We start from the raw sequence: 55,690 nt of genomic DNA on the forward strand, positions 1-55,690 counted from the left end.
CATGAGCATGCTGATGGTCGCCATGGTCGTGCCCATGGCGATCGCGATATGCTTGTTGCGCGAGCGCGTAGTCTTCCTGGAAGGTTGCGTCGTGCCCGTGCTTGTGGCCGCCGCCATAGGCGCCGGCTTCCGGTTCGAACGGCGCTTCGATGGCGACCACCGTCAGCCCCAGGCGCAGCAGCAGGTCGCGCAACACGGGGTCGTGTTCCAGCTGCAGGTAATCCTTTCCGACCTCCACCGGCGTGTGGCGATTGCCCAGATGATAGGCGGCGCGCAGCAGGATATGCGGGTCGACGCAGGTCGCGCGCAGTACGGGCTGCGGGGCGGCGACGATGCGGACCAGTCCGCCGTCTTCGGCCACCAGCGCGTCGCCATCGCGAAGAACGGTACCGCGCGGCAGGAAAAGCGCAACTTCTTCGCCGGTGTCCAGCGTGGCGGCCAGGCGGCTGCGGCTGCGCGACTCGAAGGGCAGGGTCAGCGTGGGGGCGCGCCGCAGCAGCGCTTTGGCGACAGCCTGGCCGCGGCCGACCACTTTCTCTATACGTCTCATGCGAATCTGAACGGTGATGCGCCGCCCCTTAGAACAGGAAGTAGCGTTGCGCCATGGGAAGCACCCGGGCGGGTTCGCAGATCAGCTCCTGCCCGTCGGCGAGGACGCGATAGGTTTCGGGATCGACATCGATGTGCGGTTGCCAGTCGTTGTGCACCATGTGCGACTTGCGCACGCCGCGGATGCCGTGGACCGGCACCACGCGCTTGGACAATCCGTACTTCGCCGCGATTCCGGCCTGATAGGCGGATTGGGAGACGAAGGTCAGGCTGCCCCGTGCGAGCGCACCCGCGCGCGTGCCGAACATATCCCGGTAGTGTACCGGCTGCGGTGTGGGGATGGAGGCGTTGGGATCGCCCATCAAGGCCGTGGTGATGATCCCGCCCTTGAGCACCATGTCCGGCTTGACGCCGAAGAAGGCTGGGTCCCACACCACCAGATCGGCCCACTTGCCCGGTTCGATGGAGCCGATTTCATGCGCCATGCCGTGGGTGATCGCCGGATTGATGGTGTATTTGGCGATATAGCGTTTGGCCCGCATGTTGTCGGCACGTCCATCGCCGGGCAGGGCGCCGCGCTGCAGCTTCATCTTGTGCGCCGTCTGCCAAGCCCGCATGATGACCTCGCCGATGCGGCCCATGGCCTGGGAATCGCTTGAAATCATCGAGATGGCACCCAGGTCCTGCAGGATATCCTCGGCGGCGATGGTTTCGCGGCGGATGCGCGATTCCGCGAAGGCGACGTCCTCGGCGATGGCGGCGTCCAGGTGATGGCACACCATCAACATGTCCAGGTGTTCGTCGACCGTGTTGACGGTGTACGGGCGCGTGGGATTGGTGGACGAAGGCAGCACGTTGGGCAGTCCGGCCACCTTCAGGATGTCCGGCGCATGGCCGCCGCCGGCCCCTTCCGTATGGTAGGTGTGGATGGTGCGGTCCTTGAAGGCCGCGACCGTACTTTCCAGGAAGCCGCTTTCGTTCAAGGTGTCGGTATGGATGGCCACCTGCGTATCGGTGCGCTCGGCCACTTCCAGGCAGCAATCGATGGCGGCCGGCGTGCTGCCCCAGTCCTCGTGCAGCTTCAAACCCACGGCCCCGGCGTCTATCTGTTCCATCAGCGGCGCGGGCTGGCTGGCGTTGCCCTTGCCGAGCAGCCCGATGTTGATGGGCCAGCCGTCCGCGGCGGCCAGCATGGTTTCGATATGCCATGCGCCCGGCGTGCAGGTGGTGGCCGAGGTGCCGGCGGCCGGGCCGGTGCCGCCGCCCACCAGCGTCGTCAGGCCCGCGGATAGCGCCTCGTCGATCAATTGCGGGCAAATGAAGTGGATATGCGAGTCGATGCCGCCCGCCGTGACGATCTTTCCTTCGCCGGCGATGACCTCGGTGCCGGCGCCGATGACGATAGTCACTCCCGGCTGGATATCGGGATTGCCGGCCTTGCCGATGGCCTGGATGCGGCCGTTCTTCAAGGCGATATCGGCCTTGACGATGCCCCAATGGTCCAGAATGACGGCGTTGGTGATGACGGTATCGGCCACTTCGGCGCCGACACGCTGGGACTGCCCCATGCCGTCGCGAATGACCTTGCCGCCGCCGAATTTCACTTCCTCGCCATAGACGGTGTAGTCGCGTTCGATCTCGATGAGAAGCTCGGTATCCGCCAGCCGGATGCGATCGCCGGTGGTGGGGCCGAACATTTCCGCGTAGGCGCGGCGGCCGATTTTCAGACTCATGCGAATGCTCCCGTGGCGTTGCCCGCCGGGGTGATGTTGATCATGTCGATTTCCGCCGCGGCCCTCACAGCTTGCCCATCACGCGGCCCGCAAAGCCATAGACCGTGCGGTCGCCCGCCAGGGCAACCAGTTCTACGGTGCGGGTTTGTCCCGGTTCGAAACGGACGGCGGTGCCGGCCGTGATGTTCAGGCGATAGCCGCGCGCTGTCTCGCGTTCGAAAAGCAGCGCGTCGTTGACTTCGTAGAAGTGGAAATGCGAGCCGACCTGGATGGGCCGGTCGCCGGAGTTGGCCACCGTGACGGTGATCGTGGCGCGCCCGGCGTTGAGTTCGATCTCGCCGTCGTCCACCAGCAGTTCGCCGGGAATCATTGTGGTTTCCTTGTTCAGGCGGCCAGCAGCACGACGCCGTACAGGGCCACGCCCAGGCCGGCGATGCGAGGCAGCCAGGCATGCGCCCGGCGCATCGCCACACCCGCGGCGATGCCCGCGCAATGCAGTCCGATCGTGGCCGCCATGAAGCCGGCGATATAGGCTGCCGCGCTGGCGGTTTCGGGCAGTTCGTAGCCATGCGCATGGCCGTGGAAGAAAGCGAACAGGGCAGCGATGGCGGCGCCCGCCCACTCCGGCAGGCGGGCGCGCGCCGCTACCAGCAGGCCCAGCACCAGCAGAGAGGCGGCGATCATCGGCTCCACCGCCGGCATGGGTACGCGCGCCAGGCCGAACAGCGCGCCCAGCAGCAGGACCGCGGCGAAGGACAGCGGCGCCACCCAGACGCGGCGCGCCGTCAGCGCGCTCCATAAGCCGACCGCGATCATGGCGCAAAGGTGGTCCGCGCCCGTCAGGGGATGCAGCAAGCCGGCCATGGCGCTCGACGCCATGCCCGCGGCCTCGGCAATGTGTTCCTGCAAGGGATGCGCGGCGGCGGCGCCGCAAAACAGCAGGGTGGCGCTGGCGACGAGTGCCGCGATACGTGGGCGGTTCATTTTCTGGTCTCCATCGGCAAGGGAGTGTTTATCGGACAGCAGGGCGAAGGTCATGCAGCAGGGACATCAGGCAATGGGGTGGTGAACGGTGACCAGCTTGGTGCCGTCGGGAAAAGTCGCTTCGATCTGCACGTCCGGAATCATCTCCGGGACACCTTCCATGACGTCTTCGCGTGTCAGCAGCGTGGTGCCGTAGTCCATCAGGTCGGCGACGGTACGTCCATCGCGCGCACCTTCCATCAGCGCGGCGCTGATGTAGGCGACGGCTTCCGGGTAATTCAGTTTCAGGCCGCGTGCCTTGCGCCGTTCGGCCAGCAGCGCGGCGGTGAATATCAGGAGCTTGTCTTTTTCACGGGGGGTCAGCTTCATTGAAGGATCCAGGGAATGTCAGGTCGCCCAGAGGCGGAGAGGACGGCCGGGGACGCCATGCACCAGCGGGCGCAGCCGCAGCCAAAGGGCGGCGAACAAATGGCGCAGCAGTTCGATATGGGCGCCCGCGGCGCGAACGAGCAGGATGCCGGGCGTGGGACTCGTGACGCCGGCGCGCAAATCTGCCTGGAAGGGAAGGTCGGGGGCCAGGGCCTCCGCCAGCGCCGGCGTGCAGGACGCGCCGGCGGCCCACAGCGTTCCGTAGGCGGGCAATCCGGCCAGTCCTTGCGGCGCCTGCCTGAGCGCGGAATCCGCTCGCATGCGTTGCCGCTCCGTCCACAGCAGGCGGCCTGCGCCGTCCATCAGGCGAAAATCCGTCCGCAACTGGCCGGCGGACCAGGTTTCGCCGGCGGCCTGGCGCCCCAGCAGCGCGGCATCCCAACCCAGGGCCGTCGCACCCGCGGCCAGGCGGATGTCGATGTGCTGGTGGGCGTGGCTGTGGTCGAAATAGATGTTTTCCAGGGGCAGCCAATCGAGGCGCGCGTCCTTGCCGACGCGGATGTCCAGCGCCTGGCGGGACGGATGCAGCGGATTGGCCTTGTACCATTTGGTAGCCCCCGGCGTGGTGAAGACCGCGTGCGCGTCCGCCTCCAGTTCGATGTCCAGGTGCAATGTGTCGCCGCTGGCCAGGCCGCCCGGCGGATGCAGCAGTGTCAGGTGGCAGATGCCATCGCCGCCCTCCGGGTACAGGGGCTTTTGCACGGTAAGCGGGCCGACGTGTTGCCGCCGCGCGAGCACTGTGCGTCCCTGCCGATGCACCAGGCCCAGCCGCAGGCTCGCCAGCCATCCCCCGGTGTGGGGAATGTCCAGGATGGGGGCGAGCGCGTCCATGGGAGGTCGATATCCAGAGCGAGACGGAACGGTGGGCAGGCTGACGGTTGGGCGCCGCCTGGGGCGGGCGACCGTCGTGGTTGCGCAACATGACGCAAAATGTGTGCCATATTGCGCGGCTTATAGGGTGTGCCGTGGGGCACCGTGGGGACCCGTGTTGCCCCGGCGGGGGCGATGGCCATTGCCTTGTTCGGGGGGCAGAGAAGGGAGCCTCGGCGCCGCCCCGGTGCGCCAGCCGCTGCCAAACCGACGCATCTGCCAACATTTGCACCATAAAGGTGCGTCAAGATGCACCAAATCGCGCTTTCATGCACCGGTTCGGCGCGATGGGGCGGTGCGTGGTGCGTGTCAGGCGGGCAGGGAGGGCGCGTATTGCTCAGGCGACAGATACCGCATATGGAAATCGATAATGCGGCTGACGACGACCTTGGGATCGTCCTCCACGATGAACAGCTCCAGATCGTGCGCGCCTATCATGCCGTTGCTCAATACGGTCTTGGCCAGCCAGTCGACCGCGCCGTGCCAGTAATCCTTGCCCATGAGCACGATCGGTGCCGGCGGCACCTTCCCGGTCTGGACCAGCGTCAGCGCTTCGAATAGCTCATCCAGTGTGCCGAAGCCGCCGGGCAACGCCACGTAGGCGAAGCTGTGCATGAAGAACGTGGCCTTGCGGGCATAGAAGTATTCGAACATCAGGCTGATGGTCTGGTACTCGTTATTGTTGGCCTCGTGCGGAAGCACGATGTTCAGCCCGACGCTGGTTCCGCCGGTTTCGAATGCGCCTTTGTTGGCGGCCTCCATAATGCCTGGCCCGCCGCCCGCGATGATGGCGAAGCCGGCTTGCGCCAACGCGGCCGACAAGGCCTCGGCCTGCGCGTAATACGGCGATTCCCGGCTGACGCGCGCGCTGCCGAAAATGCTGACGGCCGGACCCAGCTCGCGCAGCTTCTCAGCCGCGGTCAGTATCTCTGACATAATCACCGGTATTTGCTTGCCGGCGGGAGTCTCCCTGCCATCTTCCTTCTTGATCATGAATAAAACCCTGTTGCTGGTTGACGGTTCTAGCTATCTGTACCGCGCCTATCATGCCATGCCTGATTTGCGGAACGCGCAGGGCGAACCGACGGGGGCGTTGTACGGCGTCGTCAATATGCTTCGCAAGCTGAAGCAGGACTATGACGCGCAGTATGCAGCGTGCATTTTCGATGCCCGGGGCAAGACGTTCCGTGACGACCTGTATCCCGAATACAAGTCGCATCGGCCGCCCATGCCGGAAGACCTCGCTGCGCAGATCGAGCCGATACACGAGGTGGTGCGGGCACTGGGCTGGCCCGTTTTCGCCATCGAGGGGGTGGAAGCCGATGACGTCATAGGCACGCTCGCGCGGATCGCGACCGAGCACGGCATCAAGACCATCGTCTCCACAGGCGACAAGGACCTGGCCCAATTGGTGGATGACCACGTCACGCTGGTCAATACGATGACGGGAGAAACACTGGATCCCGCCGGCGTCGTCAAGAAATTCGGCGTGCCCCCGGAACGCATCGTGGACTACCTGATGTTGATTGGCGATGCGGTGGACAACGTGCCCGGCGTCGATAAGGTCGGCCCCAAGACTGCCGTCAAATGGCTGACGGAGTTCGGTTCCATCGACAAGCTGATGGAAGCGGCGGAAAACATCAAGGGCGTGGCCGGTGCCAACCTGCGGTCGGCCGCGGCGCATTTTCCCTTGACCCGCGAGCTGCTGTCCGTGCGGCGCGATTGCGACCTGAGCCCGACCATGGCCGGACCGGAAGCCCTGGTGCCGCTGGAAGAAGACAAGGAAGCCCTGCTGGCGCTGTACGAACGCTACGGGTTCCGTACCTGGCTGCGCGAGGCCAGCGGCGAAACCGAACGCGTGCCGACGGGCGACGCCCGCGCCGCGCCCGAACGTCCGGAGGCGCCGGAGCAGGTCGATTACCAGATCATCACCGATTGGGCCGCTTTCGACGCGTGGCTGGAAAAGCTGCGGGCCGCGCCGCTGGTGGCCTTCGATACGGAAACCACCTCGCTGGACGAAATGCAGGCGCGCCTGGTCGGCCTGTCGTTCTCCATCGAGCCCGGTGTCGCATGCTACATCCCGGTGGCGCACCGCGGCCCGGAAGCCGGCGAGCAACTGCCCAAGGAAGAAGTGCTGCAACGGCTGCGCGCATGGCTGGAAGACCCGGCCGCGGCCAAGCTGCTGCACAACGCGAAATACGACGCGCACGTGCTGCGCAACGAAGGCATACGGCTGGCGGGCATCGCGGAAGACACGATGCTGCAGGCCTATGTCCTGGAATCGCATCGCAGCGTCAGCCTGGCCGACCTCGCGCAGCGCTGGCTGGGCCGCAGCGGCATTACCTACGAGCAACTGTGCGGCAAGGGTGCCAACCAGATTTGCTTCGACGAAGTGCCGGTGGAGCGGGCCGGCCACTACGCGGCCGAGGACGCCGACTTCACCATCCGCATGCATCGCCTGCTGCGGCCGCGTGTCAACGCAGACCCCGGCCTGGAACGCATCTACAAGCTGGAACTGCAGGTCTCGGAGGTCCTTACCGATATCGAGCGGACCGGGGTGCGTGTCGATGCCGAGGCGCTGATGCGGCAAAGCAGCGCGCTGGGACAAGAGATGCTGGCCCTGGAGCAGCGTGCCTATGAACTCGCGGGGCAGCCCTTCAACCTGAATTCACCCAAGCAGCTGGGCGAAATCCTGTTCGGCCGCATGCAGTTGCCGGTGGTGCGCAAAACGGCCAGCGGGGCGCCGTCCACCGACGAGGAAGTCCTGAGCAAACTGGCCCAGGATTATCCGCTGCCGCAGGTCTTGCTGGAATACCGCGGCCTGTCCAAGCTGAAGTCAACGTATACGGACAAGCTTCCGCGCATGATCAACCCGGCGACGGGGCGGGTGCATACCCACTACGCGCAGGCCGCCGTCATCACGGGCCGGCTGGCGTCATCGGATCCCAATCTGCAGAACATCCCGGTACGTACACCGGCCGGCCGCCGGGTGCGCGAGGCCTTCATCGCCGAGCGCGGTGTGCTGATGTCGGCCGACTATTCGCAGATCGAGCTGCGCATCATGGCGCACGTTTCGGACGATGCCAACCTGCAGCAGGCGTTCGCCGCCGGAGAAGACATCCACCGCGCTACCGCGTCGGAGGTCTTCGGCGTGCCGCTGGACGCGGTCGCGGCCGAGCAGCGCCGTGCCGCCAAGGCGATCAACTTCGGCCTTATCTATGGCATGGGCGTATTCGGCCTGGCTTCCAACCTGGGCATCACGCGCGACGCGGCGCAGGCGTATATCGACCGCTATTTCGCGCGTTATCCGGGCGTGGCGCAGTACATGGAATCGACGCGCGTGCTGGCGCGGGAGCAGGGGTACGTGGAAACGGTATTCGGCCGGCGGCTGTGGCTGCCGGAAATCCGCGGCGGTTCCGGGCCGCGCCGGCAGGCGGCAGAGCGTGCCGCCATCAACGCCCCCATGCAGGGAACGGCGGCCGATCTGATCAAGATGGCCATGGTTGCCGTGCATCGGTGGATAGAGGCCGAGGGCATGCTGACCCGCATGATCATGCAGGTCCATGACGAACTGGTGCTGGAAGTACCGGACGCGGAAGTGGACCGGGTGCGCGCCGAACTGCCGGGCCTGATGTGCGATGTGGCGACCTTGCGCGTGCCGCTGGTGGCGGAGGTCGGCGTGGGCAGGAACTGGGAACAGGCGCACTAGGCCGCGCGGGCCTGAGTGTTTCCAGCACGCATTAAGGGAATGCGCGGCATAATCGCCCGGAAGGCGCCCGGGCGGCGCGCGCCGTGCGTTATGTCCGCTCCACGTGCCCAACCCCAAGAGTGAGGATACCGCCATGAGTTTTTCGCCCGCTGCAGGAACCGTCCAGAACACAGCCATTCACACCAGCCCGCAGGGCCTGACACACGGCCTGATCGATTTGCCCGTGAAGGACGGCACGATTCCCGCCTACTACGCTGCCCCGGAAGGCAAGTCTGACCTGCCCATCGTCTGCGTGGTGCAGGAAATCTTCGGCATACACGAGCATATCCAGGACGTGTGCCGGCGCGTGGCCAAGGAAGGCTACTTTGCCATCGCGGTCAATCTGTACGAGCGCCAGGGCGATGCTTCCACCTATACCGACATTCCCAAGCTCATCCAGGATATCGTCGCCAAGGTGCCGGACGAACAGGTCATGGCTGACCTGGATGCCAGCGTGGCGTGGGCCGCCCAGCATGGGGGTGACGGCGAACGCGTCGGTATCACCGGCTTTTGCTGGGGCGGACGCATTACGTGGATGTACACGGCCTACAACCCCAAGGTAAAGGCAGGCGTAGCCTGGTACGGCAAGCTGACGCAAGGCCATGGCCCGCTGATCAAGCGCAACGCCGTGGACGTGACCAACGAGCTGCACGGCCCCGTGCTGGGCCTGTACGGCGCCAAGGACACCAGTATCCCGCTGGAAGACGTCGAGACCATGAAAGCGCGTCTGGCCGAAGGCAACGAGCACGCGAAGGCGTCCAGGTTCGTGGTATATCCCGATTCCGGCCATGCCTTCCTGGCCGACTATCGTCCCAGCTACAACGAACAGGATGCCAAGGACGGCTGGCAGAAGATGCGCGATTGGTTCGCCCGCTACCTGAAGTAAGCGTCAGTTGGCCGATTCGCGCAGGCGGCTGGGCAGCAGTTCGCCCTCTTTGGCCAGCACCGGGTACGCCGCCGCCCCGACCAGGTAGGAATTCACGCCCTTCACATCGCGCAGGATGTCCAGGTACATCTGGCCGATCTCCGCTTCCTCGACCTGGCCGGATTTGATCTTCTGCAAGTGAGCTTCCGCGGCCTGGGCCTCCAGGGCGCGGAAGCTTTCCTTTTCGCCGGCCAGGGCCCGCGCCTGCCGCAGATCGGCGTTGACGAACAACGCCGCCGCGCGACGCTCGTTGGTCAGCAGGTGTCCCATCGATTCATCCAGCTGTTCGCGCTGTTCCGGCGCCAGCGCCCATCCCAGCTTGCGCAGGCGCGTCGCGTGGTTGAGCAGGCCACCGTGGACGATGTCGGCGGCGTGGCCGATATTGCTGGCGAAGGCCAGGATTTCCTCCATGCGCTGGACGTCTTCGCTGGTCATGCTTTCGCGATCCAGCGTGGCCAGGTATAGCGTGATCGCGGTTTCCAGCTTGTCCATCGCGGCGTCCAACTGCTTGGCCTGGGGCAGCCGATGCCGGTTGTCGCGCTTGAAGCCGGCGCGCGCCAGCGCCAGCAGGGTCTGCAGCATATCGGCCATGCGCAGGGCCTCGCGAGATGCATTGCCCAGTGCCACCGCGGGAATGTCGTGTGCCGATTCGTCCAGGTATTGGGGGCGCGCGGGATCGTCCGGATCGATCCGCTTGGGCAGCCAGCGCGTCAGCAAGGCGGCATAGGGCACCAGCAGCGGCAGGAAGGTCAGCGCGACGACGGCATTGAAAAGAGTATGGAAATTGGCGACCGCGCGGGCCGGGTCGTCCGACAAGGCTTTCATCCACGTGCCGACCCAGGGCAGCAGCAGCAGGCCCAGCACCACACCGACGACGCGGGTCAGCAGGTTGCCCAGCGGCAGCCGGCGGGCGGCGGGGTCGTCGCCCGTGACACCCTCGATCATCGGATTGATGGCCGTGCCCAGGTTGGCGCCCAGCACCATGGCGTAGGCCGCGTCCGGCGTGACCAGGCTGTGCGAGGCCATCGACATCAGCAGCACCACCACGGCCACACTGGAATGCGCCGCCCACGTCAGGGCGGCGGCCATCAGCATCGCGGCGACGGGCTGGGTGGCCAGCGCCTGCAGCACGATGCGCAGCAACGGCGCGGTCTGGAACGGCGCGAACAGGTCCACCAGGGAATGCAGCGAAATCAGCAGCAAACCCAGCCCGATGAAGACGCGCCCCAGGTCGCGTGTGCGGCCCGGCGGGTAGCGCCGGAACATCCACACGCCGAACAGGATCAGTATAGGAGCGAGCGCCGTCAGGTCGAAGGACAGGAGCTGGACGATCAGCGTTGTGCCCACATTGGCGCCCAGCATGGCGGACAGCGCGGGCACCAGGCTGACCACACCGCCGGCGGCGAAGCCGGTAATCATCAGTCCTGTGGCGGTACTGCTTTGCAGGGCGGCGGTGATGCCAAGCCCGGCGGCGAAGGCGCGCAACCGTGTGCCCAGCGCCCGGCCCAGTACCGCCCCGAGCGCGGCGCCGAATGCCCGCTGCACGCCCGTCTGCACCATGTGCACGCCCCACAGCAGCAGGGCGACATAGCCGGCAAAGTCCAGCAGCGTCAGGATTCCGGACATACGTTCGTATTCAGGGGTAGGGGTTGGAAGACCGCGGTGCTGCGCGGACCAGCGACAATGATCGCATGATTGTCCGCCTTGGGGACAGAGACGTTGAAAACGTTCTCATGCGATGTTGCGGTAGCCCCTTGCCGTCCCGCGATACCGCCGTGGCACCGCGGCTATCATAGCGGTGTGCCGGGACGCGGGGTTCCGGACGCCTGATCTGTGGAGCCATCGTGGCGGTTTCTGTCTTTGATCTGTTCAAGATCGGTATCGGTCCTTCCAGTTCCCACACGGTGGGGCCCATGCGCGCGGCATTGCTCTTCGCCCAGGGCCTGCAGCGTGACGGCCTGCTGGCTTCGGTAGCCGGTGTCCGGGCGGAGCTGTATGGCTCGCTGGGCGCCACCGGCAAGGGCCACGGAACGGACAAGGGCGTCATGCTGGGCTTGATGGGAGAAGCGCCGGATACCGTCGATCCCTCCGCCATCGGCGGCATGCTGCAGGCCGTCCGCGCCAGCCGCGAATTGCCCTTGCTGGGCCAGCATCGCGTGCCGTTCATCGAAAAGGAACATCTGCTTTTCTATCGCCGCGAAGCCATGGCGGAACATCCGAACGGCATGAAATTCCATGCCTTCGATGCGGCCGGCGCCTCCCTGCGCGAGGCACGCTACCTTTCCGTCGGCGGTGGCTTTGTCGTGACCGCCGGGGCGCCGAACAGCCAGGTCATCGCGGCGCACGACCAGTTGCCGTATCCCTTCCGCACCGGCCGCCAGCTCGTCGACATGGCCGCTTCATCCGGCCTGAGCGTCGCCCAGCTGATGATGCGCAATGAACTCGCGTGGAGCAGCGAAGACGAGGTCCGCGCCGGCCTGGACCGTATCTGGGATGTCATGCAGCGCTGCGTGGCGCGCGGTTGCGGCATCGACAATCCGGCGGCGGACGGCGAATTGCCGGGCCCGCTGCGCGTGCGCCGGCGCGCGCCCGAACTCTATCGCAGCCTGACCCAACGCGCCGAGCGCACGCTGTCGGATCCGCTGTCGGTCATGGACTGGGTCAACCTCTACGCCATTGCCGTCAACGAGGAAAACGCCGCCGGCGGCCGCGTGGTGACGGCGCCCACCAATGGCGCGGCCGGCATTATTCCGGCGGTACTGCATTACTACGATCGCTTCGTTCCCGGCGCTACGCGCGAAGGCGTGCACGATTTCCTGCTGACCGCCGCGGCGATCGGCTTGCTCTATAAATTCAATGCGTCGATTTCGGGTGCTGAAGTCGGTTGCCAGGGCGAAGTGGGCGTGGCCTGTTCGATGGCGGCGGGTGCCCTGGCCGCCGTGCTGGGTGGGCGCGTATCCCAGGTGGAAAACGCCGCCGAGATCGGCATGGAGCACAACCTGGGCCTGACCTGCGACCCGGTAGGCGGGTTGGTGCAGATACCCTGTATCGAACGCAATGCGATGGCGTCGATCAAGGCGGTGAACGCTGCGCGCATGGCCTTGCGCGGTGACGGCCATCACTATGTCTCGCTGGACTCCGTCATCAAGACCATGCGCGAAACCGGCGCCGACATGAAGATCAAGTACAAGGAAACGGCGCGTGGCGGCCTGGCGGTAAACATCGTCGAATGCTAGGGCCCGTCGGCGTTGTACGCCGCCTGGCGTCAATACGGCGACCGGGCCCGGTCCGCATGCCGCGGATCTTTTTATAGCGGCACGCGCTGCAGGGCGGCGATGCGCGACTGGATGGGCGGGTGCGAGGCGAACAGGGCGCTGATGGCGCCGCCGCCCGTAATGCCGGACGCCTCGAAGGACTTCGGCAGCGCGCCCGGTTCCAGGCCACCCAGCCGCGCCAGGGCACGGATCATGGGGTCGCGCGAACTGAGCAACTGGGCCGAGCCGGCATCGGCACGGTATTCCCGCTGGCGCGAAAACCACGCGACGATGATCGTGGCGACCACGCCGAACAGGATTTCGCAGACGATAACCGTGATGTAGTAGCCGGCCCCCACGCCGCGTTCGTTGCGGAACACCGCCTTGTCGACGAAATAGCCGACGACGCGCGCCAGGAACACCACGAAGGTATTCACAACGCCCTGGATCAGGGTCAGCGTCACCATGTCGCCGTTGGCGATGTGGGCGATTTCGTGTCCGAGGACCGCCGTGACTTCTTCTTCCGTCATGCTTTCCAGCAGCCCCGTGCTGACGGCCACCAGCGAGTCGTTCTTGAACGCACCCGTGGCGAACGCATTGGGGGCGCCTTCGTAGATGGCGACTTCCGGATGGCCGATGCCGGCACGGTCGGCCAACTGGTGTACGGTATCCAGCAGCCAGGCCTCGCGCTGGTCGCGCGGCGCGTTCGGGGCAATGACGTGGGCGCCGGTGCTCCACTTGGCCATCGGCTTGCTGATCAGCAGCGAGATGATGGCGCCGGTGAATCCCACCACCAGCGAAAAGATCAGCAGGGCATTGATGTTCAGTCCGTTCGCCGTCAGAAAGCGGTCGACGCCCAGAATGCGCAGCGTGGCCGACAGCACGATCATGACGGCCAGGTTGGTGAGCACGAACAAAACGATACGTTTCATGGTTTTTATGGTCCCTTTGCGAGCGATGTAGCTTTGACGACCCCCGTGCGTCCAGGTTCCACGGCGCGCGAGCCGGGCCGCTGGCGGCGGACAATATGGCCGAAGCGGATGGGCGCGGGGCAGGGGCCACCGCGGAGTATAGTAGCGCTTCCCATCAACCCTACGGTCCCCGGTTCTTTTTCCATGCAGGCTCTCTGGATGTTGTTGGCGTCTCTTATGTTCGCCATCATGGGTTCCTGCGTGAAGCTGGCCACGGAACACAATTCGTCGTTGTCGCAGGTCGTGCTGTTTCGCGGCCTGCCCTCCGTGATCCTGCTGCTGATGTGGGCCCGTGCCGGACGCCAGTCCATCATCCCGACCAGCTGGAAGCTTCACTTCTGGCGCAATCTGTCCGGCGTCAGTTCGATGTGGCTGGGATTCTTCGCGTTGTCGCATCTGCCGCTGGCGACGGCCACCAGCTTGACCTACACCTCGCCCTTGTTCATCGCCGCCTGGATGCTGGGCTGGGGTGGTGCCGGGCGCGATGGGGTCCGGGTTGTCTCGGTGGCGCTGGGGTTTCTTGGCGTTATCGCCGTCCTGCGTCCCAGTATCGGCCAGGACCAATGGCTGGCAGCCTTGCTGGGCCTGGCCTCGGGGGCCGCGGCCGCAGTGGCCATGATGCAGATACGCCAGCTTGGCCGCATCGGCGAACCCGAATGGCGGACCGTCCTGTTCTTTTCGTGCGCCGTTTGCCTGAGCAGCGTGGCCGGCCTGGCGTCCGAGGGGTGGGGCGATACCGACCTGGCTGGCTACACCGCGCTAAGCGGCATCGGGCTGTCGGGACTGTTCGGCCAGTTGGCGGTGACGCGCGCCTTTGGGCTGGGCTCGGCCCTGTTGACGGCGGCGCTGCAGTACACCACCATCATTTTTGCCGCCATCCTCGGGATGGCGTTTTGGCACGACCATCTGGACGATATGGCGTGGCTGGGCATGGGATTGATTATCGCCGCCGGCTTGATGTCGATCTGGCGCACGATGCGCGAATCGCGGACAGCGGCGACGTCCAACCGGGAGAAACAGGCATGACTTCGATGAGCTTGATGTCCGTCTCGCAATTGGCGAGCCGGCTGAATGACGCCGACGTGCGCGTATTCGACGTGCGCCACGATCTGGGCGATTTTTCGGCGGGGCGACGCCAGTTCGAAGAATCGCACATCGTGGGCGCGCATTTCCTGGACAACGAACGCGAACTGGCCGGCGCGCATACCGGCCGCAACGGCCGTCATCCGCTGCCGGATCGCGCCGTCCTGGCCCGCCTGATGGCAGCGCACGGCGTGGGGCCGGAAACCCTGGTGGTGGGTTACGACGCCAGCGGTGGCCAATTCGCCGCGCACCTGTGGTGGCTGTTGCGCTGGATCGGCCACGGCCGCGTCGCGGTGCTGGATGGCGGTTGGCAGGCTTGGACGGCGGCGGGGTTGCCCGTGGCCAGCGGGGCCGTGCCGGCGCCCGCCGCGGGTGCCGCCGTCGCGCCGCGTCCGTCGCTGGTCGAGGCGGTGGACGTCGACGCCGTGTTGGCCAATCTGGACAACCAGGCCTTCACCGTGGTCGACGCCCGCGCCGCGGCCCGCTGGCGCGGGGAAGTAGAACCTATCGATCCGGAGGCCGGTCGTATACCCGGCGCGCTGAATCGTCCGTACACCGACAATCTTGAAGAGGACGGCTCCTTCAAGTCGCCCGACCGGCTGCGCCAGGAATTCCTGGCCGTGCTGGGCGACCGTGCGCCTTCGTCCATCGTGCACCAGTGCGGCTCCGGCATTACCGCGTCCGCCAATCTGTTCGCCATGGAGATCGCCGGCATGAGCGGATCGCGTCTGTACCCTGGATCCTGGAGCGAGTGGATCAGCGATCCGTCCCGGCCACGGGAAAAGGGCTGAGGGAAGTCGGCCCTGGGGGACTTTTGTCCTGGTACGGCCACCGCGGAAAAAACACGCACACAAGCAAGCAAACGGCGCCATGAAGTCATGGCGCCGTTTGTCCGATTGCGGGGTTGAGAGTCGTCAGGGGTGGGGGTCGGTTTCCGCCATGATGCGGCGGTACCACTCATGGAAGTGCTGCATGCCGTCTTCCATCGGCGATTGGTATGGTCCGGCCTCTGTCACGCCGCGGTCGTGCAGCGCCTTGCGGCCGGCATCCATCCGTTCGGCGATTTCGTCGTCTTCCACGGCGGTTTCCATGTACGCCGCTTGTTGTGCTTCGACGAATCCGCGTTCGAATGCGACAATTTCCTCCGGGTAATAAAACTCCACCACGTTCAAGGTGTCCTGCGGGCCGCGCGGATGCAGCGTGGACAGCACCAGCACATGCGGGTAGACCTCGATCATATGGGTGGGGAAGTAGGTCGCCCAGATGGCACCGAAGTCCGGCGTTTCGCCCTGGCGGAAGTCCAGCACCCGATCATGCCAGGCGCGGTAGACATCCGAGCCCGGATTGGCCAGGGCCTGATGCACGCCGACCCGCTGCACGCTGTGCCAGGACCCGAAGTCCCAGGTGAGGTCGTCGCAGGTAACGAAGCGGCCCAGCCCGGGGTGGAAGGGGCCGACGTGATAGTCCTCCAGATAGACCTCGATGAAGGTCTTCCAGTTGTAGTTGCACTGGTGGATCTGGACGCGATCGAGCACATAGTCGCCGAAATCGAATTCCGGTCGCGCGAACAGGCCGCCGATGTCCTGCAGCGGATCGCGCGGACCTTCGAACAACAGGCCGTGGCAGTCACGCAAGCGGAAGCGGTCCAGCTTGGCGCAAGGGGTGCTGTCGAACTGTGGAGCGCCCAGCAGTTCGCCCTGGGCGCTGTAGGTCCAGCGGTGCAGGGGGCAGACGATATTGCCCCCTGTGGCCCGGAGATTGCCGGCCGTATTGGCATTGCCCGCCACGCCGCCCAGCATCAAGGCTTGGCGGTGGCGGCAGACATTTGAGATGAGTTCTATCCCCTGGGGGGTATGGACAAGGGCACGTCCACCTTTTTCCTGGACCAGCGTGCGCCAATCGCCGACTTCCGGCACCATTTTGCGGTGGCCGACGTAGAGCGCGGATTGTTTGAAAATGAGTTCTTGCTCGCGCTTGAAGCGGGCTTCGTCAAAGTATGCGCTGACGGGTAGCTGGGTGCGAGCTGGCACGAACTGCGCCATCCGACCAATGTCGGTCATGATTCCCTCCGCCCGGATAAAAAAGCCAGGACGGCACGAATCCGTTCTGGCGCGAAGAAAAATCGGTCTGGCCGATCGAAATTACATCCGCATTGTACCCCAGGCGCTACAAGCGCGCCCGCGCGGCCGCCCGAAGGGCGCGCACCCTCCCTTGGGGAGGGGTCGCGCAGCGACAGGAGGGCCAATTTCCTCGCGCCCGCGCGGCCGCCCGAAGGGCGCGCACCCTCCCTTGGGGAGGGGTCGCGCAGCGACAGGAGGGCCAATTTCCTCGCGCCCGTGCGGCCGCCCGAAGGGCGCGCACCCTCCCTTGGGGAGGGTGCGCGGCGGTTTACTGCAGAACCACGTGGGCTTGCTGCACGAGTTTCTGGACGACCGGTTGTTCGGCCTTGATCTGGGCAGTCAATGCTTCCGGCGTGCCCGAGGCGGGCTGTATCCCCATATCCAGCATTTTTTTCCTGACGGTTTCGTCCTTCAGCGCATCGGCCAGCGCGGCGCGCAGCTTGGCCAGGGCTTCCGGGGACGTATGCCGGGGGGCGACGAAGCTGAACCAGGCCGTGATGTCGAATTTCGGATAGCCTTGCTCGGCCAGGGTGGCCAGCTTGGGTTCGGTGTCCAGGCGTTGCGGACTGGTGATGCCGAAAACGTTGACCTTGCCCGCGTTGGCCTGGGGCATCCCGGTCGCGACCATGTCGAAGAAGATGTCCACGTCGCCGGAGATCAAGGCCGGCAGCGCCTGCGTGGCGCCCTTGAAGGGAACGTGCAGCATGTCCGTCCCGGTCAGGCTCTTGAACTCTTCGGCGGCCAGGTGCGACGAGGTGCCCGGACCGAAGGTGGCGAAGGTGACCTTGCCGGGATGCTGGCTCGCGTACTGGACCAGCTCCTTCGTGTTTTTGAACGGCGCCTTGGGGCTGGCCAGCAGTACCAGCGGTCCGATGCCGACCATGCCGATGGGGTCGAAGCCGTCCGGATCGTACGGCAGTTCCTTGTAGAGATAGCGGTTCGTCACCAGTGTGGAATTGGTGGCCATGAGGATGGTGTAGCCGTCGGCGGGCTCGCGCTGGACGAACGACGCACCGATGCTTGTGCCGGCGCCGGCTCGGTTTTCCACCACCATGGCAACGCCCAGGTCCTTGCTCATGCGTTCGGCCAGCAGCCGCGTCAGGACATCGGTGGCCCCCCCCGCCGGGAAGGGGGACACAACCTTGATGGGTCGGGCCGGATAGGGTTGTGCCTGCACGGCGGTGCAGGTGGCGGCCAGCAGGGCCGCGGCGATGACTTTGCCCCAGGAAGGCATGGTATTCCCCTTTCTTTTATTCAAGCCGGGCGCGGCCCGGCCAACGTGTTGCCCATCGGTCGGCGCGCCGCGATCTTGAACGACGCGCTGCCGGCCTCAGGGTCGATGTAACGCCAGGCGCACGACTATAAGAAGCGTCCGGCGGGAACGCAATCGGGGATGCCCTGGGGCCCGGCGGCCGCGATCTCGTACAATCCCAGGATTACCCACAAGCCAGCCTTACCGGAGACACGCTTGGCCCCAACGCAAGCCGATCCGCGCGATGATTTCCCCATGCCGAGCAACCGCCCCGACGCGCAGGACGCGACCATGAACCGCGACGCGCCCGCGCTGCCGCAGGATTTCGAAACCGCCCTGGCCCAGCTCGAAGCTCTGGTCTCCGCCATGGAAGACGGTTCGCTTCCGCTGGAGGAATCGCTGGCGGCCTATCGCCGCGGCGTGGAGCTGACGCGTATCTGCCAGGAGCGCCTGGCTCAGGCCGAACAGCAGGTACGCGTCCTCGAAGGCGATCTGCTGCGCCCTCTGGATCCGGGCGCGCTGGATGACGAATCGAACGGATGAAGCAATCGCATCTCGCTTTCCAGGACTGGCTGTCGGACCGCGCCGCGCATATCGAACGGACGCTGGATGAACTGCTGCCTCCCGCGGACGCCGTGCCCGCGCGCCTGCATGAAGCCATGCGCTATGCCGTGCTGGGCGGCGGCAAGCGCGTGCGCGCCGCGCTCGTCTATGCCGCCGGCCAGGCGTGCCCGATCAGCGGTCATGCCACCGCGGTGGAAGCTTCGCTGGATCGCGCCGCGGCCGCGGTGGAGCTGATACACGCGTATTCGTTGGTGCACGATGATCTGCCCTGCATGGACGACGACACCCTGCGGCGCGGGCGTCCCACGACGCACGTGCAATACGATGAGGCCACCGCGATGCTGGTGGGAGATGCCTTGCAGCCGCTGGCCTTCGAGCTGCTTTCCGAAATGCCGATCGCGCCCGCGCTGGTCGTGCAGGCGACGCGGGCGCTGGCGCGCGCGTCCGGCAGCCTTGGCATGGCCGGCGGGCAGGCCATCGACCTGGAAAGCGTGGGCCGGGCGCTGGATCGCGACGCATTGCAGACCATGCATGGCATGAAGACCGGTGCCATGCTGGCCGTCAGCGTGGCGCTGGGCGGCATCGTATCCGGGGCCAGCTCCAGCGCGCGCCAGGCCCTGGACGACTACGCGCAGGCCATGGGCCTGGCCTTCCAGGTGGTTGACGATATCCTGGACGTCACGGCGGACTCGGGCAAGCTGGGCAAGACCGTGGGCAAGGATGCTGCGGACAACAAGCCGACCTATGTTTCACTGATGGGTCTGGAGCAGGCGCGCGTCTTGGCGCAAGACTTGCGGCAGGCCGCCCTGCAGGCCCTGACCCCATTGGGCGAAGGGCGCGCGCGGCTGGCGGAACTGGCCAATTTCATCGTATTGCGGGACCGTTGATGCACGCCCCGGCGTGATCGGCCCCGCCCTTGGTTGCGGAAAGCATGACCACTGAATTACTGGAAACCATCGATAGCCCTGCGGATCTGAAGCGACTGGACCGCCGCGCGCTGAAAAAGCTCGCCGACGAGCTGCGTGCCTTCATTCTGGCCTCGGTTTCCCGCACCGGCGGACATCTGTCGTCCAATCTGGGCACGGTGGAGCTTACGTTGGCGCTGCACTATGTGTTCGACACGCCGCACGACCGCGTGGTCTGGGATGTGGGGCACCAGTCCTATCCGCACAAGATCCTGACCGGCCGGCGCGAGGGCATGGCCCATTTGCGCCAGGCCGGCGGTATTTCCGGTTTCCCGCGCCGTTGCGAATCCGAATACGACGCCTTCGGCACCGCCCATTCCTCCACCTCCATTTCGGCGGCCCTGGGCATGGCGGTGGCATCGCGCAACGCCGGCGTATCGCGCCAGCACATCGCCGTGATCGGCGACGGCGCCATGTCGGCGGGCATGGCTTTCGAGGCCATGAACAACGCGGGCGTCACGCCCGGCATCAACCTGCTGGTGATCCTGAACGACAACGACATGTCGATCTCGCCGCCGGTCGGGGCATTGAATCGCTACCTGGCCCGCCTGATGTCCGGCCGCTTCTACGCGGCCGCCAAGAATGTCGGCAAGGCCGTGCTGCAGCACGTGCCGCCGGTACTGGAACTGGCCCGCCGCATCGAGGAGCATGCCAAGGGCATGGTCACGCCCGCGACGCTGTTCGAGGAATTCGGGTTCAACTACGTGGGGCCGATCGACGGGCACGATCTCGATGCGCTGGTGCCGACCCTGCAGAACCTCAAGGCGCTTCAGGGGCTGCAATTCCTGCACGTCGTGACGCGCAAGGGCCAGGGCTACAAGCTGGCGGAGGCCGACCCCGTGCTGTATCACGGCCCCGGCAAGTTCGATCCGGCGGTCGGCATCGTGCCGGCCAAGTCGCCTGCCAAGACGACTTTCACCCAGGTCTTCGGCCAATGGCTGTGCGATATGGCGGAACAGGATGAGCGCCTGGTGGGCATCACGCCCGCCATGCGCGAGGGCAGTGGACTGGTGGAATTCGAGCGCCGGTTCCCCTCGCGCTACTTCGATGTCGGCATTGCCGAGCAGCATGCGGTTACGTTCGCCGCCGGACTGGCCTGCGAAGGACAGAAACCGGTGGTGGCGATTTATTCGACCTTCATGCAACGTGGATACGACCAGTTCATCCATGACGTCGCGCTGCAGAACCTGGACGTGACCTTCGCGCTGGATCGGGCCGGCCTGGTAGGGGCGGATGGCGCCACCCACGCCGGCAATTACGACATCGCTTTCCTGCGCTGCGTTCCCAATATGGTCGTGGCCACGCCTTCGGACGAGGCCGAGGCCCGCCTGCTGCTGACCACCTGTTATCGCCACGCCGGTCCCGCCTCGGTGCGCTACCCGCGCGGCGGAGGCCGCGGCGCGGCGGTGCCGGCCGGCCTGGACGAAGTGCCGCTGGGCAAGGGCGTCGTGCGGCGCCATGGCGCCAGGATCGCCATCCTGTGCTTCGGCACCCTGCTGCCGGCGGCGCAGAAGGCGGCCGAAGCGCTGGACGCGACGGTGGCGGATATGCGTTTCGTCAAACCGCTGGACGAGGCGCTCGTCCACGAGCTGGCCTCGAGCCACGATGCCCTGGTGACCATCGAGGAAGGCGCCATCATGGGTGGGGCGGGCAGCGCCGTCTGCGAGGCCCTGAATGCCGCCGGTATCGCCATGCCCGTATTGCAGCTGGGCCTGCCGGATCGCTTCATCGACCATGGCGAGCAGCAAGCCCTGCTGGCCGGGGTGGGCCTGGATGCCGCGGGTATCGAGGCTGCCGTGCGGTCGCGTTTCGACGCATTGCTGGCTCGGCCGCTGCCCAAGGTAAATCACGGATAAAGCGCAGCCGGAAAGCCCGGAAACCTGTCGGGAAAAGGGTTTTCCCGGGCTCGCGCGTCGTGTTGGGCGATAATGCTCGTCCATCGACACTTGAGACGGTGCTCCGGAAGCACCGTTTGTCACAGGCCAGATCTATGAATTCCCCCATCGACCCCGCCCTCGTCATGCCGGACATCCAGAGTTCGGCCGATACGCGGCATATTCCTATCCAGCGCGTCGGGATACGCGGCGTGCGCCATCCCATGCTGGTTCAGGCCGCGGACGGCGGCGCCATGGCAACGGTCGCCAACTGGACCCTGACGGTGGCGTTGCCCGCGGAAGAGAAGGGCACTCACATGTCCCGCTTCGTCGCGCTGCTGGAAAAGTATCGCAGCACGCCCATGACGCCGGCCTTGTTCCGGGTGATGGCGCGGGAAATGTTGCCCTTGCTGCATGCCGAGCGTGGCGATATCACGGCGGCCTTTCCGTATTTCATCAACAAGTCGGCGCCCGTTTCCGGGGTGCAGAGCCTGATGGACTACGAGATCCAGTGGGTCGCGCGCGCAGCCGGGGAAGACGTCGAATTCGAGCTGATCGTCCAGGTGCCGCTGACCAGCCTGTGCCCCTGTTCCAAGGCGATTTCGGAATACGGCGCCCATAACCAGCGCTCCCACGTGACCGTAGCGGCGCTGATCGACGATGAGGTGGGCGTCGACGCCCTCATTCGGCTGATCGAGGACGAAGGTTCCTGCGAAGTCTGGGGCCTGCTCAAGCGTCCCGACGAAAAGTTCGTCACGGAACGCGCCTACGACAATCCGAAGTTCGTCGAAGATCTCGTTCGTGACGTGGCTGCTCGCCTGTCCGTACGTCCCGGCGTGGCCCGTTACCGCGTGGAAGCCGAAAACTTCGAGTCCATCCACAATCATTCCGCCTACGCGGTGGTGGAAGGCGAAGGCCCGGCCGCGGTCTGACCGAAACGGCCTGACCGAATGGCCGGCGGTCCTGCCGGCGCGGTCAGCGCAGCGATTCCCGCCGCCGCATTGCGCGCCCGCAAGCGGTGCCGGCGGGCCGCCGATACGCCGTCTCGCCTTGCCCGCCCCGGCGGGGCGGTCCCGTTGTACGAACACGACGGGAGCTTGTGCGGTTGCGCGATCCCTCGATTCCGGCGATAATCGAGGGCTTTCCTGCTCGACTGTCCACATTGGGCGGCGGGCTGCCCCCCGGGCCGGGGCGGCGGTTGGGCGCAGTTCGCCCATTTCCGCGCGGCGCGGGACATCCACCAGGAGTTTTACCCATGCGTCACTACGAAGTAGTGTTCATCGTTCATCCCGACCAGAGCGAGCAAGTGCCTGCCATGGTCGAACGGTATCAGTCGCTGGTCACCGGCCAGGGCGGTACCGTGCACCGTCTGGAAGACTGGGGCCGCCGTCAACTGGCTTATCCCATCCAGAAGCTGGTCAAGGCCCACTATGTGTGCCTGAACATCGAATGCAATCAGTCCACGCTGGACGAGCTGGAGCATTCCTTCCGCTACAACGATGCCGTCCTGCGCCATCTGGTCATCAAGACCAAGAAGGCCCAGACCGGTGCCTCGATCATGATGAAGTCGGTCGAGCGCGAAGAAGCCCGCAAGGCGTCCGCGGAAGCGGCTGTCCCCCAGGCTGCTGAATAAAACGGTTTTCGAGGGCAGGACGTTCCGCCCACGACACCGGCAACCCGGCTCGGCCGGCAAGCGATGAACGAAACAGCGTTAAGCGCCCAGGTTCTTGAAAGAGAACCGCTGCGGCACACTCCCGCCGGGATTCCCGTGCTGGAGATGTTGCTGGAACATGTGTCGGAAGTGATCGAGGCTGGCCACCCGCGCCGCGTCGAACTGACGATACAGGCAGTCCTGATGGGCGACCTGGCGCTGATGCTGGCGGATATCCAGCTGGGTACGTCGCTGCAGGTGCAAGGCTTTCTGGCTCCGGTTCGCCAGGGGGCGGTCAAGCTGAAGCTGCATGTGCAGCGCGCGACCAGGTTGTCGGCCGGCGGGGATCCGCTGGTGGCCTGATGGGCCGCCTGGATACCGGGCAGGAACGATGGGGCAGGGAACGCCTGCATAGGTAAGGATTACGGGTCCACGACCCACACGAATCAAGAGGCACATCATGGCTTTCTTTGGCAAGCGCAAGGAAAAACGCAAGTTCACGCAGCAGAATCCGCTGTTCAAGCGCCGCAAGTTCTGCCGCTTCACGGCGGCTGGCGTGGAAGAGATCGACTACAAGGATCTGGACACGCTGCGCGACTTCATCCAGGAAAACGGCAAGATCATTCCGGCTCGCCTGACCGGCACGAAGGCGCATTACCAGCGCCAGCTCGACACCGCCATCAAGCGCGCGCGCTTCCTGGCGCTGTTGCCGTACACCGATAACCACAATTGATCCGGAGATCGCGATGGAAGTGATCCTGCTCGAAAAAGTCCCCGGCAAGGGCAACCTGGGCGACAAAGTCCGTGTCCGTGACGGTTTCGCCCGCAATTGGCTGATTCCTCAGAAGAAGGCACAACGCGTCACGCCCAAGGTGCTGGAAGCGTTCGAAGCGCGCCGCGCCGAGCTCGAAAAGGTGCAGGCCGAAAAGCTGGCCGCCGCGCAAACCGTGGCCGACCGCCTGAACGGCCAGCAGGTCAAGATCCAGCAGAAGGCCGGTGTCGACGGTCGCCTGTTCGGCTCCGTGACCAGCGGCGACATCGTCGTTGCCCTGCACAAGGCTGGCTACGACTCGGTGGAAAAGGCCAACGTGCGCCTGCCGTCCGGTCCGCTGAAGGCCGTCGGCGAATACCCGATCCAGATCAACCTGCACGCGGATGTGTTGGTGGAAGTCACCGTCGTGGTCGAGGGCGAGATCGCCTAAGACCCCTCGCGCCAGCGGGCCTGTGCATACCCCGCTGGCCGGCATGCGGCAAAGGAAGCCGGCCTGGTGCCGGCTTCTTTTTTGTACCTTCACTTTTATCAAGGCCCGCGTTTGAGTTCGCCGCCTGAACACGATTCCCCGCCTGCCGGCCTGCATGATTGGCTGGCGCGGGCCAAGCAGACGACCCTGCCGTCCGTCGACGAGGTCAGGATCGATGGCGTATGGTGCGTGGTCAAGTACCGCCGTCCCGGCGTGCGTGGCGCCGTCAGCTACGTCTTGCGCTATATCCGGGCTGCATTGCTGGCCCTGGGCTGCAAGCTGGTCCTGGGAGAATTCCCCAATCCCCGCATCCTGCTGCGCAATGGCCTGGCCTACGAGGCCGAACGCCTGCGGCGCCTGCGCGCCGCGAATTGCCGGGTGCCGGATATCTGGTGGGAAGAGCCCGGATTGCTGGTCCTGGAACACGTGGGGACCGACCTGAACGCCTTGCTTCGCCATGGCACCGACGAGGCTCGTGTCGCGCTCGCGGCCCAGGCCGGCCGCGACCTGGCGGATTTCCACAAGCGCGGTTTTTGCCACGGCGGCGCGCAGATCCGCAATCTGACCATCCGGGGCAAGGAGATGTGGCGTATCGATTTCGAGGAAAACATCGGCGAGGCTTTGTCCCGCCCCTTGGGCCAGGCCTATGACCTGTTCCAGATGTTGGCTTCGATGCTGTCCATGCGCAATCTGCCGGCTGCAATCATGCCCCGGCTCGGTCAGGTTATGCTGACGACTTACTTCGAAGCCAATCCGGATCCCGACGTGCGCGTCCGCCTGTTGCGCCTGGGGCGCTTCCTGCGCAGCGCGGCCTGGCCGCTACGGCCGCTGCAAGGATGGATACGTTCGCGTGACATCCAGGGATTTTTTCGTGTTGCCGATATGTTGCGACCATGAATGAACCGATGAACGCTTCCGCCGATACCTCGCTCGACTACCTGCGGGTGCCGCCGCATTCCATCGAGGCCGAGCAGTCCGTGCTGGGTGGATTGCTGCTGGATAATGCGGCGTGGGACCGGATCGCCGACGTGCTGGTGGAAGAAGACTTCTATCGTCACGACCACCGCCTGATCTGGCAGCACATCGCCCGGCTGGTGGGGCTGGCGCGGCCCGCCGACGTCATTACCGTGCATGAATCGCTGGTCAGCGCCGGCAAGGCCGACGACGTCGGCGGCATCGCCTATCTGAACTCGCTGGCGCACAACACGCCGTCGGCGGCCAACATCCGCCGGTATGCGGAAATCGTGCGCGAACGCGCGACCCTGCGCAAGCTGGTTTCCATCGCTGACGAAATCTCCGCGGCCGCCCTGAATCCGCAAGGCAAGGAAGCCCGCCAGTTGCTGGACGAGGCCGAATCCAAGGTATTCAAGATCGCGCAGGAAGGCGCGCGGGGATCGGCCGGCTTCCAGGAAATCCAGCCCCTGCTGACCCAGGTGGTGGAGCGCATCGACGAGCTTTACCACCGCGATACCGATTCGGACGTTACCGGCGTGCCGACCGGTTTCGCCGATCTCGACAAGATGACTTCGGGCCTGCAGCCAGGTGACCTGGTGATCATCGCGGGGCGCCCGTCCATGGGCAAGACCTCGTTCTCGATGAACATCGGCGAACACGTCGCCATCGAGCAGGGCTTGCCGGTGGCGGTGTTCTCCATGGAAATGGGCGCGGTGCAGCTGGCCATGCGTATGCTCGGTTCGGTCGGCATGCTGGACCAGCACCGCATGCGGACGGGCAAGCTGATCGCCGAGGATTGGCCGCGCGTCACCCATGCGGTGCAGATGATGCAGGACGCGCAGGTCTACATCGACGAAACGCCGGCGCTCAGCGCGATGGAAGTGCGGGCGCGGACGCGCCGGCTGGCGCGCCAGTGCGGCCAGCTGGGCCTGATCATCATCGATTACCTGCAGCTGATGTCCGGCAGCGGCGGCGGGGAAAACCGCGCCACGGAAATCTCCGAAATCAGCCGCTCGCTCAAGGGCCTGGCCAAAGAGCTGAACTGCCCGTTGATCGCGCTGTCGCAGTTGAACCGCAGCCTGGAACAGCGCCCCAACAAGCGGCCGGTGATGAGCGACCTGCGTGAATCCGGCGCTATCGAGCAGGACGCCGACGTAATCCTGTTCATCTACCGGGACGAGGTATACAACCCGGATTCCCCGGACAAGGGCACTGCCGAGATCATTATCGGCAAGCAGCGTAACGGGCCGATCGGCACCGTACGCCTGACCTTCCAGGGCATGAGTACCCGCTTCCTGAATTTCACCGCTGGCCCTCAGTATTGATGTCCCCGCCGCGACCCGCGGCGCGGGCATGCCGCACGTAGCGTTGCGGTGGCGCTCCCAGCGCGCGGTGGAACATGGTGCTGAAGGCGTTTGGCGTCGCGTAGCCCAGATTGCGCGCCACGCTGGCTACCGGGGAGCCCAGCGATAGCTGGCATATCGCCTCGGCCAGCCGCAATTGCTGCCGCCATTGGCCGAACGTCAGTCCGGTTTCGCGTTTGAACAAGCGGCCCAGCGTCCGCATGCTGGCGCCCACCTGCATGCCCAGCGCGTCCATCGTCGCGCCACTGCCGGGCGTCGCCATCAAAAGTTCGCATACCTTCAGCAACCGCTTGTCGCGCGGCAGCGGCAGCTTGCCGTGTTCCAGCGCGGGGGCCTGTTGCAGTTGGCGCAGCAACAGGGGAACGCACAGCGCCGCGTTGCTGTCCGGCGCATATTCCGGCGGGTCGTCCAGCATGGCCAGGATCAGCTCGCGGAGGAGGGGCCCGACCGCGATATGGCGGCACTCTGTCCATAGCCAGGGCGCCGTGTCGGGTTCGATGCGCAGGGCGCGCAACGGTACATGGCCAACCATATGCAGTTCATGGTCCACGCCGGGTGCGATCCAGAAGGCATCCGTGGGCGCCACCGTCCATGCCCCCTGGGGCGTGAGCACGCGCACTACGCCCCGCAGTGCGTGCACCAGTTGTCCCTGTTCGTGGCTGTGCCAGATCTCCCGGCTGCCATGCGGGTAGTCGAACTGGTAGGCCATGACCGGCCGCTTCAGCCGTTGATAGCCCGGCGCGAATCGGCGTCTCCAGATGTTGTCCATTCTCCGCAGCTTTATCGATGAAGTTCCCGCATCGGCCTGAACCTGGCCTTTGCGGGAACGAAATTGACCACAAAAGCGGAAGTTTACCGCGTCAAATGCGAATGATTGTGATTAACGTAATTTTGTCGTGGTGAAAGCGCTCGGGATTCGTCCTTTTCGCCTTGCCTCGCTCCAATGGAGTCGCTCCTGTATGCCCGTATCTCCCATGCCACGTCCCGCACGGATATCCGCTTTCGCGCTTGTCCTGGCGGGGAGCCATACCGTCCTGGCGCAATCGCAGGAGATCCGGCAGTTGCCGGTCGTCAGCGTGACGGGCGACGCGATCGAGACGGCGGACGGTCCGGTGCCGGGTTATGTGGCCAGGCGCAGCAGCGCGGGCAGCAAGACGGATACGCCGTTGATGGAGACACCGCAGTCCGTCTCGGTGGTGACGCGGCAGCAGATGGACGATCAGGCAGCCCAGACGGTCGACCAGGCGCTGCGCTATGTCCCCGCGGTATACAGCCAGGACAACGATCTGCGCTTCGATCAACTGACCATACGCGGCTTTGCTGCGGACTCGTATCTGGACGGCATGAAGCTGAACCGCACGACGTGGTTCGCCAATCCCCGCATCGATCCGTACTTCCTCGAGCGCATCGATGTCCTGCGCGGTCCGGCATCGGTCCTGTACGGGCAGGCAAGCCCCGGGGGCCTGATCGATATGGTATCCAAGCGGCCCACCGCCGAGCCCCTGCATTCCATCGAGATGGGCATAGGCAACGACCAGCGCTATCAGCTCGGTTTCGATTTCGGAGGCCCGGTGGACCAGGACGGTAAATGGCTTTATCGCGTGACTGGACTGGGCCGCGACGCCAATACCCAGACCGACCATGTGAAGGAACAGCGCATCGGCATCGCGCCGGCGCTGACCTGGCAGCCTAGCGGAGATACCCGCCTGACATTGCTGGGCAGTTACCAATATGACCCGGAGGGCGGACTGTTCAACCCTGTCCCGGCCTACGGCACGGTGCGCTGGAATTCCAACGGCAAGCTCCATCCCGGCAACTACCTTGGCAATCCGGACACCGATCGTTTCCGGCGCACGCAGTATTCGGCCGGTTACTTGCTGGAGCACCGGTTCAACGACCTGCTGCAGGTACGGCAGAACGTGCGCTATCTGCACGACGACGTCGACTACTACCAGACCTCGTTGTCCAGCCCGCTGACGCCGGACCAGCGCAGCGCTTATATGTGGGCCAACGTCAACCGCGAACACCTGTCGCAATTCACCATCGACAACCAGGCGCAGTTCGATTTCGGCACCGGAGCCGTGCGGCATACGGTACTGGCCGGACTGGACTACCAGTACTTGCAGAACGACATCCGGCGCGGCGGGCAATTTCTTTCCAACTATCCCATCGATATCTTCAGGCCGAATTACACGGGCTACCCACGCGTGCCGATCACGGTAGACGAGACCACGCGCCTGGCGCAGGTCGGTGCCTATCTGCAGGAGCAACTGCGCTGGGAGCGCTGGGTATTGACCTTGGGCGGGCGCGAGGACTATGCCAGCACACGCGACGTGCAGGACAACGCCATCACGGGGGCTGGCATGGCTTCCAGCCGGACCGGCGATCATGCGTTCACGTGGCGCGGGGGATTGAGCTACAGGTTCGACAATGGCATCGCGCCCTACGCCAGCTATTCGACGTCCTTCCAGCCGCAGAGCGGGACAGACTGGAGCGGTAATCCTTTCATCCCGACCCGCGGCAAGCAGTATGAGCTGGGCATCAAGTTCCAGCCGGACACGATGCGCAGCTATGCGACGGTGGCGGTGTTCGATCTGCGCCAGACGAACGTCGTGACGCCGGATCCCGATCCCGATCACCCGCAGGCATCGGTGCAGTCGGGCGAGATCCGTTCGCGCGGACTGGAGCTGGAAGCCCATGCCGAGCTGACACGCGAACTCAACGTGATCGCCTCATATGCGTATCTGGATAACGTCGTGACCAAGGCGAACAATGCCACGCAGGGCAAGCACCCCACCGGGATACCGAAGCATATGGCGTCGACGTGGGCCGACTACACGATACATGGCGGCGAGTTGAACGGGCTGGGGTTCGCGGCGGGCGTCCGGTACGTCGGCCGGACTTATGGTTCGGCGGATAACGATCTTGTGCTGCCGGCGCGCGTGCTGGTCGATGCGGCGGTCCATTACGACACGGGACGTTGGCGGCTTGCCCTGAATGCCAGCAACCTGTTCGATAAGCAATACCTGGCGTACTGCACCAGCTCCGTGATCTGCTACTGGGGGGCGTCGCGCACCGTGCTGGCTACGGCGCGCTATCAGTGGTAATGGCAAAGAACCGGTAAGGGCGGCTTCTAGAAAAGAAACTGCAGCGCCGGAATGCTGCTTGCCACGGCACCTACTTTACCCGGGATGATGCGGCGTTCCGCCAGCAGTTGCGCAACTTCGCGGACGGTGCGCTCGACCGCGCCGCGATGGGAGGCAACGTAGCGCTGGCCCGCGGCGACCATGTCGGCGCGGACCGTGGCGTTCGCCGCCAGCTCGATGGCGATATCCAGGGCGGCCGAGGGATCCGGGGCGCGCAAGGCCGCACCGGCGGCGATGGCTTCCTGCGTGAACTGCATGAAGTTGCTGGCGTGCGGGCCCACCACGACCGGCGTGCCGACGGCGCAGGGCTCGATCAGGTTCTGGCCGCCGGTGGCGATGAAGCTGCCGGCCACAATGGCAACGTCGGCCGCGGCATAGTAGGCCGGCAGTTCTCCCATGCTGTCGCCGAGCATGATCTGCAGGCCCGCCGGTAGCGGCCGCAGCAGGTCGATGGCCGTGCGGCGCGTCCAGTTCAGGCGCGTATGCGCCAATTGCGCGGCTACGGCGTCGAAGCGTTCGGGATGGCGCGGCACGATGATAAGCAATGGAAGGTCGCGGCCTTCGCGGCACCAGGCACGGCCCGCGTAGGCCTGGATAAAGGCGGCTTCCTCGCCGTCGTGCGTGCTCGCGACGATTACCGCCGGGCGTTGCCACATCTGGCGCCAGGTCCGGCCCAGCGCTGCCTGGTCCAGCGGTACCGCCATGTCGAATTTGATGTTCCCGCAGACCTGCACGTTACGTGCGCCGCTGGCCCGCAGGCGGGTCGCGTCGTGCTGGGTTTGCGCCAGGACGCGGTCCAGTTCGCCATAGGCTTCGCGCAGGACGCGGCCTGCATACCGGCCGCGCCTGGCGGAACGCTCGGACAGCCGCGCGCTGGCCAAGATCATCGGCACGCCGCGCACGCGCGCTTCGTGGATCATGGTGGGCCAGACCTCGCGTTCGATCAGGATGCCGCACGAGGGCGCGATCTCGTCCAGGAAGCGCCGGCAGGCGCCCGGCGTGTCGTAGGGCAGCCAGGCCTGCCGCAACTGCCCCGATTCGATCGCCACGCCGAACAGGCGGGCGCCTTCGCGCCGGCCGGTAGCGGTGGTGTGGGTAAGGATGACGGGCCAGCGGCGTTGGAGCAGTGCCTGGATCAGCGGTTGCGCGGCGCGGGTTTCACCCAGGCTGAGGGCATGGATCCAGACCGGCGCTACGCCGCTGGGGGGCAGGGCGTAGCCGAAGCCGAAGCGCTCCCAGAGCGCGGCGCCGTGCAGCGCATCGGACCGGCCCCGCACCAGGGCGCGGGCCGCAAGGACGGGGGCGCATGCGCGCAGGAGGCAGGCGTAAGTAGTGCGATTCATGCTGGCGGACCCTGAGATTGCCCACAAGGAATGAGCAGGGTCCAGCATGCATGGGCTGCATGTCCGCCGATTTACAGGCGCGTGTCAGCCACTTTACGAAGAGATGACCGGATCGTTACAACGGCACCGCCCTATTGGCGCGCGACCGGGGCTGCGCAAGGACGCCGCCGAACGGCGCGCCGGGATACCGGCCGGCGCCGGTTGCGATCAGTCGTCGCCGTGACCGTGGCCGTCGCCGGCGGGGCGCTTGGCGAAGCGGCCGGCCAGCACGCCGCAAACCATCAGCTGTATCTGGTGGAACATCATCAGCGGCAGCACGATGGCGCCGACGGCATGGCCGGCGAACAGCACCTGGGCCATCGGAATGCCGCTGGCAAGGCTTTTCTTCGAGCCGCAGAACATCAGCGTGATGCGATCCGGCGTGCTGAAGTGCATCGCGCGGCCGAACAGGCTGGTTACCCCGAGCGCCACCGCCAGGATGACGCCGCAGGCAACGATGAGCCCCAGCAGCGCCGGGATGGGCGTGTTGTGCCACAGCCCTTCGTTGACCGCTTCCGAGAATGCCGTATAGACGACCAGCAGGATCGAGCCCTGGTCGACAACCTTGAGCAGCGACTTGCGTTTATGTACCCAGCCACCGATCCAGCGGCGCAGGATCTGGCCCAGCACGAAGGGCAGCAGCAGCTGCAGCATGATCTTGCCGATGGCATCCAGGGACACCGGTGCGTTGCTGGCATTCACGACGACCAGGCCCACGGCCAGGGGCGTAATGAAAATGCCCAGCAGGCTGGATGCCGACGCGCTGCATACCGCGGCCGGTACGTTGCCGCGCGCCATCGAGGTGAAGGCGATCGCCGATTGCACGGTGGCGGGCAGGCAACACAGGAACATGATGCCCAGGTAAAGCTCCGGTGTTACCAGGGGCGTCAATACGGGCTTGAGCAGCAGGCCGATGAGCGGGAACAGGATGAACGTCGTCGTGAATATCAGGCCGTGCAGGCGCCAGTGCGTGATGCCGGCCACGATGGCGTCGCGCGACAGGCGCGCGCCGTGCAGGAAGAACAGCAGCCCCACGGCGATATCGGTGATGTCGTTGAAGATCGGCAGGCCCTTGCCGTGGGCGGGGAGCAGGCTGGCGATAATGACGGTGGTAACCAGAAACAGCGTGAAGCGGTCTGGCAGGAAGCGAGTCAAGCGATTCATGGGGCTGGAGCGGAAGGGCCGTCATGCCGGGCGCGAGCGGCGCCAGCCGGCCGTGAGGGGAAGTATGTAACGGCGGCTATTGTAGTCCGAGAGTCTTGCTGAATCTTTCAGCAAGCTGTCATTGCGGGGTCATCGCCAGGGCAAGGTCGAAGGCGACGGCCAGCGAAGTGGGATCGGCAACGCCTTGCCACGCGATGTCGAAGGCCGTGCCATGGTCGACGCTGGTGCGCACGAAGGGCAAGCCGACCGTGACGTTGACGCCTTCCTCCACGCCCAGGTACTTGACGGGGATCAGGCCCTGATCGTGGTATTGCGCCACGACTATGTCGAAATCGCCCCGCCGGGCCCGCATGAAGATAGTGTCGCCGGGCCACGGGCCGCTGGCATCCATGCCGTCCTGGCGAGCGGCCTGGATGGCCGGCGCGATGATATCGATTTCCTCGCGGCCGAACTTCCCGTCCTCGCCGGCGTGTGGGTTCAGGCCGGCCACCGCGATGCGGGGGCGTGCAATGCCCATCTGCAGGCAGGCCGCGTGGGCCAGGCGGATGGCCCGCAGCTCCGACGCCACAGTGATGCCGGAAAACACCTCGGACAGCGCGACGTGGATGGTGACCAGCAGGACACGTAATTCGCGGTTCGCCAGCATCATGGCGAAGTCGCGCGTGCCGCTGCGCTCGGCCAGGATCTCGGTGTGGCCCGGATAGTCCACGCCGGCCGCATGCATGGATGCCTTGTTCAGCGGCGCGGTGACGATGGCGCGGATACGGCCCGCCATGGCGTCGTCGATGGCCGCGCACACATATTCGTATGCGGCGCGTCCGGCCTCTGCGCTGACCTCGCCTGGCGGCAGTGTGGCGGGCAGGGCAGGATGGCAGGCCACGACCTGGATGACGCCGGCGCGCGGGTGCGCCCGGGCGGCGTCGGGAATTTCCTCGATATCCAGGCGTGCGCCCAGCAGCGCGGCGGCGCGCCGCAACGCGCCGGCATCGCCATAGACGATGGCCGGCGCGGCCAGGCCCTGGGCCAGCGCCTGGACGACGATTTCCGGGCCGATGCCGGCCGCGTCGCCCATGGTGATGCCGACGGGTAGCATTGACGCCGTTCCTACAGGACGTCGCCGGCGTAGTCGGCCAGCCTGGAGCGTTCGCCCCGCTGCAGGGTAACGTGGCCGGCATGAGGCCAGCCCTTGAAGCGGTCGACCACATAGGTAAGACCCGAGCTGCCTTCCGTCAGATACGGCGTATCGATCTGCGCGATATTGCCCAGGCAGACGACCTTGGTGCCCGGACCGGCGCGGGTGACCAGGGTCTTCATCTGCTTGGGCGTCAGGTTCTGCGCTTCGTCGATGATCAAATATTTGTTCAGGAAGGTTCGGCCCCGCATGAAGTTCAGCGACTTCACCTTGATACGCGAGCGGATGAGATCCATCGTGGCGGCCCGGCCCCAGTCGCCGTTGCCATCGCCGTCGCCCATGTTCAGCACATCCAGGTTGTCCTCGAGCGCGCCCATCCACGGCAGCATTTTTTCTTCTTCCGTGCCGGGAAGGAAACCGATGTCTTCGCCCACGGGCACCGTGACCCGCGTCATGATGATCTCGGTATAGCGCTTGGTTTCGAGCACCTGCGTCAGGCCGGCGGCCAGGGCGAGCAAGGTCTTGCCCGTGCCGGCCTGGCCCAGCAGCGAGATGAAATCGCATTCCGGGTTCATCAGCAGGTTCAGGGCGAAATTCTGCTCGCGGTTGCGCGCCGTGATGCCCCACACGTTGTTCTTGCCATGCGTGTAGTCGCGCAGCGTGGCCAGCACCGCCGTCTTGCCGTTCACTTCACGCACCTGGGCATAAAGCGGCATTTGGCCTTCGAAATAGACGAACTGGTTGACCACGAATTGCGCGCACAGCGGCCCGCTGATGCGGTAGAAGGTGGTGCCACCCTGCTGCCAGGACTCGACGTCCTTGCCGTGCTTGTTCCAGAAGTCCTCCGGCAATTGCATCACGCCGGTGTAGAGCAGGTCGGAGTCTTCCAGTACCTGGTCGTTGAAGTAGTCCTCGGCCGCCATGCCGAGCGCCCGGGCCTTCAGCCGCATGTTGATGTCCTTGGACACCAGCACGACCTCGCGCTGCGGGTATTTTTCCTGCAGGGCGCGCACCACGCCCAGGATCTGGTTGTCCGCCTTGCCCATGGGCAGGTCGGAAGGCAGCGTGCTGTGAATGGCGGTGGTCTGCAGCAGCAGGCGCCCGTTGGCGTCCTTGTTGCCCAGCGCGTTCAGCGCCAGCCCTTCGTCCAGCTTGACGGTATCGCTGACCAGCGCGTCCAGCGAACGGCTGACCTGGCGCGCGTTGCGCGCGACTTCCGACATGCCTTTCTTCTGGTGGTCCAGCTCTTCCAGCGTCATCATCGGCAGGAAGATGTCGTGCTCTTCGAAGCGGAACAGCGAGCTGGGATCGTGCAAAAGGACATTCGTGTCCAGCACGAACAGCTTGCGCACGCCGGTTTCGCTGCGTGCGCGGGTCTTGCGCGTCGGTGCCGGCGCGGCGGCCGGCACGGGGCTGGGTACCGACGGCCGCAGACCCGGGGCGGCGGGCGCCACGGCGGCCGCTTCGGCCGGTATCGCCTTGCGGCTGGATTCCTTGCGCGCCGCGGTTTTACGTGAGGCGGCCCCCTGCGGGGCGGCGATACCGGTCAGCTGCGGCTGGACGAGTTCCGGTTCCGGCTGGTCCGCCTGCGATTTGGCCGCGCGTGGCGCGCCCGTGCGGGCGGCTTCGCCCGAAGGGAAGGTCAGGATGGCGGCGGGACGGGTGGGCAACTTGGGAAGCGGCATGGAGTCACTCTCCTTGGGGGGCCGGCAAAATCGCCTGACGGGGACTACGGGAATCGGTCAACCGATACTTTTGGCGGCCTGCAGGACTTCCTTGGCGTGACCGGGAACCTTGACCCCGCGCCATTCCTGGACCAGCACGCCATAGGCATCGATCAGGAAGGTGCTGCGTTCAATACCGCGCACCTGCTTGCCATACATATTCTTCTGTTTGATGACGCCGAACAGATTGCATACGGTTTCGTCGGGGTCGGTGATCAGGGGAAAGGGCAATTCGTATTTGCAGCGGAAGTTTTCGTGGGATTTGAGGGAATCGCGCGAAATGCCGATCACCACGCAGCCGGCGCCCAGGAAGGTTTCATGCAGGTCGCGAAAATCCTGGCTTTCGGTCGTGCAGCCTGGCGTGTTGTCCTTGGGATAGAAATACAGAACCACCGCGCGGCCGCGGCATTGTTCCAGGCTTATCGGCCCGATGGTGCTTTCAGCGGTGAAAAGAGGGGCCGGTTTGCCTATGATCGGCTTCATTATTGGGATTCTCCGGTGGGGATCAGGGCGACGACCACGCGCCGCCCCTCCGACATCAGTATGTTGTAGGTGCGCGCGGCCGCCTGGGTATCCATGGTCTCGATGCCGATGCCCGCCGTCAGCAGCGGACGCAGCACCTCGGGGCGCAGGAAGCGCTGGCGGCTGCCTGTGCCGATGAGCAGCACTTCGGGAGCGTTGGGGGGCAGGGCGGGCGCGGTATCGGGCTCGTCCAGGAAGGCGAGCGGATCGCGAACCGGTTCGGGCAGGCAGGCGGCCTGGCGCAAGAGTGCGGAAGTGATCTGGTCTGCCGCCCTGACCGGCCATTCGGCGACGGCGCCTTCGGGGCCGAACGCGACCGCGTGGGAAAAACGTACCTGGTTGACTTCGATATATCCGTCACCGTATGCGGTCACGGTATTCAGGGCCGACGCAGGCTCAGTATGCAGCTTCAATAAGGACTCCGGCTTGTTGTGCGGATGATAGCGCATCGCAATGCAGGCATGTTGCGCGCCCAACACGGGGGAAAACGCTATTTTCCCCGTCATTTGCCGGCCTGCCCGCCTTCGGCTAGATTATCGGGTTAGCCCATAATTCCACACCCGCATCAAGGATTCCCGTCATGAGGAACTTTTCGCGCATCGAGCGCCTGCCGCCATACGTTTTCAATATCACGGCCGAATTGAAAATGGCGGCGCGACGGCGGGGGGAGGACATCATCGACATGTCCATGGGCAACCCTGACGGCGCCACGCCGCGCCACATCGTCGACAAGCTAATCGAGGCGGCGAACCGTCCCGACACCCACGGCTATTCCGTATCCAAGGGAATTCCCAGGCTGCGCAAGGCGATTTCCGACTGGTACCAGCGCCGCTATGCCGTGGATATCGATCCGGACAGCGAGGCGATCGTCACCATCGGGTCGAAGGAAGGCCTGGCCCACCTGATGCTGGCCACCCTGGATCGGGGCGACACGGTGCTGGTGCCCAATCCCAGCTACCCCATTCATATTTATGGCGCGGTGATCGCCGGCGCCAATATCCGGTCGGTGCGGATGACGCCCGGGGTGGACTTCTTCGAGGAGCTCGAACGCGCGGTGCGCGAATCCATTCCCAAGCCCAAGATGATGGTGCTGGGCTTCCCCAGCAACCCCACCGCCCAGTGCGTGGACCTGGGCTTCTTCGAGCGTGTGGTCGCGCTGGCCAAGGAGCACGACATCCTGGTAGTGCACGACCTCGCCTACGCGGATATCTGTTTCGACGGCTATGTCGCGCCGTCCATCATGCAGGTGGCGGGCGCGCGCGATGTGGCGGTGGAATTCTTCACCATGAGCAAGAGCTACAACATGGCGGGCTGGCGGATCGGCTTCATGGTGGGCAACCGGGAACTGGTGCACGCATTGGCGCGCATCAAGAGCTATCACGACTACGGGACGTTCACGCCCATCCAGGTGGCGTCGATCGCCGCCCTGGACGGCCCCCAGGACTGCGTCAAGCAGGTCGTGGAACAGTACCGCAGCCGTCGCGACGTACTCGCCCGGGGCCTGCACGAGGCCGGCTGGAATGTGGAAATTCCCAAGGCCTCCATGTATATCTGGGCACAGATTCCGGAGCCCTACAAGGCCCTGGGGTCGCTGGAATTCTCCAAGCGCCTGCTGGCCGACGCCAAGGTCGCCGTGTCCCCCGGGATCGGCTTTGGCGAATACGGTGACGACTATGTGCGCTTCGCGCTCATCGAGAACGAGCAGCGCACCCGCCAGGCTGTGCGCGGCATCAAGGAAATGTTCCGCAAGGACGGATTGCTGAAATGAATCCCATGAAGGTAGGCCTGCTGGGCCTGGGTGTGGTGGGTGGCGGAACCTTCACGGTCCTGTCGCGCAACGCCGAAGAAATCGCACGGCGCGCGGGGCGTCGCATCGAAGTCACCCATATCGCCGTGCGCGATGCCGCCAAGGCGGCCAGCCGCGTCGGCGACGCGGCGGTGGTCACGACCGATCCCTACGAAGTCGTGCGCAATCCGGATATCGACATCGTCGTCGAGCTGATCGGCGGCGATACGCTGGCCCGCGAACTGGTGCTGCAAGCCATCGCCGAGGGCAAGCATGTGGTCACGGCCAACAAGGCGCTGCTGGCCAAGCATGGCAACGAGATTTTCGCGGCCGCCTCCGCGCGCGGGGTCATGGTGGCGTTCGAGGCCGCGGTGGCCGGCGGCATTCCCATTATCAAGGCGATCCGCGAGGGGCTGACCGCCAACCGCATCGAATGGGTGGCCGGCATCATCAACGGCACCACGAATTTCATCCTGTCCGAAATGCGCACGCGCGGGCAGCCTTTCGCGGAAGTCCTGGCCGAGGCGCAGCGCCTGGGCTATGCCGAGGCCGATCCCACTTTCGATATCGAGGGCATCGATGCCGCGCATAAGTTGACGCTGCTGGCGTCGCTGGCGTTCGGCGTGCCGGTGCAGTTCGACAAGGCCTATGTGGAAGGGATCTCCGCGCTGGCGCAGGAAGATATCGCGCATGCCGAGCGGCTGGGCTATCGCATCAAGCTGCTGGGTATGACGCGTCGCCGCCCGGATGGCATCGAATTGCGGGTGCATCCCGCGCTGATCCCGGCCGAACGCCTGCTGGCGAACGTGGAAGGCCCCATGAACGCCGTGATGGTGCGCGGCGATGCGGTGGGTCCCACCTTGTACTACGGCCAGGGCGCCGGCGAGGAGCCCACCGCATCGGCCGTGGTGGCCGATCTGGTGGACGTTACGCGCCTGCACACGGCCGATCCGGGCAATCGCGTGCCGCACCTGGCGTTCCAGCCGGACGCCATGTCGGACACGCCCATCCTGTCGATCGATAAAGTATCGACGTCCTTCTACCTGCGCCTGCGGGTCGATGACCAGCCTGGCGTGCTGGCGGATATTGCGCGCGTCCTGGCGGAACACCGGATCTCCATCGGCTCCATGATCCAGCAGCCCTCGCATATCGGCGGCGCCGACATCATTTTCCTGACGCACCAGGCCGTCGAAGGCGATGTCAGCACGGCTATCGGCCGCATCGAAGGCCTGCCTTTCGTGCGTTCGCGGGTCACCCGCATCCGCATGGAGTCCCTGTCATGAAATACGTTTCCACCCGTGGCGGCATGGCGCCGCAGAACTTTTCCGACATCCTGCTGGAAGGCCTGGCGCCCGACGGCGGCCTGGCCGTTCCCGAAGTCCTGCCGCGCCTGTCGACCGATACGCTGGCGGCCTGGCGCGGCCTGCCGTATGCCGATCTGGCGTTCGAGGTCCTGCGCCTGTTCGCCGACGACATTCCCGCTGACGACCTGCATCGCCTGACGCGCGCGGCCTATACGGAACAGATATTCGGCAGCGAGGATATCGTGCCGCTGCGGCCGCTGACGGATGGAATGAGCCTGCTGGGCCTGTCCGACGGGCCGACGCTGGCGTTCAAGGATATGGCCATGCAGTTCCTGGGCCAGGTCTTCGAATACGTGCTGGCCAAACGTGGAACGACGCTGAACATCCTGGGCGCGACCTCGGGCGACACGGGGTCGGCGGCGGAGTACGCGCTGCGCGGCAAGAAGGGCGTGGCGGTATTCATGCTGTCGCCCCACGGCCGCATGAGTCCGTTCCAGCGTGCGCAGATGTACTCGCTGCAGGATGCGAACATCCACAACATCGCCGTGCGCGGCGTCTTCGACGATTGCCAGGACATCGTCAAGCTGCTGGCTGGCGACCTGGAATTCAAGGCGTCCTGCCGGCTGGGCGCTGTCAATTCGATCAACTGGGCGCGTATCGCTGCCCAGGTGGTGTATTACATCCACGGCTGGCTGCGCGCCACGACGCGCGCCGACCAGCAGGTGTCTTTCGCCGTGCCCTCGGGCAATTTCGGCAATATCCTGGCCGGTCATATCGCCCGCCGCATGGGCTTGCCGGTGCGCCGCCTGGTACTGGCCACCAACGAGAACAACGTGCTGGAGGAATTCCTCCGCACCGGGATCTACCGGCCGCGCTCGGCCGTGGATACCTACGCCACGTCCAGTCCGTCGATGGATATTTCGCGCGCGTCCAACTTCGAGCGTTTTGTTTACGATCTGGTCGGGGGCGACGCGGCGCGGGTGAATGCCTTGTGGCGCGAACTGGCGGAAACCGGGCAGTTCGACCTGTCGGCGATGCGCGGTTCGTTCACTTCCGAGTACGGTTTCGTCGGCGGGGTCAGCACGCATGCGGATCGCCTGGCGACCATCCAGTCGACGTATGACGACAGCGGCGTGCTGATCGATCCCCATACGGCCGATGGCGTGAAGGTGGCGCGTGCCTATATGGAAACCGGTGTGCCGATGCTGGTGCTGGAAACGGCGTTGCCGGCAAAGTTCTCCGACACCATCCAGGAAGCCCTCGGCCGCCCGGTGCCGCCGCCATCCGGGATGGCGGACCTGGAGTCGCTGCCGCAGCGGGTGCAGATCATGGACTGCGATGCGCAGGCAGTGAAGGCCTACGTCAAGGCGCACGCGGTATTGTAGGAAGCGCCAGCCGGAGAAGGCCGGGCGTGGCCCGGCCTTCCCGCGATCCTCGTTGTTTCAATGACCGTCTTTGGGCATCCGGGCCGCGCGGGCCGGGGCGATTCATCCACGCCCGGCCGTTGCAGTCCCCCCGGCCAGTACCTCGGGATTCACCAGATTCGTGGGCGCGCCCGCGCAGAATGCATTGATGTTGTCGAACGCCGTGCCGAAGTAGGCTTCGTAATTGTCTTTTTCGACAAAGCCCAGGTGCGGTGTGCACAGGGCGTTGTCCATGCCCAGCAGCGGATGGTCCGCCCCAAGGATGGGTTCGGATTCGAAGGTATCGATAGCCGCGTAGCCGGGGCGGCCGGCGCGCAAGGCGGCTTCCAGCGCCCCCGGCGCGATTAGCTCGGCGCGGCTGGTATTGACGATCAATGCCGATGTCTTCATGCGCGCCAGGTCCGCGGGACCGATAACACCCTGCGTGCCGGGGCCCAAGCGCAAGTGCAGGGTCAGCACATCGCTGCCGGCGAAGAAATCGTCGCGGCTGGGCGCGACTTCGATACCATCCTCGCGTGCCTGCCGCGTGGAATCGGGCCCGCCCCATACCCAGACCCGCATGCCGAAAGCGCGGCCGTAGTTCGCGACCTGGCGCCCGATGCGTCCGTAGCTCCAGACGCCCAGGCGTTGTCCGCGCAGTTCCTGGCCCAGCGTGCCTTGCCACAGGCCGGCGCGCAGGCGGTTCGCCTCGGTCACCAGGTGGCGCCGGCTGGCCAGCATCAGCGCCCAGGTCAGCTCGGCGGTGGCCGCGCCGGACCCTGACCCTTCCGCCACCGCCACGCCGTGCGCGGTGCAGGCGGCCACGTCGAGGTGCGGAGCCACCTTGCCGATCTGGCTGATCAGGCGCAGGCGGGGCAGGCGGCGCAGCAGCGCTTCGCCGACCTGGGTGCGTTCGCGTGTCAGCACGATGGCCTCGGCGTCGCGAAAGCGCTCGGCCAGCGCATCGATATCCTTCACGTTGTCGTGGAAGATCGTCACGTCGTGGCCGGCGAGCCGGGCATAGCAGTCCAGGCCGCGTACGCAGTCCTGGTAGTCGTCGGGGATGGCGATACGCATGGATGTCTCTTGAAAAGTGCGTTGCGCGCGGTGAGGCGCTCGACGGGGCCGGCGATCAGCGGATGGAGATGTGCAGGCGGCCGATCGTGTCCTTCCACTGCGCCAGATCGTCGTGGATCAGGCTGGCGAATTGCGCGGACGGCCGCAAGGTCTTGTCCGGCAGGGGCGGCGATTGGGCCAGCGCGGCGCTGGGCAGCCATGAGGCGGCTGGGACGCCGCCGGCCGCCGTGAGCAAACGGCGGCGGGAAGGTGAATGCTGCATATCGTGTCTCCACATCCGGCAATATGGCGCCGGCCTAACGCGGGCCGCAGGTCGTGGGCACGCGTGCTTGTTTGTGCGGCCAGTGTAGAGGACGGCAGCGGGCCGGCGCGGCATTCATTTCCATGCAGTGGAATTGGCCGTTTCGCCTTCCGCACCAACGGCGTACCACCCGGAGTATCGGCGGCGCGCCCGGGCAGGGCTAGAATGCGGCGATGACTCGCGCCACGACGCTCCCCCAGCCCGATCAGGCAGCCCTGCGCATCGAAGGGCTGTGCAAGCGCTACAACGGGCGGCCCATCGTTCAGGATCTTTCGTTTTTCCTGCGGCGCGGCGAATGCTATGGACTGCTGGGGCCCAACGGCGCCGGCAAGACGACGACGCTGCGCACGCTGCTGGGACTGACTCCTTACGATGGCGGCCGCATCGAGCTGCTGGCTCATCCGATCCCGTCCCAGGCCAGCCAGGCGCGCATGAAAGTGGGCGTGGTCCCGCAGATGGACAACCTGGATCCGGATTTCACCGTGGCGGAGAACCTGCTGGTCTTCGGGCGCTATTTCGGCCTGCGCGATGCGCAGATCCGCGAGCGCATTCCGGGCCTGCTGGAGTTCGCCGCGTTGACGGCCAAGGCGCGATCGCGCATCGGCGAGTTGTCCGGCGGCATGAAGCGGCGGCTGACGCTGGCACGCGCCATGATCAACGACCCGGATTTGATCGTGATGGACGAACCCACCACCGGACTGGATCCGCAGGCACGCCATTTGATCTGGGAACGCCTGAGAACCCTGCTGGCGCGCGGCAAGACTATCCTGCTGACCACGCATTTCATGGACGAGGCGGAACGGTTGTGCCATAGGCTGGGCGTGATCGACCGCGGACGCATGATCGCCGAAGGCACGCCACGCGCGCTGATCGAAAAGTACGTCGAACCGCAGGTGGTGGAGATCTATGGCGACGGCTTGCCGGACTGGCTGCAGCGCCAGCAGGCCGGGCTGCCTGCCCGTGTGGAAGTCAGCGGGGAAACGGCGTTCTGCTATACCGACGATGCCGAGCCCATCGTCCGCGCGCTGCGCGGCGAGACGGGCTTGCGCTATCTGCATCGGCCCGCCAATCTGGAAGACCTGTTCCTGCGGCTGACGGGCCGCGATATGCGCGAGGACACCTAGCGATGGCGGCATCCGACAACGCGGCCACGGTGCGCCCGGCCATGCCGGGCCTGTGGCGCTGGCCATGGCCGAGCGCCCGCAGCTTCGCCGTGATCCGTCGCAATTTTCTGGTGTGGCGCAAGACGGCGCTGACGACCATTCTGGGCGACGTGCTGGACCCCATGGTGGCGCTGCTGGCGCTGGGCTACGGGTTGGGCGGCATGCTGCCCGGCGTGGAAGGCGTGCCTTACGTCACGTATCTGTCGGCTGGCTCGATCTGCGTGGGCGCGCTGTACGGCGCCACTTTCGAGGCCACCTACAGCGCGTTTTCGCGCCTGCAGATACAGCGTACCTGGGACGCGATGCTGAACACGCCGCTCAGCCTGGACGACGTGGTGTGGGCCGAAATCCTGTGGGCCGCGGCCAAGGCCATGAAAAGCGGCATCGCCATTCTGCTGGTGGTGATCGCCCTGGATATTTCGCGCGCCGGTACGCTTGCGTGGATTCCCCTGGTGTTGCTGCCGATGGGCGTGCTGTTCGCCGCCATGTCGATGATCGTCAGCGCGCTGGCACGCGGCTATGACTTCTTCATGTACTACTTCACGCTGGTCATTACGCCCATGGTTTTCCTATCCGGCGTGTTCTTTCCGGTGTCGCAGCTGCCGGCGCCGTTGGTCGCCGTGATGCGCTGGCTGCCGCTGTCGCCCGCGGTCGACATCCTGCGACCGCTGGTGCTGGGGCACTGTCCTCCGGCGCTATGGGCCGACCTGATTCAGCTGATTGTCACGGGGGTGGCGGCGGTGTGGGGCGCGGCCGTGTTGATGCGCCGGCGTTTATTGCGATAATCCCCCCTTGTCTTCATCGGGACGCGCGCATGCGCGCGCGTGGCGGTCATGTTCACTGTCGGGAATTTCCTCGCGATCGGTATCGGCGCCACCCTGGGCGCCTGGCTGCGTTGGGTGCTGGGGCTGTTCTTCAACGCGGGCGCCTGGCCGTGGGGCACCATGGCGGCGAATCTGTTGGGGGGATACCTGATCGGCGTCATGGTCGCCCTGGTCGCCGGGCACCCGGACTGGCCGGCGTGGATACGTTTGGCGTGCATCACCGGTTTCCTGGGCGGGCTGACCACTTTCTCGACGTTTTCGGCCGAGACCGTCGCCTTCATCGAAGAGGGTGCCTACGGGGTGGCGCTGGCCTACGCGGGCATCAGCCTGGCGGGCTCGCTGCTCTTGACGGCGGCGGGGCTCTATACCGTACGCAGTCTGGCCTGAGCCGCCAACGAAGCCCGGCCAACGGAGGGCGCGCGACGCGGCCGGATCGCGCGCCACCGTTATTCCGGTTGTGCGGAAGGCAAAGGACCGTGCTGCTTCAGCGTGCGCCGCGCGACAGGATCGCGGCCGCCGCGCGCAGGCCGCCGCGCACGGCGCCTTCCAGTACGGCCGGATACCCCGTATCGGTCCAGTCCCCGGCCAGCGCCAGGTTCGGCCAGGCCGTTTTCTGCGTGGGTCGCGCGACGTCCGGCAAGGCCAGGAATGTCGCGCGTTTGTCGATCAGCAGCGCGGATCCCACCACGGGCGGCATGGGCGGCAAGCCGCGTCGGGCGGCCTGCTCGCGCACTTGTCCGGCGATCGCGGCGATCGCCTGCTGGCGGTCCCGTTCAACCACCGACGCGGCCGCGCTTATCACCACCGCGAGTTCGGTGGCACCGCCCGCATGGCCGGCCAGCGACGTTTTATCGAAGATCCATTGGCCGTGGTGTCCGCGGGCCGGGTCGTCCGCCAGCATCATCATGCATCGCGGCAGTGGCCAGGATGCGGCCAGCTTCAGCGTCAATGTGGCGATGGGCGAGTGCGGCATATCCGCCAGACCGGTCGCCAGCGCATGCGCGGCACCCTGCGCCAACATCCGCGCCGCGCCCTGAGGCGGGACGGCGATCACGGCGGCGTCATAGCGGTCGCCATCGACCACGACGCCGTTCGCGTCCGGCGCCACGCTGTGCACGGGATGGCCGTAGCGCATATGCACGCGCGCCGCGGCGGCGTCGGGCCACAGGGCCGACAGATCCACGCGCGGCAACAGGATGTCGGTAGCCGCGCGCGGGCCGCCCAGGCTGTCGCGCAGCACGTTGGCATAGAGCTGGGCGCAGGCCTGTCCGATGGGCGTGTTGAGCGCGGCCAGGCACAAGGGTTCCCACAGCAGGCGCGTGGCCGGCGCGGACTGGCCGTGGCGGTCGAGCATGGCCCGGACGGTTGCGCCTTGCGGCACGCGCCAGCCCGCGGCACGCAGGCCGCGCATCAGCCGCATGCAGCCCAGCCGGTCGCGCCAGGACAGGCCGCGTGCCGACAGCAGGGCCACCGCGGCATGCCACGGTGCCGGCAGGCGTGGCGCCGCCAGCGCGAAGCCGCCATCCAGCGCCGCCAGATTCAGCGGTTGTCGCAGGAACAGCGTATCGGGATCGCGTCCCAGGCGACGCATAAGTGCCAGCGTGTCGGTGTAGGCGCCCAGCAGGATGTGCTGGCCGTTGTCCAGCGGCGTGGCGAATTCCTCGTCGCCCGGCCGGCCCACGCGCTTGGCGCGCCCGCCAGGCGTGTGCGCCGTTTCGTACACCGTGACATCGCAGCCGGCTTCCCGCAGGGCCGTTGCCGCGGCCAGGCCCGACCAGCCGGCGCCGACGATGGCAGTTTTCATCGCGCCAGTCGGCGCACCAGCCCGCGGCCGCCGCCGACCCAGGTTTTCCAGGCCAGCCACAGCTTGCGCACGGGCGTCAGCGAAATGCGCTGGTGCAGCACTTGCCAGTCGTCGCGTTCGATCTCGTCCAGCAGCGCATGGTAAATGGCAGCCATCATCAGGCCCGGCCGTTGCGCCCGCCGGTCCGCTTCCGGCAGCGCCGACATCGCTTCCGTGTACAGCGCGCGCGCGCGCGCCGCCTGGAAGGCCATCAAGGCGCTGAAACCGGGCGAGTAGCGGCCGTTCAGGATATCCGCCGCCTTGACGTCGAACTGCTGCAGGTCTTCGATGGGCAGGTAGATCCGGCCGCGGCGCGCGTCGTCCCCGACGTCGCGGATGATGTTGGTCATCTGGAACGCCAGCCCGAGTTTCTCGGCATAGACCAGGGTGGACGGATCGGTGTAGCCGAAGATCGCGGCGGACATTTCGCCGATGACGCCCGCGACGTGCCAGCAGTACTTGCGCAGGCCGGGCCAGTCCAGGTAGCGCGTCTGGTCCAGGTCCATTTCCATGCCGTCGACCACCGCCAGCATGCGGTCGCGCGGGATACCGTAGACCTGCAGATGCGGCTCCAGCGCGCGCGTCACCGGATGTTCCGGCTTGCCGCCGTACATGCGGTCGATCTCGGTGCGCCACCATGCCAGCTTGATGCGGGCCACGGAGACATCGCTGACTTCGTCGACCACGTCGTCCACCTCGCGGCCAAAGGCATACAGCGCGGTGATCGCGCGCCGCCGTTCCGGAGGCAGGAACAGGAAAGCGTAATAAAAGCTGGATCCGCTCTTGGCGGCCTTGTCCTGGCAGTATTCGTCGGGAGTCATTTCAGTGATCCATTACGCCTTGCGCCACACGCGCCACATCATGACGACCCAATCTTTCGCGCCCAGTCGGGGGCGATTCAAGAACACGTCGTAGCGTGCCTGCTCGATGCGTTCCAGTATACGGAGCGCGCCCTGGACCACCAGCCGCAGCTCCAGGCCGACGCGGCCCGGCAGGCGGCGGGGCAGGGCGGCGCCGGAGTTTAACAGCGACCGCGTCCGGCCGATCATCTCCGCCATCAGCGATTCCCAGGCCGGCGTCAGCCGGCAGGTGGCGATGTCCTCTTCCGTGACGCGATGCCGGCGCAGCGCGTCCTGCGGCAGGTATATGCGGTCCTTGCGCCAATCGATATGCACGTCCTGCCAGAAATTCGTGAGTTGCAGCGCGGTGCAGATCGCATCGGCGTCGCGCAGATTGTCCGGGCTTTCGGCCCCATACAGCGCGAGCATCAGCCGGCCGACCGGATTGGCCGATCGGGAACAATAATCCAGCAGCGCGGCATCGTCGGCGTAGCGCTTGACCGCCACGTCCTGTTCGAACGCCGACAGCAGGTCGTAGAACGGCGTGATGGGCAATTGATGGCGCGCGATGGTCGCGGCGAGCGGGTCGAAGATCGGCGCCAGCGCCGGGTCGGCCACGACGCGCTCGCCTGGCTTGCCCTGGGCGATGCGGTGCAGTTCGGCGCGGTATGCGGCCAGCGCGGCCAGCCGGCTGGCGTCGTCCGCGCTGCCTTCGTCGGCGATATCGTCGGCGCTGCGCGCGAAGCGGTAGATATCGCCGACCGCCACGCGCAGCCGGCGCGGCAGCAGGATCGATGCGACAGGGAAGTTTTCGTAGTGGTCGACGGCCATAGCGGCGGATAGGCGCCCGTTCCGTGGGATCGGGCATTTTATGCTGTCACGGCATGGGCGGTATGCGGATGGGGTAGACTTACCGGGCTCCAGGATAGCTGCCATGCCCAGACCGATTTCCGTCACTATTTCCGTTTCCGCCCTGTCGCACAACCTGGCCGTCGTCCGCCGGCATCTCGATCAGGCTGCTGCGTCGGCGTCCAGGGCGGACGGCACGCAATGGGTGGCGCCGTCCATCTGGGCGGTCATCAAAGCGCACAGCTATGGCCACGGGACGGCACAGGGTGTAGAGGGTTTCGCGCAGGCCGATGGGTTGGCGATGCTGGACCTTGCCGAAGCCCTGGAATGCCGCGAATCGGGATTCGCCCGGCCCATCCTGCTGCTGGAAGGATGTTTCGAACCGGCGGACCTGGAACTGGCCGACCGTTATCGCCTGACCTCCGTCGTGCATAGCCGCGAACAGCTGGAGATGCTCGCGCATAGCCGACCCGCGCGCCCGCTGGACGTCCTGGTCAAACTGAACAGCGGCATGAACCGGCTGGGCTTCGCCCCCGACGCCTATCGGGCCGCGCATGCGCGCGCGCTGGAATTGCGCGACCGGGGCATCGTGGGCAGCATCGGCCGCATGACGCATTTCGCCAACGCCGACGGCCCCGCCGGCGTCGCGGAACAACTGGCGGTCTTCCAGCGGGTGACGGGCGATCTGCCGGGGCCGGTCAGCATAGCCAATTCCGCCGCCACGTTGCGCTATCCGGAAATCGCGCTGGCGCGTCCGGGGACGGCAAGCTGGGTACGTCCCGGCATCTGCCTGTATGGCGCCTCGCCGTTCGCCGATGCCGATGCGGCTTCGTTCGGCTTGAAACCGGCCATGTCGCTGCGCTCGCGCCTCATCGCCACGCAGGAGCTGCGGGCGGGGGATGCGGTGGGATATGGCAGTCTCTTCACGGCGGATGCGCCCATCCGGATCGGCGTGGTCGCTTGTGGCTATGCCGACGGCTATCCCCGCCATGCCGGCACCGGTACCCCGGTCGTCGTGGCCGGCACCCGCACCCGGCTGCTTGGCCGCGTGTCGATGGATATGCTGGCGGTGGACCTGACGCCCGTACCGGACGCCGGCGTCGGCGCCCCGGTTTCCCTTTGGGGCGCCGACGGCCCCTCGGTGGACGAAGTCGCGCAGGCGGCCGGCACCATCGGCTACGAATTGCTGTGCGCACTGGCCAAGCGCGTGCCGGTGCGTACCGTTTCCTGAGCCTTTTATCGTGCGCCCGCGAGTTCGGCGCGTATCCTGTCGCCGTGCTCGTCGATCATGGGCGCGCGCTCGGAAAATGCCGGATCGTAGCCGGGCCGGGTGCGAACGGGCGTGCGTACGGCCCGATACGAAAAGCCATCCGCCTCGACATTGACGAACAGCCCGCGCGCTTTCAATTGCTCGTTGTCGGCCATTGCGGGAATGGAGTTGATCGGGCTGCACGGGATGCCTGCTTCGCCGATGACCTTCAGCCAGTGTTCGCGTCCAGCCTTGCCCAAATGCGCTTCGAGCTCACCCTTGAGCGCTTCGCCGTTTGCCAACCGGTCCTTGGGCGTCCGGTACAGCGGGTGTTCCTGGAGTTCCGGTAAGCCGATTGCCTTCACCAGGTTGCGGTACATCGCGTCGCCGACGGTGCAAATGACGATATAGCCATCGGCGCAGGCGAACGTATCGAAGGGCGTGATAAGCGGATGACGGGATCCTACCCGCCCGGGCTCCTCGCCCGTGACATTGTGGCGCATGTAATGGCTTTCCAGCAGCGCCACCTGGCAATCCAGCATGGCGACATCCACCCGGCTGCCGCGGCCGGTGCGTCGGCGTTCGTGGACCGCCGCAAGGATGGCCAGTGCCGCATAAACGCCCGCGCACAGGTCGCCGATGGAGGTTCCGACCCGTGTGGGCGGGCCGTCGGGATGGCCATTGATGCTCATCATTCCGCTAAGTGCCTGCACGACCAGATCGTATGCGGGGAGATCGCGCCAGGGGCCCGTTTGGCCGAAGCCCGAGATGGACCCGTATACGAGCGAGGGATATCGCCCGGCGAGGAAGTCGGCGGAGTAGCCCAGCTTGTCCATGACGCCGGGACGGAAGTTTTCGACCAGGATGTCGGCGCCTTCGAGCATGTTCTCGAGGATCGCGCGGTGTTCGGGGTTCTTCAGGTCGAGCGCTATCGACTCCTTGCCGCGGTTGATCGACATGAAGTAGGCAGATTTCCCGTCTTCGATAGGGGGCACATAGCGCGAATCGTCGCCGTTGCCGGGGCTCTCGATCTTGACGACGCGTGCCCCGAGGTCGGCGAGCAGCAGCGTGCAGTAAGGGCCGGACAAATAGCGCGTCAGGTCGACGACGATCAGGTCGCTGAGGGGGCCGGTCTTGCCGGAGCGGGAAAGTGCCATGTATGCCTCTCTAGGTTTCCTCGGATGGGAGGGATGCCGCCCGGCTCGTGTCCGCGATGAACCCGTCGGGCAATGTCATTAGGAATTCGGCGAACGACCTGCCGGCCACCGCGATGTGATCGACCGCGGCGCGGAATGCCGCCATTTCGTCCTGCTTTTCGATCGCTTCCAGGATGCGTCGGTGGTCGGCCGCGGATTCCGTCATGCGTCCTGGCTGGTGAAAGTTATTGCGTCGGTACAACTGCGACCGCTTGCGCAGGATGGTGACCTCCCGGGTCAGGAAATCATTGCGGCAGCTGGCGTAAAGCAACTCGTGGAACGCCATGTTCTCGCGGGCGTAAGCCTCGACATCGCCCTGGGCGGCCGCCCGGTCGCAGCGGTCGACGAACTCGCGTAGCGAGGCTATGGCCTCCGGAGCGATGCGGCGGGCGGCCAACATGGCGCACAACCCTTCCTGGTAAGCCAGCAATTCGAGGAGCGCGAGCAGATCCTTGCTGGAAAGTTTCGCGACAAAGGCGCCGCCTCGCGAAACGCGATAAGCCAATCCCTGGACCTCCAGCAGCTGGATGGCTTCCCGGATAGGCGTGCGGGAAACGCCGTAGCGCTCCGCCAGCACCAGTTCATCGAGCGGTTCTCCCGGGGCGTAGGCGCCAGCCAACATGTCTTCCTCGATCTTGTCGCGGATGACAAGGGCGAAGTTGGTCTTGACCTTCTCTTTCATATTGCAAACCTCAATGTATAAATTATAGAATGAGCCATATAAATTACGCAAACGGACTTACGAATTAAATGAGCACAGAAAAACCATCACAAGCACCGTCCCTGAATGTGGAAGGATACTTGGCGCGCATCACGCTGCGTCGCCCCGCCTATGCGAACCGTCTGGAGCCCGAGGATCTCGGCGTCCTGCTGGACTTCTGCGCCCGGCTGTCCGCCGACCGGACGATCCGCGCCGTGGTGCTGGAGGGGGAGGGACGGCACTTCTGCTCCGGGTATGACATTCGGCACATCATGTCCATCGCCGGCAATGCACCCAGCGGCCCGCTCGAGAACCCCTTCGAGGCTGTAGTGGAAGCGGTGGAACGGCTGCCCCAACCCACGATCGCACGCCTGCATGGCGGGGTGTACGGCGGCGCGACGGACCTTGTGTTGGCGTGTGACCTGCGCATCGGGACCCCGGCCACGGAAATGTTCATGCCGGCCGCCCAGCTGGGGCTGCTGTACTACCCGTCGGGCATACGGCGGTTTACCGAGCGCCTCGGCGCGCGCTACGCCAAGGAATTGTTCCTGCTGGGAGAGAAACTCGACGCGGCTCGCATGCTCCGCATGGGTTTTCTCAATGAACTGGTTGCCGACGATGAACTGGACACCCGTGTCGCTCAGCTGAGCTCACGCTTATGCGAGCAGGCCCCATTGGCCATTCGCGGCGCCAAGCATGCCATCGATGCGATGGCCCGCGGCGACTTCGACCTGGCCGCTTTCAAGGCGCGTGAAGCCGAGACATTGCGTTCGGCGGATCTCAAGGAAGGCGTGGCCGCGTGGACCGAGAAGCGGGTCCCCAAATTCCAAGGCCACTGAGCCGCTCCGCCACGTTCAGGACGGGGCGGGCGCTGCCCCGGCATATCGCCATCCCGATTCTTGACGCAGACCCCAACCACCCCATGGACACGAGGAGACATCAATGTCCGCCATTACCCATCGTAAGTTACTTCTTGCAGTATCCGCGCTTTCTTTGTCACTGCTGGGCGCCGCCGCTAATGCGGCAGACTACCCATCGCGGCCGGTTCGTCTGATCGTCACCTACCCGCCCGGCGGGGGCGCGGATATCGTCGCTCGTCTGGTCGCCGCAAAAATGACGACATCCCTCGGCGAACAATTCATTGTCGAGAACCGTCCCGGGGCGAATGGGCAGATAGGCGCGAATACGCTGGCACGCAGCGCGCCGGACGGCTATACCGTGATGCTGGACGCTACGGGGTTTTCCATCAATCCCGCCCTTTATGCGTCATTGCCTTACGATGCGAAGAAGGACTTCATTCCGGTGTCGGTGCTGGTGAAGTTTCCCAATATCCTCGTGAAGAACCCGAAGTTTCCCGTCGACGATGTGAAATCGCTGGTCGACCTGGTGCACAAGGAACCAGGCAAGATTTCGTATGCATCATCCGGCACGGGTTCGGTACAGCACCTCGCGGGCGCGCTTTTCGCCAGCAAGATCAAAGGCCAGCTTTCGCATATTCCCTATAAGGGCGGCGGTCCGGCCTTGACGGATGTGGCCGGCGGTCAGCTGCCGATCATGTTCGCCAATGGCGCTTCGGCACTGCCCTTCATTCAAAGCGGTAAGGTCACGCCGCTCGCGACCACCGGCGCCAAGCGCAGCGCCGCCTTGCCCGCCATCCCTACGATGACCGAGGCCGGTACGCCGATGCAGGCCTATGAATGGAACGCGTTGTTCGTGCCCGCCGGTACTCCGGCGGCTGTCGTCGATAAGCTCGCGGCCGCGGCGCATGCCGCGGTCAACGACCCCACGGTACGCAAGCAGTTGATCGACATGGGCGGCGAGCCCATGGGCGCATCTCCTGCCGACTCCGCGCAGTTCATCGCGGACCAGATGCATATGTGGAAAAACGTTATCGCGGAAAACCACATCAAGGCCAACTGATGCGCGCGGGCGGGCACCGGCGTTAGAGGAGTAATCGCATGTACGAGATCGATGTGCTGGTCCAAGGATTCCCTGGCCGCAGCCTGTTTCACGGGACGCTGGGCTGGAGCACCATCACGCTGCTGCGTGGCGCGGGCCGCCGCGTTCTCGTGGACGTCGGAGCATTCGGTGTGCGTCATTTACTGGCAAGGCAACTGGCCGAGCTGGGGGTGCGGCCGGAGGACATCACGGACGTCGTCCTGACGCACGCACATTATGACCATGCCGTGAACTTCACGCTGTTTCCCAACGCCACCGTATGGATAGGCGCGCGGGAACTCGAATGGGCGGCTGCCAGGGGGCCAGGCTTCGACCCCTTGCCGGAACTCTATGTGCGGGAGCTCGCGACCTCCGCAGGCACACGGCTGATAAGCGCGGGAGACTCCTTCCTGCCCGGGTTTCTCGCCGTCGGTGCGCCCGGACATACTCCGGGCCATCTGCTTTTCTACGTCGAGGGATCGGAACACCCTTTGCTCTTCACGGGAGATGCCGCCAAGAACCGGGCGGAGCTGCTCTCCATGTCGGTAGCCGACACGTACGACCCGGACGCCAGCCGGGACACGCTTGCCTTGATCTGGCAATACTGGGCGCGGGAGCCGCGTACCTTATTGATACCTGGACACGACCTGTGCATGCGGCTCGACGAAGATATGCAGCCCCGCTATGTCGGCGAGCGGAATGCAGCCATGCATGTCTGGATGGGCAATTCCATGGAACCGGGGCGCATCGATCTGTGCCGCTGCGGCGACACCCACACCTTCAGTCCAAACGCGCCCCCGACGCTTCGATGACCTTCTTCCATTTCGCCGACTCGGCCTGGATCAGCTCGCGCATGGCCTGCGGCGTACTGCTTTGCGGCAGCAGCCCGATTTCGATCATGCGCGCGCGCTATGCCGGCGCAGGCAAATCAGGTATGCAGGCGGACGCCGCTTCGGTAAACCGGCGTATCGGGCCGCTTACGGCGTGATGGCGCCACGCCACACGCCATCCTGGGCGAGCTGTCGCGCCAATTGGATCAGTATCACCCGTGTCGCCAGGCCGGCTGGGGATAGCTCGTCGTCCGAAAAGCTGGCCAGCAGGCAGGGGCGGCGCATTGATGTGTCCTCGATCGGTATGGCGCGCAGCAATGCGTCCTCGCCCATGGTTTCGCTTTCCGATGAAAGCATGGACAGCACGGCGCCAGGCTGTACGGTCGCGCCCAGGCCCGCGCGGACGGCCCGCATCAGGCTATGCGCCCCTTCGATTTCCAGCACCACGTTGGGCGTCTGGTTCACCGATTGAAAACTGCTGGTAAGCAGGTCGCGCAGGGCATGGCCGTTTCCCGGCATGATCAGGGGCAGGTCGCCTATCTGGCTGACCCTTACGCTTTTGGCGGAGGCCAACGTGGAAGGGAGTGCCGGCAAATCCGTTCTCGCCACCACGAACAACCGTTCGTCCAGCAGGGGCGTGACGCTCCATCGCCTGGGGTCATTGGCCTCGAACAGCAGCGCCAGGTCCAGCTGCCGGGAATTCAGTAAGGCGGCCAGGTGGCTGGTAGGCGCTTCGATGATCCTGACCCGGACCGTCGGATAGCGTTCGCGCATCGCCTGCAGCAGCGGCACCGCCAGGACGGCCGCGGTCGTGGTGGCCATGCCGACGCTGACCTGGCCGGAAAACCTGCCCTGTTTCGCCACGGCCGCCGCGATGTCGACCTGCCGCAGAATCACCTGCGCCTGATGCCAAAAGTCCAGGCCTGCTTCCGTGGGGAATACGCCGGTGGAACGCCGCTGCAGCAGCCGGGTGGCCAGCTCGTTTTCCAGTTGGCTGATTTGCTGGCTCAGTGTCGACGTGGCGATGCCAAGCTCAAGGGCTGCCCGTCCCATGCTGCTGAGTTCGACGACACGGACGAAGGATCGAAGCTGTCTGAGTTCCATGAATGTGGGGAAGGCGTACGCCCTGGCCATCCGTGCGGCCCGGCGAAGTGGCCAGGCGGCGATCCGGCGGCGAAAGCATAGCACTCGCGGATTCCGCCGCTCTCGCGCCGGCGCCCTTCGTTTGCGCCAAACGGCCGTTTGGCAGGACCGAATGCGGTTTGCGCGCGGACCCGTCACACTAGGCAGATCAAACGTAACCCAGAAAAAAAGTACCGGCGCCAACGCCTGTCCGGAGACACCAGCAGCTCGGCCTGCGGGGCGGTCGCGGCCAATGCAACTGCGCCAAGCCCGATAAACAAATGGCATCGCAGATCAGACCCAGGGTTTTGCAACGCATTCTTTCCCTCGACGACTTTCAGCGGCAGGCCCATCGCATCCTGCCCGGCGCGGTCTACGAGTATGTCGCCGGGGGCACGGAGGACACGCGCACGCTGAAGGAGAACCGCGCGGTGTTCGACGAGTACCTGCTGGTCACGCGGGTCATGCGCGATGTGTCAAAGCGGTCCCTTGCCACCGCGCTGTTCGGCGAACACTGGGCCGCGCCCTTCGGTATCTGCCCCATGGGGCTTTCGGCGCTCGCCGCCTATCGGGGTGACATCGCGCTGGCGCGCGCGGCCAAGGCCTTCTCTATTCCCATGATCGTCAGCGGTACCTCGACGATCCGCATGGAAGACATCATCGCCGTCAATCCGGACGCCTGGTTCCAGGCCTACCTGCCCGGGGACCTGGAGCGTACGACCGCGCTGCTGCAGCGCATAAAGACCGCCGGGTACCGCAAGCTGGTGCTGACCTTCGATACCTTTGTCGGGGCAAGCCGGGAAAACCAGGTCCGCGCGGGATTTACCACGCCCTTGCGCCCCAGCCTTTCCCTGGCGTGGGATGGCCTTTCGCATCCGCGCTGGCTGGCACGGGTTCTCCTGCGGACATTGCTGCGCTCCGGCATGCCGCATTTCGAGAACTCGTTCGCCACGCGGGGCGCGCCCATTATCTCGGCCAATGCCATCCGGGATCATGCCCCGAAGGACCATATGGACTGGGAGCGGTTCTCCATGATCCGGGCTTCCTGGACGGGCAAACTGATCGTCAAGGGGCTGCTGCATCCGGAAGACTGCCGCATTGCGCGCGACCGCGGCGCGGACGGCCTCATCGTGTCCAACCATGGCGGGCGCCAGCTCGACGGCAGCCCGTCGGCTGTCCGCATGCTTCCCGCCATCATCGCGGCGCTGGAGCAATCCGGCCCGCGGGTTCCCATCATGGTCGATGGCGGCTTTCGCCGCGGTACGGATGTCGTAAAGGCGCTCGCCCTGGGGGCGGATTTCGTTTTCGTCGGCCGGCCCTTCAATTTCGCCAATGTGGTGGCGGGCGAACCGGGCGTCGCGCATGCGGCCCGGCTGCTCGGTGCCGAAGTGTCCCGCGCGCTCGGGATGATGGGCTACAACACCATCGCGGAGTTGGCGCACGCGCGCGCCGATGGTGTGATGATCAACGCCGGCGCCGCTGGCGTGGATGCACGGATTCCTCGCAATTAGAGCGATGGGATGTATATACAACAAAGGAGATGCTGCATATGAAGTTCCCTGGTTCCCTTAAGGCGGCCTTGCTCGGCTTGTCGCTTCTGGCGGGCAGCGCGCACGCGGAGTCCGCATCCGCGGACAAATATCCGGATCATCCGATCAAACTGGT

Annotated in this window: 54 protein-coding genes (1 of these 54 cut by a window edge); 28 read left to right on the forward strand and 26 right to left on the reverse strand. The window is 65.5% G+C overall.

What is annotated here, in order from left to right; all coding sequences use genetic code 11:
* The 7 genes from ureE to ACO1P8_RS05980 form a co-directional block, all read right to left on the reverse strand.
* A partial coding sequence (gene ureE, locus ACO1P8_RS05950) for an urease accessory protein UreE (RefSeq protein ID WP_486294993.1) occupies nt 1–550 on the reverse strand: 550 nt, incomplete at its 3' end.
* A gap of 28 nt (nt 551–578) precedes the next feature.
* Nucleotides 579–2,282 (reverse strand): urease subunit alpha, encoded by a 1,704-nt coding sequence (gene ureC, locus ACO1P8_RS05955; RefSeq protein ID WP_486294994.1) that lies wholly within the window; start codon nt 2,280–2,282, stop codon nt 579–581.
* A 64-nt stretch (nt 2,283–2,346) separates the two neighbouring features.
* Nucleotides 2,347–2,652 carry an urease subunit beta gene (locus tag ACO1P8_RS05960; protein ID WP_486294995.1) on the reverse strand — a complete coding sequence of 102 codons (306 nt, stop codon included), beginning with the start codon at nt 2,650–2,652 and terminating at the stop codon, nt 2,347–2,349.
* 14 nt (nt 2,653–2,666) lie between these two features.
* Nucleotides 2,667–3,266 carry a HupE/UreJ family protein gene (locus tag ACO1P8_RS05965; RefSeq protein ID WP_486294996.1) on the reverse strand — a complete coding sequence of 200 codons (600 nt, stop codon included), beginning with the start codon at nt 3,264–3,266 and terminating at the stop codon, nt 2,667–2,669.
* Between the two features lie 66 nt (nt 3,267–3,332).
* Nucleotides 3,333–3,635: an urease subunit gamma gene (ureA, locus tag ACO1P8_RS05970; protein WP_486294997.1), complete on the reverse strand. Its 303-nt coding sequence runs from the start codon at nt 3,633–3,635 to the stop codon at nt 3,333–3,335.
* 18 nt (nt 3,636–3,653) lie between these two features.
* Nucleotides 3,654–4,526 carry an urease accessory protein UreD gene (locus ACO1P8_RS05975; RefSeq protein ID WP_486294998.1) on the reverse strand — a complete coding sequence of 291 codons (873 nt, stop codon included), beginning with the start codon at nt 4,524–4,526 and terminating at the stop codon, nt 3,654–3,656.
* Between the two features lie 348 nt (nt 4,527–4,874).
* The gene (locus tag ACO1P8_RS05980) at nt 4,875–5,558 is read right to left on the reverse strand and encodes an LOG family protein (RefSeq protein ID WP_486294999.1); all 684 of its coding nucleotides are present in this window, start codon (nt 5,556–5,558) and stop codon (nt 4,875–4,877) included.
* On the opposite strand from ACO1P8_RS05980, the gene polA reads away from it, so the two are divergent.
* Together polA and ACO1P8_RS05990 are read left to right on the forward strand one after the other, a co-directional pair.
* Complete coding sequence (polA, locus tag ACO1P8_RS05985) at nt 5,557–8,274, forward strand: DNA polymerase I (RefSeq protein ID WP_486295000.1); 2,718 nt, start codon at nt 5,557–5,559, stop codon at nt 8,272–8,274. The genes ACO1P8_RS05980 and polA overlap by 2 nt on opposite strands.
* 133 nt (nt 8,275–8,407) lie before the next feature.
* Nucleotides 8,408–9,199, forward strand: coding sequence for a dienelactone hydrolase family protein (locus ACO1P8_RS05990; RefSeq protein ID WP_486295001.1), 792 nt, complete (start codon nt 8,408–8,410; stop codon nt 9,197–9,199).
* A 3-nt stretch (nt 9,200–9,202) separates the two neighbouring features.
* Here ACO1P8_RS05990 and ACO1P8_RS05995 read toward each other — a convergent pair whose 3' ends face one another.
* A complete protein-coding gene (locus ACO1P8_RS05995; protein ID WP_486295002.1) occupies nt 9,203–10,864 on the reverse strand; it encodes a Na/Pi cotransporter family protein in 1,662 nt (553 codons plus the stop codon).
* 218 nt (nt 10,865–11,082) lie between these two features.
* Here ACO1P8_RS05995 and ACO1P8_RS06000 point away from each other — a divergent pair, with 218 nt between their 5' ends.
* Entirely contained in the window at nt 11,083–12,474 is a 1,392-nt protein-coding gene (locus ACO1P8_RS06000) for an L-serine ammonia-lyase (protein ID WP_486295003.1), read from the forward strand.
* 71 nt (nt 12,475–12,545) lie between these two features.
* Here ACO1P8_RS06000 and htpX read toward each other — a convergent pair whose 3' ends face one another.
* Complete coding sequence (htpX, locus tag ACO1P8_RS06005) at nt 12,546–13,424, reverse strand: protease HtpX (RefSeq protein ID WP_486295004.1); 879 nt, start codon at nt 13,422–13,424, stop codon at nt 12,546–12,548.
* A 183-nt stretch (nt 13,425–13,607) separates the two neighbouring features.
* On the opposite strand from htpX, the gene ACO1P8_RS06010 reads away from it, so the two are divergent.
* Together ACO1P8_RS06010 and ACO1P8_RS06015 are read left to right on the forward strand one after the other, a co-directional pair.
* The gene (locus tag ACO1P8_RS06010) at nt 13,608–14,489 is read left to right on the forward strand and encodes a DMT family transporter (protein WP_486295005.1); all 882 of its coding nucleotides are present in this window, start codon (nt 13,608–13,610) and stop codon (nt 14,487–14,489) included.
* Complete coding sequence (locus ACO1P8_RS06015) at nt 14,486–15,337, forward strand: sulfurtransferase (RefSeq protein WP_486295006.1); 852 nt, start codon at nt 14,486–14,488, stop codon at nt 15,335–15,337. The genes ACO1P8_RS06010 and ACO1P8_RS06015 overlap by 4 nt, the downstream gene beginning before the upstream one ends.
* 123 nt (nt 15,338–15,460) lie before the next feature.
* Here the strand turns inward: ACO1P8_RS06015 and ACO1P8_RS06020 are convergent, their stop codons facing one another.
* On the reverse strand, nt 15,461–16,606 hold the full coding sequence (locus ACO1P8_RS06020; protein WP_486295007.1) for an aromatic ring-hydroxylating oxygenase subunit alpha: 1,146 nt from the start codon (nt 16,604–16,606) through the stop codon (nt 15,461–15,463).
* Nucleotides 16,607–16,934: 328 nt separating this feature from the next.
* Nucleotides 16,935–17,900, reverse strand: coding sequence for a Bug family tripartite tricarboxylate transporter substrate binding protein (locus ACO1P8_RS06025; protein ID WP_486295008.1), 966 nt, complete (start codon nt 17,898–17,900; stop codon nt 16,935–16,937).
* A 273-nt stretch (nt 17,901–18,173) separates the two neighbouring features.
* On the opposite strand from ACO1P8_RS06025, the gene ACO1P8_RS06030 reads away from it, so the two are divergent.
* From ACO1P8_RS06030 to ACO1P8_RS06075, 10 genes are all read left to right on the forward strand, one after another.
* Complete coding sequence (locus ACO1P8_RS06030; protein WP_486295074.1) at nt 18,174–18,461, forward strand: exodeoxyribonuclease VII small subunit; 288 nt, start codon at nt 18,174–18,176, stop codon at nt 18,459–18,461.
* Entirely contained in the window at nt 18,458–19,369 is a 912-nt protein-coding gene (locus ACO1P8_RS06035) for a polyprenyl synthetase family protein (RefSeq protein WP_486295009.1), read from the forward strand. The genes ACO1P8_RS06030 and ACO1P8_RS06035 overlap by 4 nt, the downstream gene beginning before the upstream one ends.
* A 44-nt stretch (nt 19,370–19,413) precedes the next feature.
* Nucleotides 19,414–21,303, forward strand: coding sequence for a 1-deoxy-D-xylulose-5-phosphate synthase (dxs, locus tag ACO1P8_RS06040; RefSeq protein ID WP_486295010.1), 1,890 nt, complete (start codon nt 19,414–19,416; stop codon nt 21,301–21,303).
* A 134-nt stretch (nt 21,304–21,437) separates the two neighbouring features.
* Nucleotides 21,438–22,253 carry a GTP cyclohydrolase FolE2 gene (gene folE2 / locus ACO1P8_RS06045; RefSeq protein WP_486295011.1) on the forward strand — a complete coding sequence of 272 codons (816 nt, stop codon included), beginning with the start codon at nt 21,438–21,440 and terminating at the stop codon, nt 22,251–22,253.
* 323 nt (nt 22,254–22,576) lie between these two features.
* Nucleotides 22,577–22,954, forward strand: a complete 378-nt coding sequence (gene rpsF / locus ACO1P8_RS06050) for a 30S ribosomal protein S6 (RefSeq protein ID WP_486295012.1) — start codon at nt 22,577–22,579, stop codon at nt 22,952–22,954.
* Between the two features lie 63 nt (nt 22,955–23,017).
* Entirely contained in the window at nt 23,018–23,335 is a 318-nt protein-coding gene (gene priB, locus ACO1P8_RS06055; protein ID WP_486295013.1) for a primosomal replication protein N, read from the forward strand.
* Nucleotides 23,336–23,432: 97 nt separating this feature from the next.
* Entirely contained in the window at nt 23,433–23,705 is a 273-nt protein-coding gene (rpsR, locus tag ACO1P8_RS06060) for a 30S ribosomal protein S18 (protein WP_066352664.1), read from the forward strand.
* 13 nt (nt 23,706–23,718) lie between these two features.
* The gene (gene rplI, locus ACO1P8_RS06065; RefSeq protein ID WP_486295014.1) at nt 23,719–24,174 is read left to right on the forward strand and encodes a 50S ribosomal protein L9; all 456 of its coding nucleotides are present in this window, start codon (nt 23,719–23,721) and stop codon (nt 24,172–24,174) included.
* Between the two features lie 111 nt (nt 24,175–24,285).
* Nucleotides 24,286–25,110 carry a hypothetical protein gene (locus ACO1P8_RS06070; RefSeq protein WP_486295015.1) on the forward strand — a complete coding sequence of 275 codons (825 nt, stop codon included), beginning with the start codon at nt 24,286–24,288 and terminating at the stop codon, nt 25,108–25,110.
* A gap of 8 nt (nt 25,111–25,118) precedes the next feature.
* A complete protein-coding gene (locus ACO1P8_RS06075; protein WP_486295016.1) occupies nt 25,119–26,492 on the forward strand; it encodes a replicative DNA helicase in 1,374 nt (457 codons plus the stop codon).
* On the opposite strand, the gene ACO1P8_RS06080 is transcribed toward ACO1P8_RS06075, so the two are convergent.
* Nucleotides 26,470–27,300, reverse strand: a complete 831-nt coding sequence (locus ACO1P8_RS06080; RefSeq protein ID WP_486295017.1) for an AraC family transcriptional regulator — start codon at nt 27,298–27,300, stop codon at nt 26,470–26,472. The two genes, ACO1P8_RS06075 and ACO1P8_RS06080, sit on opposite strands and share 23 nt — an antisense overlap.
* A 190-nt stretch (nt 27,301–27,490) precedes the next feature.
* Between ACO1P8_RS06080 and ACO1P8_RS06085 the strand changes: the two genes are divergently transcribed.
* Entirely contained in the window at nt 27,491–29,638 is a 2,148-nt protein-coding gene (locus tag ACO1P8_RS06085; protein ID WP_486295018.1) for a TonB-dependent siderophore receptor, read from the forward strand.
* Between the two features lie 26 nt (nt 29,639–29,664).
* Here ACO1P8_RS06085 and ACO1P8_RS06090 read toward each other — a convergent pair whose 3' ends face one another.
* From ACO1P8_RS06090 to ACO1P8_RS06115, 6 genes are all read right to left on the reverse strand, one after another.
* Complete coding sequence (locus ACO1P8_RS06090) at nt 29,665–31,020, reverse strand: 3-deoxy-D-manno-octulosonic acid transferase (protein WP_486295019.1); 1,356 nt, start codon at nt 31,018–31,020, stop codon at nt 29,665–29,667.
* Between the two features lie 207 nt (nt 31,021–31,227).
* Nucleotides 31,228–32,223, reverse strand: a complete 996-nt coding sequence (locus ACO1P8_RS06095; protein ID WP_486295020.1) for a bile acid:sodium symporter family protein — start codon at nt 32,221–32,223, stop codon at nt 31,228–31,230.
* A 118-nt stretch (nt 32,224–32,341) separates the two neighbouring features.
* Nucleotides 32,342–33,316 (reverse strand): 4-hydroxythreonine-4-phosphate dehydrogenase PdxA, encoded by a 975-nt coding sequence (gene pdxA, locus ACO1P8_RS06100; RefSeq protein WP_486295021.1) that lies wholly within the window; start codon nt 33,314–33,316, stop codon nt 32,342–32,344.
* 11 nt (nt 33,317–33,327) lie between these two features.
* Nucleotides 33,328–35,040, reverse strand: a complete 1,713-nt coding sequence (locus ACO1P8_RS06105; RefSeq protein ID WP_486295022.1) for a PhoH family protein — start codon at nt 35,038–35,040, stop codon at nt 33,328–33,330.
* Nucleotides 35,041–35,097: 57 nt separating this feature from the next.
* Complete coding sequence (locus ACO1P8_RS06110) at nt 35,098–35,562, reverse strand: peroxiredoxin (protein WP_094842832.1); 465 nt, start codon at nt 35,560–35,562, stop codon at nt 35,098–35,100.
* A complete protein-coding gene (locus ACO1P8_RS06115; RefSeq protein WP_486295023.1) occupies nt 35,562–36,014 on the reverse strand; it encodes an Mth938-like domain-containing protein in 453 nt (150 codons plus the stop codon). Before ACO1P8_RS06115 ends, ACO1P8_RS06110 begins: the two co-directional genes overlap by 1 nt.
* Nucleotides 36,015–36,181: 167 nt before the next feature.
* On the opposite strand from ACO1P8_RS06115, the gene alaC reads away from it, so the two are divergent.
* From alaC to thrC, 3 genes are read left to right on the forward strand one after another with little or no spacing between them, the layout of a single operon-like run.
* Nucleotides 36,182–37,369, forward strand: coding sequence for an alanine transaminase (alaC, locus tag ACO1P8_RS06120; protein ID WP_486295024.1), 1,188 nt, complete (start codon nt 36,182–36,184; stop codon nt 37,367–37,369).
* Complete coding sequence (locus ACO1P8_RS06125; protein ID WP_486295025.1) at nt 37,366–38,670, forward strand: homoserine dehydrogenase; 1,305 nt, start codon at nt 37,366–37,368, stop codon at nt 38,668–38,670. Before alaC ends, ACO1P8_RS06125 begins: the two co-directional genes overlap by 4 nt.
* Nucleotides 38,667–40,076 (forward strand): threonine synthase, encoded by a 1,410-nt coding sequence (gene thrC / locus ACO1P8_RS06130; protein ID WP_486295026.1) that lies wholly within the window; start codon nt 38,667–38,669, stop codon nt 40,074–40,076. Before ACO1P8_RS06125 ends, thrC begins: the two co-directional genes overlap by 4 nt.
* Nucleotides 40,077–40,178: 102 nt before the next feature.
* Here the strand turns inward: thrC and ACO1P8_RS06135 are convergent, their stop codons facing one another.
* Both ACO1P8_RS06135 and ACO1P8_RS06140 read right to left on the reverse strand, forming a co-directional pair.
* The gene (locus ACO1P8_RS06135; protein WP_486295027.1) at nt 40,179–41,171 is read right to left on the reverse strand and encodes a D-2-hydroxyacid dehydrogenase family protein; all 993 of its coding nucleotides are present in this window, start codon (nt 41,169–41,171) and stop codon (nt 40,179–40,181) included.
* A gap of 55 nt (nt 41,172–41,226) precedes the next feature.
* Complete coding sequence (locus tag ACO1P8_RS06140; protein ID WP_486295028.1) at nt 41,227–41,433, reverse strand: hypothetical protein; 207 nt, start codon at nt 41,431–41,433, stop codon at nt 41,227–41,229.
* Nucleotides 41,434–41,645: 212 nt separating this feature from the next.
* On the opposite strand from ACO1P8_RS06140, the gene ACO1P8_RS06145 reads away from it, so the two are divergent.
* The 3 genes from ACO1P8_RS06145 to crcB are packed head-to-tail and all read left to right on the forward strand — an operon-like array spanning nt 41,646 to nt 43,846.
* The gene (locus ACO1P8_RS06145) at nt 41,646–42,596 is read left to right on the forward strand and encodes an ATP-binding cassette domain-containing protein (protein WP_486295029.1); all 951 of its coding nucleotides are present in this window, start codon (nt 41,646–41,648) and stop codon (nt 42,594–42,596) included.
* Between the two features lie 2 nt (nt 42,597–42,598).
* Nucleotides 42,599–43,420 carry an ABC transporter permease gene (locus tag ACO1P8_RS06150; RefSeq protein WP_486295030.1) on the forward strand — a complete coding sequence of 274 codons (822 nt, stop codon included), beginning with the start codon at nt 42,599–42,601 and terminating at the stop codon, nt 43,418–43,420.
* Between the two features lie 48 nt (nt 43,421–43,468).
* Nucleotides 43,469–43,846 carry a fluoride efflux transporter CrcB gene (gene crcB / locus ACO1P8_RS06155; RefSeq protein ID WP_486295031.1) on the forward strand — a complete coding sequence of 126 codons (378 nt, stop codon included), beginning with the start codon at nt 43,469–43,471 and terminating at the stop codon, nt 43,844–43,846.
* A 97-nt stretch (nt 43,847–43,943) separates the two neighbouring features.
* On the opposite strand, the gene hpnE is transcribed toward crcB, so the two are convergent.
* The 3 genes from hpnE to hpnC are packed head-to-tail and all read right to left on the reverse strand — an operon-like array spanning nt 43,944 to nt 46,972.
* Nucleotides 43,944–45,263 (reverse strand): hydroxysqualene dehydroxylase HpnE, encoded by a 1,320-nt coding sequence (gene hpnE / locus ACO1P8_RS06160; RefSeq protein WP_486295032.1) that lies wholly within the window; start codon nt 45,261–45,263, stop codon nt 43,944–43,946.
* Nucleotides 45,260–46,123 (reverse strand): presqualene diphosphate synthase HpnD, encoded by an 864-nt coding sequence (gene hpnD, locus ACO1P8_RS06165; RefSeq protein WP_094842823.1) that lies wholly within the window; start codon nt 46,121–46,123, stop codon nt 45,260–45,262. Before hpnD ends, hpnE begins: the two co-directional genes overlap by 4 nt.
* Nucleotides 46,124–46,135: 12 nt before the next feature.
* Nucleotides 46,136–46,972, reverse strand: a complete 837-nt coding sequence (gene hpnC / locus ACO1P8_RS06170) for a squalene synthase HpnC (RefSeq protein ID WP_486295033.1) — start codon at nt 46,970–46,972, stop codon at nt 46,136–46,138.
* 103 nt (nt 46,973–47,075) lie between these two features.
* Here hpnC and alr point away from each other — a divergent pair, with 103 nt between their 5' ends.
* Entirely contained in the window at nt 47,076–48,221 is a 1,146-nt protein-coding gene (gene alr / locus ACO1P8_RS06175) for an alanine racemase (protein ID WP_486295034.1), read from the forward strand.
* Between the two features lie 5 nt (nt 48,222–48,226).
* Here the strand turns inward: alr and ACO1P8_RS06180 are convergent, their stop codons facing one another.
* Together ACO1P8_RS06180 and ACO1P8_RS06185 are read right to left on the reverse strand one after the other, a co-directional pair.
* On the reverse strand, nt 48,227–49,396 hold the full coding sequence (locus ACO1P8_RS06180; protein WP_486295035.1) for a CaiB/BaiF CoA transferase family protein: 1,170 nt from the start codon (nt 49,394–49,396) through the stop codon (nt 48,227–48,229).
* A gap of 10 nt (nt 49,397–49,406) precedes the next feature.
* A complete protein-coding gene (locus ACO1P8_RS06185) occupies nt 49,407–50,117 on the reverse strand; it encodes a GntR family transcriptional regulator (protein WP_486295036.1) in 711 nt (236 codons plus the stop codon).
* A 119-nt stretch (nt 50,118–50,236) separates the two neighbouring features.
* Here ACO1P8_RS06185 and ACO1P8_RS06190 point away from each other — a divergent pair, with 119 nt between their 5' ends.
* The 3 genes from ACO1P8_RS06190 to ACO1P8_RS06200 all read left to right on the forward strand — a co-directional run bounded on the left by ACO1P8_RS06190 (nt 50,237) and on the right by ACO1P8_RS06200 (nt 52,885).
* Nucleotides 50,237–50,974, forward strand: a complete 738-nt coding sequence (locus tag ACO1P8_RS06190; RefSeq protein ID WP_486295037.1) for an enoyl-CoA hydratase/isomerase family protein — start codon at nt 50,237–50,239, stop codon at nt 50,972–50,974.
* 274 nt (nt 50,975–51,248) lie between these two features.
* Nucleotides 51,249–52,055, forward strand: coding sequence for a tripartite tricarboxylate transporter substrate binding protein (locus tag ACO1P8_RS06195; RefSeq protein ID WP_486295038.1), 807 nt, complete (start codon nt 51,249–51,251; stop codon nt 52,053–52,055).
* 38 nt (nt 52,056–52,093) lie between these two features.
* Nucleotides 52,094–52,885, forward strand: coding sequence for an MBL fold metallo-hydrolase (locus ACO1P8_RS06200; protein WP_486295039.1), 792 nt, complete (start codon nt 52,094–52,096; stop codon nt 52,883–52,885).
* A gap of 165 nt (nt 52,886–53,050) precedes the next feature.
* On the opposite strand, the gene ACO1P8_RS06205 is transcribed toward ACO1P8_RS06200, so the two are convergent.
* Nucleotides 53,051–54,007: a LysR family transcriptional regulator gene (locus ACO1P8_RS06205; protein WP_486295040.1), complete on the reverse strand. Its 957-nt coding sequence runs from the start codon at nt 54,005–54,007 to the stop codon at nt 53,051–53,053.
* 299 nt (nt 54,008–54,306) lie between these two features.
* On the opposite strand from ACO1P8_RS06205, the gene ACO1P8_RS06210 reads away from it, so the two are divergent.
* Entirely contained in the window at nt 54,307–55,536 is a 1,230-nt protein-coding gene (locus tag ACO1P8_RS06210; protein WP_486295041.1) for an alpha-hydroxy acid oxidase, read from the forward strand.
* 38 nt (nt 55,537–55,574) lie between these two features.
* Nucleotides 55,575–55,690 carry the beginning of a tripartite tricarboxylate transporter substrate binding protein gene (locus tag ACO1P8_RS06215; RefSeq protein WP_486295042.1) on the forward strand. It continues 868 nt past the right edge of the window, so only the first 116 of its 984 coding nucleotides appear in the window; its start codon is at nt 55,575–55,577; its stop codon lies off the right edge, out of view.

It is taken from the genome of Bordetella sp., assembly GCF_057362025.1.

What these genes read in the sequence shown, in the direction of transcription:
- alr (WP_486295034.1), top strand. Translation starts at nt 47,076, where the DNA reads ATGCCCAGACCGATTTCCGTCACTATTTCCGTTTCCGCCCTGTCGCAC.
- ACO1P8_RS06210 (WP_486295041.1), top strand. Translation starts at nt 54,307, where the DNA reads ATGGCATCGCAGATCAGACCCAGGGTTTTGCAACGCATTCTTTCCCTC.
- ACO1P8_RS06145 (WP_486295029.1), top strand. Translation starts at nt 41,646, where the DNA reads ATGACTCGCGCCACGACGCTCCCCCAGCCCGATCAGGCAGCCCTGCGC.
- polA (WP_486295000.1), top strand. Translation starts at nt 5,557, where the DNA reads ATGAATAAAACCCTGTTGCTGGTTGACGGTTCTAGCTATCTGTACCGC.
- hpnE (WP_486295032.1), bottom strand. Translation starts at nt 45,263, where the DNA reads ATGAAAACTGCCATCGTCGGCGCCGGCTGGTCGGGCCTGGCCGCGGCA.
- rplI (WP_486295014.1), top strand. Translation starts at nt 23,719, where the DNA reads ATGGAAGTGATCCTGCTCGAAAAAGTCCCCGGCAAGGGCAACCTGGGC.
- ACO1P8_RS06200 (WP_486295039.1), top strand. Translation starts at nt 52,094, where the DNA reads ATGTACGAGATCGATGTGCTGGTCCAAGGATTCCCTGGCCGCAGCCTG.
- ACO1P8_RS06085 (WP_486295018.1), top strand. Translation starts at nt 27,491, where the DNA reads ATGCCCGTATCTCCCATGCCACGTCCCGCACGGATATCCGCTTTCGCG.
- thrC (WP_486295026.1), top strand. Translation starts at nt 38,667, where the DNA reads ATGAAATACGTTTCCACCCGTGGCGGCATGGCGCCGCAGAACTTTTCC.
- ACO1P8_RS06185 (WP_486295036.1), bottom strand. Translation starts at nt 50,117, where the DNA reads ATGAAAGAGAAGGTCAAGACCAACTTCGCCCTTGTCATCCGCGACAAG.
- rpsR (WP_066352664.1), top strand. Translation starts at nt 23,433, where the DNA reads ATGGCTTTCTTTGGCAAGCGCAAGGAAAAACGCAAGTTCACGCAGCAG.
- ACO1P8_RS06140 (WP_486295028.1), bottom strand. Translation starts at nt 41,433, where the DNA reads ATGCAGCATTCACCTTCCCGCCGCCGTTTGCTCACGGCGGCCGGCGGC.
- ACO1P8_RS06075 (WP_486295016.1), top strand. Translation starts at nt 25,119, where the DNA reads ATGAACGCTTCCGCCGATACCTCGCTCGACTACCTGCGGGTGCCGCCG.
- ACO1P8_RS06205 (WP_486295040.1), bottom strand. Translation starts at nt 54,007, where the DNA reads ATGGAACTCAGACAGCTTCGATCCTTCGTCCGTGTCGTCGAACTCAGC.
- ACO1P8_RS05975 (WP_486294998.1), bottom strand. Translation starts at nt 4,526, where the DNA reads ATGGACGCGCTCGCCCCCATCCTGGACATTCCCCACACCGGGGGATGG.
- ACO1P8_RS06150 (WP_486295030.1), top strand. Translation starts at nt 42,599, where the DNA reads ATGGCGGCATCCGACAACGCGGCCACGGTGCGCCCGGCCATGCCGGGC.
- ACO1P8_RS06090 (WP_486295019.1), bottom strand. Translation starts at nt 31,020, where the DNA reads ATGAATCGCACTACTTACGCCTGCCTCCTGCGCGCATGCGCCCCCGTC.
- pdxA (WP_486295021.1), bottom strand. Translation starts at nt 33,316, where the DNA reads ATGCTACCCGTCGGCATCACCATGGGCGACGCGGCCGGCATCGGCCCG.
- ACO1P8_RS06035 (WP_486295009.1), top strand. Translation starts at nt 18,458, where the DNA reads ATGAAGCAATCGCATCTCGCTTTCCAGGACTGGCTGTCGGACCGCGCC.
- dxs (WP_486295010.1), top strand. Translation starts at nt 19,414, where the DNA reads ATGACCACTGAATTACTGGAAACCATCGATAGCCCTGCGGATCTGAAG.
- alaC (WP_486295024.1), top strand. Translation starts at nt 36,182, where the DNA reads ATGAGGAACTTTTCGCGCATCGAGCGCCTGCCGCCATACGTTTTCAAT.
- ACO1P8_RS06010 (WP_486295005.1), top strand. Translation starts at nt 13,608, where the DNA reads ATGCAGGCTCTCTGGATGTTGTTGGCGTCTCTTATGTTCGCCATCATG.
- hpnD (WP_094842823.1), bottom strand. Translation starts at nt 46,123, where the DNA reads ATGACTCCCGACGAATACTGCCAGGACAAGGCCGCCAAGAGCGGATCC.
- ACO1P8_RS06180 (WP_486295035.1), bottom strand. Translation starts at nt 49,396, where the DNA reads ATGGCACTTTCCCGCTCCGGCAAGACCGGCCCCCTCAGCGACCTGATC.
- ACO1P8_RS05990 (WP_486295001.1), top strand. Translation starts at nt 8,408, where the DNA reads ATGAGTTTTTCGCCCGCTGCAGGAACCGTCCAGAACACAGCCATTCAC.
- ACO1P8_RS05980 (WP_486294999.1), bottom strand. Translation starts at nt 5,558, where the DNA reads ATGATCAAGAAGGAAGATGGCAGGGAGACTCCCGCCGGCAAGCAAATA.
- ACO1P8_RS06030 (WP_486295074.1), top strand. Translation starts at nt 18,174, where the DNA reads ATGCCGAGCAACCGCCCCGACGCGCAGGACGCGACCATGAACCGCGAC.
- ACO1P8_RS06110 (WP_094842832.1), bottom strand. Translation starts at nt 35,562, where the DNA reads ATGAAGCCGATCATAGGCAAACCGGCCCCTCTTTTCACCGCTGAAAGC.
- ACO1P8_RS06105 (WP_486295022.1), bottom strand. Translation starts at nt 35,040, where the DNA reads ATGCCGCTTCCCAAGTTGCCCACCCGTCCCGCCGCCATCCTGACCTTC.
- htpX (WP_486295004.1), bottom strand. Translation starts at nt 13,424, where the DNA reads ATGAAACGTATCGTTTTGTTCGTGCTCACCAACCTGGCCGTCATGATC.
- folE2 (WP_486295011.1), top strand. Translation starts at nt 21,438, where the DNA reads ATGAATTCCCCCATCGACCCCGCCCTCGTCATGCCGGACATCCAGAGT.
- ACO1P8_RS06025 (WP_486295008.1), bottom strand. Translation starts at nt 17,900, where the DNA reads ATGCCTTCCTGGGGCAAAGTCATCGCCGCGGCCCTGCTGGCCGCCACC.
- ureC (WP_486294994.1), bottom strand. Translation starts at nt 2,282, where the DNA reads ATGAGTCTGAAAATCGGCCGCCGCGCCTACGCGGAAATGTTCGGCCCC.
- hpnC (WP_486295033.1), bottom strand. Translation starts at nt 46,972, where the DNA reads ATGGCCGTCGACCACTACGAAAACTTCCCTGTCGCATCGATCCTGCTG.
- ACO1P8_RS06125 (WP_486295025.1), top strand. Translation starts at nt 37,366, where the DNA reads ATGAATCCCATGAAGGTAGGCCTGCTGGGCCTGGGTGTGGTGGGTGGC.
- ACO1P8_RS06080 (WP_486295017.1), bottom strand. Translation starts at nt 27,300, where the DNA reads ATGGACAACATCTGGAGACGCCGATTCGCGCCGGGCTATCAACGGCTG.
- priB (WP_486295013.1), top strand. Translation starts at nt 23,018, where the DNA reads ATGAACGAAACAGCGTTAAGCGCCCAGGTTCTTGAAAGAGAACCGCTG.
- ureA (WP_486294997.1), bottom strand. Translation starts at nt 3,635, where the DNA reads ATGAAGCTGACCCCCCGTGAAAAAGACAAGCTCCTGATATTCACCGCC.
- ACO1P8_RS06095 (WP_486295020.1), bottom strand. Translation starts at nt 32,223, where the DNA reads ATGAATCGCTTGACTCGCTTCCTGCCAGACCGCTTCACGCTGTTTCTG.
- ACO1P8_RS06195 (WP_486295038.1), top strand. Translation starts at nt 51,249, where the DNA reads ATGACGACATCCCTCGGCGAACAATTCATTGTCGAGAACCGTCCCGGG.
- rpsF (WP_486295012.1), top strand. Translation starts at nt 22,577, where the DNA reads ATGCGTCACTACGAAGTAGTGTTCATCGTTCATCCCGACCAGAGCGAG.
- crcB (WP_486295031.1), top strand. Translation starts at nt 43,469, where the DNA reads ATGTTCACTGTCGGGAATTTCCTCGCGATCGGTATCGGCGCCACCCTG.
- ACO1P8_RS05965 (WP_486294996.1), bottom strand. Translation starts at nt 3,266, where the DNA reads ATGAACCGCCCACGTATCGCGGCACTCGTCGCCAGCGCCACCCTGCTG.
- ACO1P8_RS05960 (WP_486294995.1), bottom strand. Translation starts at nt 2,652, where the DNA reads ATGATTCCCGGCGAACTGCTGGTGGACGACGGCGAGATCGAACTCAAC.
- ACO1P8_RS06020 (WP_486295007.1), bottom strand. Translation starts at nt 16,606, where the DNA reads ATGACCGACATTGGTCGGATGGCGCAGTTCGTGCCAGCTCGCACCCAG.
- ACO1P8_RS05995 (WP_486295002.1), bottom strand. Translation starts at nt 10,864, where the DNA reads ATGTCCGGAATCCTGACGCTGCTGGACTTTGCCGGCTATGTCGCCCTG.
- ACO1P8_RS06135 (WP_486295027.1), bottom strand. Translation starts at nt 41,171, where the DNA reads ATGCGTATCGCCATCCCCGACGACTACCAGGACTGCGTACGCGGCCTG.
- ACO1P8_RS06015 (WP_486295006.1), top strand. Translation starts at nt 14,486, where the DNA reads ATGACTTCGATGAGCTTGATGTCCGTCTCGCAATTGGCGAGCCGGCTG.